Below are 57,671 nucleotides of genomic sequence, written 5' to 3' on the forward strand. Positions count from 1 at the left end.
ATCAAGATGCGGTGCAAGACGGGCGGTCAGCTCCGCGACATCCGAGGGGGCGCCTGCGGTTTCCATCCCGTCAAGCAGCCGTGTCACTTCCTCTCCGATCAGGACGGCCAGCAGCCCGTCCTTGTCCTTGAAATGGGAAAACAGGGTGCCCTTTGCAACGCCGGCCCGGGCAACCACATCTTCAACCCGCAAACCGCTATAGCCCTGTTCCTGGACAATGACGGTTGCGGTGCTGAGCAGTTTTGCGCGGGTTTCCAGCCGCCGCTTTTGTGGAGCACGTGTCATGCCTCATCCTCACGGGTTCGTTATTGACCGCGGTCACTTTTATAATTGACCACGGTCATTTTTTCTTTCACTAAAGTGACCGCGGTCAACTTAACTCATGGAGAATGACATGTCTGCCCGAAAAATACTGATCTTGAACGGCCACCCGGCTGAGAACACTTTTACCCAGGCGCTATGCGAAGCCTACGCAACTGCGGCGCAAGCTGCGGGGCACGATGTGCGCCTGCACAAGCTGTCGCAGCTGGAGTTCGACGCAGACTTTGGCCAGGCCGGTTTTTCCGGAGCAAAGAGGCTGGAGCCGCAGATCGAAGCAGTGCTAGCGGACTTTGAATGGGCAGAGCATGCGGTCGTTGCCTTTCCGCTGTGGTGGGGCGGGATGCCGGGGAAACTGAAGGGATTGTTTGACCGTATTCTGCTTCCCGGCCGCACGTTTGACCCGCGCATTGTGACCGATGGCCTGCCGAAACCGCTTTTGGCCGGAAAGTCGGGCCGGGTGCTGGTGGCATCGGACACGCCGCCTGACTTGATGGAGCAGTTTTATGGCAATGCAGCGCATGTTCAGGTGGAGCGGCAGATTTTGAATTTCGTGGGGATTGATCCGGTGGAGACCTGCCATTTCGGCGCATTGCAAGGGTCAAGTGCGGATGAGCGCGCAGCCTGGCTGAGCACCGCGTCTGAGCTTGGCGCCTTGGCTGCATAATCGTCTGATACAGCCCTAAAAAAGGGGGCTTGCGCGTGACAATCCCGGCCAGACTCCGTATAAAATCCTGAAGCAAAGACAGGAAGATGTGAATGTCCGGAAACGAGCAGGCCCCCGCAGAATATGGCGCGGATTCCATCAAGGTTCTCAAAGGGTTGGAGGCGGTTCGAAAACGCCCCGGCATGTATATCGGGGACACCGACGATGGCTCGGGCCTGCACCACATGGTGTATGAGGTCGTGGACAACGGTATCGACGAGGCGCTGGCAGGCCACGCAGACCACGTGACGGTGAAAATCCACGCCGATTCCAGCGTATCCGTCAGCGACAACGGCCGCGGCATTCCGGTGGGTATCCACGAGGAAGAAGGCGTATCCGCGGCCGAGGTCATCATGACCCAGCTGCACGCCGGCGGTAAGTTCGACAGCAACTCCTACAAGGTTTCCGGCGGCCTGCACGGTGTGGGTGTTTCGGTGGTGAACGCGCTGTCTGACTGGCTGGAATTGCGCGTCTGGCGCGACGGCAAGGAACACATTGCCCGGTTTGAGCGCGGTGATACCGCCAGGCATCTGGAAGTGGTCGGCGATTGCGGCGACCGGACCGGCACCGAAGTGCGCTTCATGGCCTCGACGGATACGTTTTCCAACCTCGAATATGTCTTTGAAACGCTGGAAAAGCGCTTGCGGGAACTGGCTTTTCTGAACTCCGGCGTGCGCATCATCCTGATCGACGAACGCCCGGCGGAACGGCTGGAAGTGGAGTTGTACTATGACGGCGGCGTCAAGGAATTCGTCAAATACCTGGACCGCCACAAGACGCCGGTGATGGAAACTCCGGTTTATATCATCGGTGAAAAGGACGAAATCGTTGTCGAAATCGCCATGTGGTGGAATGACAGCTATCACGAAACTGTGCTGCCCTTCACCAACAACATCCCGCAGCGCGATGGCGGCACCCATGTTGCAGGCTTCCGCGGCGCGCTGACCCGGACGATCAACAACTACGCGCAGATTTCGGGCATCGCGAAGAAGGAAAAGATCTCCTTTACTGGTGATGACGCCCGCGAAGGGCTGACCTGCGTTTTGTCGGTGAAAGTGCCGGATCCGAAATTTTCCAGCCAGACCAAGGACAAGCTGGTGTCATCCGAGGTGCGCCCGGTGGTCGAAAGCCTGGTCGGGGAAAAACTGGCAGAATGGTTTGAGGAAAATCCCGGCCAGGCCAAGCAAATCGTTGGCAAAATTGTCGAGGCCGCTTTGGCCCGCGAGGCCGCCCGCAAAGCACGCGAACTGACCCGCCGCAAAACTGCAATGGACGTGAATTACCTCGCCGGCAAGCTGAAGGATTGCTCTGAAAAAGACCCGTCCAAAACCGAAGTCTTCCTGGTCGAGGGGGACTCGGCCGGCGGTTCCGCCCAGACGGGCCGGGACCGGAGGACACAGGCAATCCTGCCCCTGCGCGGCAAGATCCTGAACGTTGAACGCGCACGCTTTGACCGGATGCTGGGAAGCCAGGAGATCGGCAACCTGGTGATGGCATTGGGCACCGGTATTGGCCGGGACGAATTTAAGATTGAAAAGCTGCGCTACCACAAGATTGTCATCATGACCGATGCGGACGTGGACGGCGCCCATATCCGGACGTTGCTCCTGACCTTCTTCTACCGGCAGATGCCGGAGCTGATCGAGGGCGGCTATCTCTACATTGCGCAGCCGCCATTGTATAAGGTCGCGCGCGGCAAATCCGAGGTTTACCTCAAGGATCAGGCAGCGCTGGATGATTATCTGATCAACCAAGGTGTCGACGGCGCGTTGCTGAAACTCGGTAACGGCTCCGAGATTGCCGGTGCCGACCTTACCCGCGTGGTCGACGAGGCGCGCCAGCTCAAACGTGTGCTGGATGCCTTCCCGACCCATTACCCGCGCCACATCCTGGAGCAAGCTGCCGTGGCCGGTGCCTTTGTGCCCGGTGCGGTGGATTCCAACCTGCAGGGCGTGGCCGACAAGGTTGCGGCGCGGCTGGACGCCATTGCCCTGGAATATGAGCGCGGCTGGCAGGGCCGGATCACCCAGGATCACGGCATCCGTCTGGCCCGCATCCTGCGCGGCGTCGAGGAAGTGCGTACCCTGGACGGTCCGATGCTGCGCTCCGGCGAGGCGCGCAAAACCGGCAGCTTCACCCAAAGCCTGCAGGAAGTCTACGGCACCTCCTCCCAGCTGATCCGCCGCGATCGCAGCCAGATTATTCACGGACCGCTGGATCTTTTGAAGGCGATCCTTGATGAAGGCGAAAAGGGTCTCTCGCTGCAGCGCTACAAAGGCCTGGGCGAGATGAACCCGGACCAGCTGTGGGAGACGACACTGGACCCGGACGCCCGGACACTGCTGCAAGTGCGGGTCGACGATATGATCGAGGCGGATGATCTGTTCACCAAGCTGATGGGCGATGTTGTCGAACCCCGTCGCGAGTTTATCCAAAAGAACGCGCTTAGCGTCGAAAACCTGGATTTCTGATCGGGTTGTAGGATCGCGCATATTCGTGCGCGATCCCCATAAGTTTGCGCGATTGGCCCATAGGTTTGCGCGTAAGCGTTGCTGCGAGGACTTCACCCGCCACGTCGCGGCAGACGTATTGCTGGCCCCGGTACCTGCGGCCAATTGGCATCGCAAGGGTGATGATCAAATTCAGTGCGCTTTCACTGACCAAGCGGCACGAGGCTAGCTGGCGGTACTTCCCAACCAGTTCCCGAGATATGAGCGTGTTCTAAATAGGTTGGCGATATTCGCGGTTGGAAGCGCTATGGACGCATTGATATCGTTAATTTCGATTGTTTGAATGTTTGGTTTTGCCAAATCTACCGCCCGGGAAATGATTCAGATCAAAGTGCAGTACGGCCGTCCTGCGCATTCTCCTGCCAGCGACGCGGCACTGTTCAGAAATCCGGAATCAGATGCGGCCTTTTCCGGCCGGCTTGCTGCGCTACATTTGTACGAGCCAAGGAGGACAAAAAATGTCCGAACAGCCAAGCAAAGCCGAAGAGCGGAACACCTTCCTGTTCCTCGCCGTGGTTCTGGCGCCGGTACTGGCGGTGGGACTGGTCGGCGGATACGGCCTGATCATCTGGATCTCCCAGATCTTCCTGGGACCGCCCGCCGGGTAAGAGGCCAGGCCAATGCCAGCACATGCCAGCACAGCCCCCTCGCGGCGCGCCTTCCTGACCGGGAAAGTGGCCCGCCCGGAGCCGGAATTCCGTCCGCCCTGGACGGATGAGGCCCGGGTGCAGGCGCAGTGCACCGGCTGCAATGCCTGTGTTGAGGCTTGCCCGCAAGGGATCATCGAATTCGACAGCCGCAGCCGCCCGCGGATCAGTTTCCACGGTGGCGAATGCACATTTTGCGGCGCCTGTGCCGAAGCCTGCCCGCAGGCGGTGTTCGATCTGGCACAGCCAGCGCCCTGGCCGGTGACGGTGGAGATCACCAGCAGCTGCCTGAATGCCGCCGGAATCGCCTGCCAGCTGTGCACCGATATCTGCGACCCGCGCGCCTTGCGGATGGACCTGTCGGTCCGCCCGGTCGGCGCCATTCAGGTGGATCCCGGCGCCTGCACCGGCTGCGGTGCCTGCCTGTCCACCTGTCCCAACAATGCCATCGCACTCTGCGACCCCCGCCAGCAAAGGACGCCCGCGTGACAGAAGAGATCCATATTTCCAGCCTGCTGGTGCGCAGCAATCCGGCGCAGATGGAGGATGTTCTGGCCAACATCAAATCCATGGCAGGCGCCGAGATTTCGCAAGCCGATCCCTCGGGCAAGATCGTCGTCCTGTTTGAGGCGGACAGCGACCGGGCCATTGGCGATGCCTTGGCCAGAATTCAGCTTCTCGACGGCGTCGCCAGCGCGGCGCTTGTCTTCCATCAAACCTGCGATGCGCAGGACCTCGCCATTGAAGAAGGAGTCCCCCAATGACCGGCCCCAAGACTGGCCTGACCCGCCGCGACGCCATCAAGGCGCAGGCCGCCGCAGCTGCGGCACTTGCTGCCGGGCTGCCGATCCCCGCCGCCGCGCAGAACCTTGTCACCGACGCCAATGTAACCGAGCTGAAGTGGTCCAAGGCCGCCTGCCGCTTCTGCGGCACCGGCTGCTCGATCATGGTTGCCACCAAGGCCGGCCGCGTGGTTGCCACCCATGGCGACACCCAGGCCGAGGTCAACCGCGGCCTGAACTGCGTCAAGGGCTACTTCCTTTCCAAGATCATGTACGGCGCCGACCGTCTGACCCAGCCGCTGCTGCGCAAGACCAACGGCGAATATGCTAAAGAGGGCGAATTCACCCCGGTCAGCTGGGATGAGGCCTTTGATATCATGGCCGAGAAATGGAAGAAGACCCTGGCCGAAAAAGGCCCCGAGGGCATCGGCATGTTCGGCTCCGGCCAGTGGACAGTCTGGGAAGGCTATGCCGCGTCCAAGCTGATGAAGGCGGGCTTTCGGTCCAACAACATCGACCCCAACGCGCGCCACTGCATGGCCTCTGCTGTGGGCGGCTTCATGCGCACCTTCGGCATCGACGAGCCGATGGGCTGCTATGACGACTTCGAGAACGCCGACGCCTTTGTGCTGTGGGGCTCGAACATGGCGGAGATGCACCCGATCCTGTGGACCCGCATCACCGACCGCCGGTTCAGCCACCCGCATGTGAAGGTGGCGGTTCTGTCGACTTTTACCCACCGCAGCTTTGATCTGGCCGATATCCCGGCAGTGTTCACCCCGCAAACCGACATGGTGATCCTGAACTACATCGCCAACTACATCATCCAGAATGATGCGGTGCATAAGGACTTCGTCGGCAAACACGTCAACTTCCGCCGCGGCAATCAGGACATCGGCTATGGCCTGCGTCCTGAACACCCGCTGGAGCAGGCCGCCGAGAACAACGACAAGGCAGGCGGCTCCGAGCCGATGTCGTTTGAGGAGTTCGCCGAATTCGTTTCCGAATACACGCTTGAAAAAGCCGAGGAAATGTCCGGCGTTCCGGCCGAGACCCTGGAGAAGATCGCTAAGCTTTATGCCGATCCCGACACCAAGGTCATGTCGCTGTGGACCATGGGCGTCAACCAGCACACCCGCGGTGTCTGGACCAACAACCTGCTTTACAACATCCACCTGCTGACCGGTAAAATCTCCACCCCTGGCAACTCGCCGTTCTCGCTGACCGGCCAGCCCTCGGCCTGCGGCACGGCGCGCGAGGTGGGGACCTTCTCGCACCGTCTGCCTGCGGATCTGGTGGTGAAGAACCCCGAGCACCGCGCCTTTGCTGAGAAAATCTGGAAACTGCCCGAAGGCACCGTGCCCGGCTGGATCGGCTCCCACGCGGTCAAACAGAACCGCGACCTGAAGGACGGCAAGATCAACTGCTACTGGGTGCAGGTGAACAACAACATGCAGGCCGCGCCGAACATGATGGAGGAAGGGCTGCCGGGTTACCGCAACCCCGACAACTTTATCGTCGTGTCGGACGCCTATCCGACGGTGACCGCAGAAGCTGCCGATCTGATCCTGCCCGCCGCGATGTGGGTGGAAAAAGAAGGCGCATACGGCAACGCCGAGCGCCGCACCCAGTTCTGGTACCAGCTGGTCAATGCTCCGGGTGAATCCAAGTCCGACCTGTGGCAGCTGGCGGAATTCTCCAAGCGCTTCACCACCGACGAGGTCTGGCCGGCCGAGCTGCTGGACGCCAACCCGGAGTATAAAGGCAAGACCCTGTTCGACGTGCTGTTTGCCAACGGCAAGGTTGACCAGTTTGAACTGACCGAGAAAGCCAAAGAGTACGGCAACCACGAATCCGAAGACTTTGGTTTCTATCTCCAAAAGGGCCTGTTCGAGGAATATGCAGAGTTTGGCCGCGGCCACGGCCACGATCTGGCGCCTTTTGACCGCTACCACGAGGAACGCGGGCTGCGCTGGCCAGTGGTCGACGGCAAGGAAACCCGCTGGCGCTTCAAGGAAGGCTCGGACCCCTATGTGACCCCGGGCTCGGACTACGAGTTCTATGGCAAGCCCGACGGCAAAGCGGTGATCTTTGCACTGCCCTACGAGCCGCCGGCAGAAAGCCCGGATGAAGAATACCCGATATGGCTGGCCACTGGCCGCGTGCTGGAACATTGGCACTCCGGCTCAATGACCCAGCGGGTGCCAGAGCTGTATCAGGCAGTCCCCGACGCGCTGTGCTACATGCACCCGGACGATGCCTCGGCCCAAGGGTTCCGGCGCGGCACCGAGGTGCGGATCATCTCGCGGCGCGGTGAAATCCGCACCCGGGTCGAGACCCGCGGCCGCAACAAGCCGCCCAAGGGGTTGGTGTTTGTGCCCTGGTTCGATGCGCGCCGGCTGATCAACAAGGTCACGCTGGATGCCACCGATCCGATCTCGAAACAGACGGACTACAAGAAATGCGCAGTCCGTATCGAAGCAGTGTGAGGCCCGTCATGAAACATCTCCGTCTCGCCATCCTGGCCGCTCCGATCCTGCTGGCCCCGGTCTTTATGGCTTCACCAGCTTTTGCCCAGAACCAGGTCGCCACACTGCGCAACAATGCGCCGCTGGCGGAAGAGGGCGAAGCCACCCAGATCCCCGGCATCGTCAACACCGACATCCGCCAGGTGCGCAACTACCCGGACCAGCCGCCGCTGATCCCGCATAAGACCGACAACTACCAGGTCGATCTGAACTCCAACAAATGCCTGACCTGCCATAGCCGCACCGCAGTGGAGGTCAGCCAGGCACCGATGATTTCGGTCACCCACTTCATGAACCGCGAGGGCCAGACCCTCGCTGCGGTCAGCCCGCGGCGGTATTTCTGCACCCAGTGCCACGTGGTGCAGACCAATGCCCGGCCGCTGGTTGAAAATGAGTTTGTCGATGTCGACCAGGTGCTGGACTACGTGCACTCGAAACAGGGCGGGTCTGACTGATGTGGGGTTTCTTAAAACGTCTGTGGTGGATCATCACCCGCCCCAGCGCCTTCTTCTCGCTTGGCTTCCTGACCATGGGCGGCTTTGTGATGGGGATAATCTTCTGGGGCGGCTTCAACACCGCGCTTGAGGTCACCAACACCGAGGCTTTTTGCACCAGCTGCCACGAAATGCGCGACAACGTGTTTGAGGAGCTGAAGCCGACGATCCACTACTCCAACCGCTCCGGCGTGCGGGCGTCCTGCCCGGACTGCCACGTGCCGCATCAATGGTCCAACAAGATCGCCCGCAAGATGCAGGCCTCCAAGGAGGTCTGGGGCAAGATCTTCGGCACCATCAACACGCGCGAGAAATTCCTGGAGCACCGGCTGGAACTGGCCCAGCATGAATGGGCGCGGCTTGAGGCCAACGACAGTCTGGAGTGCCGCAACTGCCATTCGGACGAGTCGATGGACATCACACGCCAGTCCAAACGGGCGGCGGATGCCCATGAACGCTTCCTGTTCACCGGCGAAAAGACCTGCATCAGCTGTCACAAGGGCATCGCCCACCAGCTGCCGGACATGAGTGCTGCCGAAGGCGAAGATCATGCCGGTCTGCTGGCCCCGGCCCATGGCGCAGGCCTGCTGGCCAGCACCCGCAGCTATCTGGGCCTGAGCAGCGACTGACGCTGCCAGCCCCCGCAAACAACAATAAAGGCCGCTGCCTCGATGGGCAGCGGCCTTTTTGGTGTCAGTTGGCTGGCGGTTTACAGGGGGATGCTGCCCAGATGATCCGCGCCGCGTTTGCGGGCCAGCATCATCTGCTTCTGCCGCTCACGGAACCGCGCCTTGTCTTCTTCCGAGGTCTGATCGATGCACTGATGGCAGGTGACGCCCTGCTCAAACCCGGGGCGCGCCTTGTCCTCGGGCAGGATCGGGCGGCGGCAGCCGTGGCACAGCTCATGCGGGCCTTCCACCAGCCCGTGGCCAACCGACACCCGGTTGTCAAAGACAAAGCATTCGCCTTCCCAGGTGCTGTTATCCGCAGGCATTTCCTCCAGATAGCGCAGAATGCCGCCCTTCAGGTGATAGACATCCTCCACCCCTTGACCCAGCAGGTAGTTGGTCGACTTCTCGCAACGGATGCCGCCGGTGCAGAACATCGCAACCCGCTTGTTGTGAAAGCGCTCCTTGTTCTTTTCCCACCAGGCCGGAAAGTCGCGGAACGACTCGGTCATGGGATCAATAGCGCCTTCAAATGTGCCGATCGCCACTTCGTAATCGTTGCGGGTGTCGATCAGGACCACATCGTCCTGCCGGATCAGATCGTTCCATTCCTCCGGCTCAACGTAATGGCCAACAGATGCCAGCGGATCCACGTCCGGCTGGCCCATCGTCACGATCTCTTTCTTCAGCCGCACCTTCATCCTGCCAAAGGGCGGCTCAGCGGCGGTGGCTTCTTTCCAGTCCAGATCCGCGCAGCCGGGCAAGCCCTTGATATGGGCCAGCACTGCATCGATACCTGCGCGCGGTCCGGCGATGGTGCCATTGATCCCCTCCTGCGCCAGCAGCAGCGAGCCTTTGACGCCTTGCGCCTGGCAAATCTCCAGCAGCGCCGGACGGATCGCGGCGGGATCGGGGAAACGGGTGAAGTGATAGAGGGCAGCAATTGTGTACATACCCCGCCCTTAGAACCATGGCGCGGGTAATTCAAGAGAAAGAGCCACCCCCGCTGAGCCAGTAAAATAAGGGCTTTGGATGCATGTTAATTGCTGCACCGGTATGCGACTGGCCAGCGGGAGTTTCCAAGATCCGCTGCCGCCGCTACATATTGTGTGCCCAGCAAAGGAATTGCCGATGACCCAGGCTCTGATTGTCGTGGATGTACAGAATGATTTCTGCCCTGGGGGCGCCCTGGCCGTGCCCGGCGGGGATGAGGTGGTGGCCCCGATAAACGCCATGATGGACCGGTTCGATGCCGTGATCCTGACCCAGGACTGGCACCCGGCGGGGCATACCTCCTTTGCGTCTTCGCATCCGGGAAAGGATTCGTTTGACACGGCCGAAATGCCTTATGGCACCCAGGTTTTGTGGCCGGATCACTGCGTGCAGGGCAGCGATGGGGCCGCATTTCACAAGGGTTTGCGCACCGATGGCGACCTGATCATCCGCAAGGGTTTCCGGCCAGGGATTGACAGCTATTCGGGGTTCTTTGAGAACGATCACTCCACCCCCACCGGGCTGGAGGGCTATTTGCGCAGCCGCGGCATCACTGCGCTGACCCTGGCTGGACTGGCCACTGATTTCTGTGTTGCCTTCACTGCCCTGGATGCGGCGCGGCTTGGCTTTTCCGTAACGGTTGAGCTGGCAGCCTGCCGCGCCATTGATCTGGACGGATCGCTGCAGGCGGCGCTGGAGAGAATGGAGAGCAAAAATATAAACCTGCAATCTTAAGGAGAATGGCGCGAAATATTAACAAAGGCGTTGCTATGCTGTGCGGGCACCCCGACAGATGCCAAGGCTGATTGATGGACACTTCGGACTGGACCGGCAACGGACCGCTGGCCAACTTTAGTAAACGATACGGCTCGCTTGAGCTGCTGCTGCGTTATTGCCGCGGCCGTGTCCGCGCGTTCCGGGCCCGCCTGTTGTTCATGCTTTTTGCTTTTGCCGTTCTTGGGCTGGTCGTGCCGCCGCTCTATTCGCTGCTGGCTTTTGCGCTTGCGCTTGCCGGGGATGTTGCGGACTGCCTTCTGCTGCGCCAGGCGGATCATCTGGTCCGCCGCGGGATGAGCGAAGGGTGGCTGCGGCTGCTGACGGCGCTGACCGCCTTTTTGCACGCCTTGGCGCTCGGCGCGGCCGCGTCAGCCCCGTTCTGGGTCGAAATGCCGGGATTGGTGCCGCACGCCCATAATGAGCCGCTTTTTACAATCGGTCTGCTTACCGGGATGGCGATCAATGCCGGGCTGGTGCTGCCGTATCATCCGCTTGCAGTCATAACCAGACTTGTCACCTATGCGGCATTGCCGGTTGCCTTTCTGGCCGTGGAGATCGTTGAAACCCCGGTTCTGGCACCAGCGTATTTCCTTCATCTGGCAGGGCTGGCAGTTCTTTTTGCCTCCTTTTTCTGGTTTCTAAGCTATGTCAGGCGCAATTTCAGCCGGACCCGCGGCGCTTTGCTGGCACAGGCGCTCCAGCAGGAGGAACTGGAAGCCGCCTATGTCCGGCTTTCCGACCAGAAGATGGAGGCCAAGCGCCTGGCGCTGGTTGCTGAAAGCGCCAACGACAGCGTGATGCTGATGGACCGCGACGGGCGCATCACCTGGGTGAACGACAGTTTCACCCGCATCACCGGTTACAGCTTTGACGAGGCGCTGGGGCAGTTGCCCGGCGATCTGCTGAACAGCGGCGAGACGGACGCCGAGACTATCCGCCAGCTGCAAGACAGTGTTCTCCATGCGCGCCCTCTGCGGGTGGAAATCCGCAATCGCTGCAAGGACGGCCGGCGGGTCTGGATCGAGACCAGCCAGGTGCCGATGCTGAACGCGGCCGGCGAACTGGAGACCCTGATCGCGGTGGAGCGGGACATCACCGCCTCCAAGGAACATGCCCAGCAACTGGAACAGGCCCGTATCGCCGCCGAGGAAGGCGCCCGGGCCAAGGCTGATTTTCTGGCCACGATGAGCCACGAAATCCGGACACCGATGAATGGTGTGATCGGCATGGCCCAGTTGCTGCGCGAAAGCAGCATGGATGAAGAGCAAACCCTTTACACAGACACCATCCTCAGTTCGGCGGATACCCTGCTGGCGCTGATCAATGATGTGCTCGATTTTTCGCAAATGGATGCCGAGGAGCTTAACCTCAGCCAGGTCAATTTCGATCCGCACGCCTGTTTCGAGGAAACCATCCGCCTGCTGCAGGCCCAGGCAGACGCCAAAGAGTTGGAGCTGGTACTGAAAATCACCGGTCGTGTGCCCAGCCTGCTGCGGGGGGATGACCGGCGGATCCGGCAGGTTCTGATGAATCTCACCGGTAATGCGATCAAGTTCACGGATCAGGGCCGGGTGCTGGTGACACTGGATGCCGAACCGGCGGCGTCAGGGACAGGCCGCGACCTGGTGTTCTCGGTTGCAGATACCGGAATTGGCATCGCCGCGGAAAAGCTTGGCAAGGTGTTTGAGCGTTTTTCCCAAGCGGATGCTGCAATCAGCCGCCGTTTTGGCGGCACCGGGCTTGGGCTGGCCATATCCCGCCGCATTGCGGAAGCGATGGACGGCAGTATCACGGTCACGTCGGAACCGGGCTTGGGGTCCTGTTTTACGGTGCGGCTGCGGTTGCAAACGCCTCAGCCGGAACCTGCAAAGGCACCCGCGGCACCGGCCTATCCGGACAGCTCCCCGGCACTGGACGGCCTGCGGGTTCTGGTGGCCGAGGACAACGCGGTGAACCGGGTGCTGATTGAAAAGTTCCTGCAATCCGCCCCGGTGGAGCTGGCCTTTGCCAAGGATGGCCGCGAGGCAGTGGCGCGTTTTGAGGATTTTGCGCCCGATGTCATTCTGATGGATATGTCGATGCCGGAAATGGATGGGCTGGAGGCCACCCGGATGATCCGGGCCAGGGCCCGCCCGCAGCCGGCCATTGTGGCCCTGACCGCCAATGCCTTTGAGTCTGACCGCAAGGCCTGCCTGGATGCCGGCATGGATAACTTTATGAGCAAGCCGATCAACCGGGGTGTGCTTTTGGAGGTGCTGGGCCAATTGGCACCGCAAGCACAAGCCCGCCGCGCGGGTTGATTTCCTTGCTCCCGCAGGCGCGCTATTCTATCAATCAGTGACCCTTATGCACGAGGCTGCCGGTGGATATTGCAACCCGCGTCTACAATCACAAATGGAAAATCGATCCGATTGTCCGGTCGCTGATTGATACGGATTTTTACAAGCTTCTGATGTGCCAGTCGGTGTTCCGCAACAAGCCGGACACGACGGTGACCTTCTCTCTGATCAACCGTTCCGCGCGGGTGCCGCTGGCCCGGCTGATCGACGAGGGCGAGCTGCGCGAACAGCTCGACCATATCCGCTCGCTGTCGCTCAGCCGCGGTGAAAGCACTTGGCTGCGCGGCAATACCTTTTACGGCAAGCGGCAGATGTTCCGCCCTGACTTCATGGAATGGTTCGAGGGCCTGCGCCTGCCGCCCTATCATCTGGAACGCAGGGGCGATCAGTATGAGCTGACCTTCGAGGGCAAATGGCACGAAGTGATGCTGTGGGAAATCCCAGCGCTGGCGGTGCTGATGGAGCTGCGCAGCCGTGCGGTAATCAACAGCATGGGCCGGTTTGAATTGCAGGTGCTTTATGCCCGCGCCATGACCAAGGTTTGGGAAAAGATCGATCGCCTGCGGGACGTGGACGGGCTGACCATCGCCGATTTCGGCACCCGGCGGCGGCACTCGTTCCTGTGGCAGGACTGGTGCGTGCAGGCGATGCACGAGGGGCTGGGCGGCAAATTCACCGGCACCTCCAACTGTCTCATCGCGATGCGCCGCGAAGTGGAGGCGATCGGCACCAATGCCCATGAGCTGCCGATGGTCTATTCCGCGCTGGCTGAAGATGACGCGAAGCTGGCCCAAGCGCCCTATGACGTTCTGTCCGACTGGCATGATGAGCACGAGGGAAACCTGCGCATCATCCTGCCCGACACCTACGGCACCCAAGGTTTCCTGGACCGTGCGCCCGATTGGCTGGCCGGCTGGACCGGCATCCGTATCGACAGCGGCGATCCGGCCAAGGGCGCGGAGGTTGCGATCAATTGGTGGCAGGACCGCGGCGAGGACCCGGCGGAGAAGCGGGTGATCTTTTCCGATGGGCTCGACGTGCAGCAGATCCAGGACCTGCACGCGCAGTTTTCGGACCGCACCAAAGTGTCCTTTGGCTGGGGCACGCTGCTGACCAACGACTTCCGCGGGCTGGTGAAGGATAACGCGCTGGCGCCGTTTTCGCTGGTCTGCAAGGCGGTTGCCGCCAATGGCCGGCCGACCGTGAAATTGTCGGACAATCCGGAAAAGGCAATGGGGCCTTCAAAGGAGATTGCGCGCTACAAGCAAGTGTTCGGAGTCGGTTCTCAGGAACGGCTGGACGTTATTGTTTAACCCTCTTCCTGCGCTGCAAAGAACGGGCTGGCTCCCGCGCGTTGCCCCTGCTGAGCGCCCCTTGGGCCCGGCACGCCGCGCTAGAGGCGCGGCCTGCCGGGCATTGTGCAACGCACGGCGCAAAACCTCTTGCGGCAGCGGGACCTAACCGTGATGGGCGGCCACGGTCTTGAGCTGTGAGAACCCATAGAGCGCTTCAAACCCCTTTTCCCGCCCATGGCCGGATTTCCAGACACCGCCGAAGGGCAGCTCAACCCCGCCGCCGGCGCCGTAATTGTTAAGGAACACTTGCCCGGCCCGAAGACGCTTTGCCAGCCGCATCTGCCGTGCGCCGTCTCGGGTCCAGACGCTGGCCACCAGACCGTAATCGGTGCTGTTGGCAATCCGCACGGCGTCTTCTTCGGTCTCAAACGGGATCAGCACCTGCACCGGGCCAAACACCTCCTCGCGCGCCAGCACATGATCCGGCGGCACGTCGGCAAACAGAGTGGGCCGGACATAGGCACCTGTTTCTGGCGCCTGCGGGGAAATGGCGCCATGGGCAGCAACCGGCAGGTTCGCGCCCTGCTCCAGATAGCTCTCGACAATCTGTTTTTGCCGGGCAGAGATCAGCGGTCCCAGCTGCAGGTCGTCCTTTGCCGGCCCCGCCTTCAGGTCACGGTAGGCATCTGCCATCCGCGCCTTCACCTCGCCGTAGACCCCGCGCTGCACCAGAATACGCGAGGAGGCCGAACAGGTCTGGCCTGCATTCTGGATGCCTGCATTCACAAGAAACGGCAATGCGGCGTCCAGATCCGCATCGTCGAACACAAGCTGCGGAGACTTGCCGCCCAGCTCCAGCGTCACCGGAACCACATTGGCGCCTGCGGCCTGCTGCACCAGAGCGCCCGTGCGCACCGAGCCGGTAAAGGAAATATGCTGCACATTCGGATGCCCTGCCAGTGCCGCGCCGGCTTCCCCTCCCAGACCCGTCACCACATTCAGCGCCCCGGCGGGCAGCCCGGCCTCGACCGCGATACGGGCAAAAGCCAGTGCCGTCAGGCAGGCTTCTTCGGCCGGTTTCAGCACGCAGGCATTGCCCATTGCCAGCGCCGCACCCACCGAACGCCCGATGATCTGCATCGGGTAATTCCAGGGCACGATATGCCCCGTCACCCCATGCGGTTCGCGCAGCGTATAGACGGTGAAACCGTCCAGATAAGGGATGGTCTCTCCCATCACCTTGTCCGCTGCGCCGCCGTAGAATTCGCAGTAGCGCGCCAGCGCCAGCGCATCGGCCCGCGCCTGGGTCAGCGGCTTGCCCACGTCCATCGCTTCCAGTGCGGCCAGTTGCTCCACCCGCTCCTGCACCAGCTGTCCGATCCCGGTCAGGATGCGGCCGCGCTCCAGCGCTGTCATCGCGCCCCATTCCCCCTCCAAGGCAGCATCTGCGGCCTGCACCGCAGCCTCTATATCCGCTGCGCCGCCGCGGGGGATCCGGCAGATTTCGCTGCCGTCCGAGGGGTTCACCAACGGCAGGGTTCCGCCGCTGGCGGCAGGAAGCCAAGCGCCGCCAATGAGGCACAGCGCGGGATCGAACCAGAGAGGGGAGGCGTCAGTCATCATGGGCTCCTGCAACGTCGAATGTGTAGCTTTTGATTTGATGTCCGGTGAAGGGCGCGCCCTCGCGCAAATCCCGGATGCCGGGCAGGAGGCTGAGGCATGTGCCCCAGAACGCCACAGCCTGGCGCGAGGATTTCGACAATCCCATGCGCCAGCGCCCCGGGAACTCCTGCAGGATAAGGCAAGCGGCTTCCTGGCCCCAGCCCTGGCGGCGGTGCTGCGGCAGAATGCAGAACTCAGACAATTCGCGCCGGTCATCGGGCAGGTTCAGCACGATGGCAAAGCCGATGCGGGCGCTGTCCTTGCGCAGCCAGAAGGCGGTCACATCCTTGCGGTGCAGCATCTGGCCCGCACGCTCGGTAGGATCGATCGCAGCGTGCGGCGCTGTCTCCTTGAAATAGGGCGCCATCGCTGCGGCCAGCAAGGCCTGTTCCCGCGGCATGATCAGCGCTAGAGACAGGGTCATGCAGCCCCCGAATTCAGATCGGGAAGAACCGGCGCAGCGGCAATCAGCTGCCGGGTATAGGGATGCTGCGGATTGCTGAACATGGCCTCGGTTGCGCCTTGCTCGACGATCTCGCCTTTTTGCATCACCAGGCAGCGGTCGGTGATCGTCCGCACCACGCTCAGGTCATGGCTGATGAACAGATAGGTGAGGGCATAGGCCTCGCACAGCTCCGCCAGCAGGTCGAGGATCCGGGCCCGGACCGAGACGTCGAGAGCGGAGACCGCCTCGTCAAATATGATCAGCTCTGGACGGGTGATCAATGCGCGGGCAATCGCAATACGCTGGCGCTGGCCGCCGGAGAACTGGTGGATGTATTTGCCGGCATCTTCAGGGTTTAGCCCGACAGCAGAAAGGGTTTCGGAAATAAGCCCGGCGCGCGCCGCCCCGCTTGGCGGATCTGGCAACAAATGGAATGGTTCGGTGATCAGCCGCTCCACCCGGTGACGCGGGTTGAAGCTGCCATAGGGGTCCTGGAACACAACCTGGACTTTGCGTCGAATCGTCGGGTTGAGGTGAGTCGCAACACGCTTTCCATCGAGGCGGATCTCCCCGCCCTGCAACGGTTCCAGCCCCAGAATAGCCCGTGTCAGGGTCGATTTTCCGCACCCCGACTCACCCACCAGGCCCAGCCGTTCACCGCGGTTCAGGGTAAAGGAGACATTGTTCACGGCGCGGAATGTGCCGGGTTTGGAAAACAGCGATTCGCGCGGGGTTCTGTAGTCGCGGACCGCATTCCTGACCTCCAGCAGCGGCGCGGGGGCGGGCGGGTCCGGCAGCGCCACCTGATGGCTGGAGGCTTCAAACAGCATCCGCGTGTAGGGATGCCGCATGTTGCGCAACAGCCAGGTGGTATGGCCGGTTTCCACCACTCCGCCGTTCCGCATGACGACGATCCGGTCGGCCAGGTCCGCGACGACGGCCAGGTCATGGCTGATGATCATCAACCCCATGCCATAGTCCTGAACCAGGTCCTTCAGCAGCTCCAGAATCTGCGCCTGGGTAGTGACATCCAGCGCGGTTGTCGGCTCATCCGCGATCAGCAGCTTGGGGCGCAAAGCGATGGCCATTGCGATCACCACCCGCTGGCGCTGGCCGCCCGACAGCTCATGCGGATAGCGCGACAGGGGGAAACGGTCCGCCGGCAGGCCAACCCGCTCCAGCACCTTGCGGGTGCGGGCTTCGGCCTGCAGGCGGGGCATCGCCTTGTGGATAAGAATCGTCTCCATCACCTGCGCACCGATGGTCTTGACCGGGTTCAGCGCGGTCATCGGCTCCTGGAACACCATGCCGATGGACTGGCCGCGCAGGGCGCACATTTGCGACTCGGGCTGCTCCAGCAACTGGGTGCCGCTCAGCGTGATGTACCCCTTGGCCTCCGCAAGGTCCGGCAGCAGCTGCAGGATGGCGAGTGCGGTCATAGACTTGCCCGACCCGCTTTCACCGGTGACCGCCACGATCTCGCCGGGCTCGATGTGGAAACAGACATCCTTCAGCACCTGAAAAGCGCCGATCCTGACCGACAGGCTGGTGACATCCAGTAGCGTCATGCGCGTGCCACCCTTAGTTTCGGGTCCAGGAAATCGCGCAACCCGTCGCCCAGCAGGTTCAGCCCCAGCACGGTCAGGATGATGGCCATGCCCGGCACCAGCGCCAGATGCGGGGCAAAGCTGACCATTGTCTGAGCGTCGGCCAGCATCCGGCCCCAGCTAGGGGTGGGCGGCTGGGCACCGAGGCCGACATAGCTGAGACCCGCTTCTGCCAGGATACCCAGCGAGAACTGGATGGTGCCCTGCACGATCAGCAGGTTCATCACATTGGGCAGGATATGCTCAGCAGAGATCCGTGCCGCGCCCTTGCCTGCCACCCGGGCGGCCAGAATGAACTCGCGCTCCCACAGGGACAAAGCCGCGCCGCGGGTGATGCGGGCAAAGACCGGGATGTTGAAGATACCGATGGCGATAATTGCGTTGACGGCTCCGGCCCCCAGGACGGCGGTGATCAGAATGGCGATCACCAGCGACGGGAAGGCAAAGACCAGATCATTGCCCCGCATGATCCCCTCATCCAGCCACGACCCGTTGCGCGCGGCGGCGGCCAGCCCCAGCGGCACGCCCGCGCCCATGCCAATACCCACGGCTACCAGCGCCACGGCGATGGAGGTGCGGGCGCCGACCATGATCATCGACATCAGGTCGCGTCCGAAATGATCGGTGCCCAGCCAGTGCTGCGCATTCGGCGTTTGCAGTTTGGCAGGGATGTTCATTGCCGCGTGGTCGAATGGCGTCCACAGAAACGACACCAGCGCCGTCAGCAGCACCAGCGAGGAGAGCACGCCGCCAAGGATCAGGTTGCGGGTCATGTCCGGCTCCTGAGGCGCGGGTCGACCAGCGCATAGGCGAGATCGACCAGAAAATTCACCGTAATGACGGCAAAGACCAGTAGCATCACCACCGACTCCACCACGATCAGATCGCGCGAGGAAATCGCCTGGAACACCAGCCGCCCGAGGCCGGGCAGGTAGAACACCTGCTCAATGATGATGGCGCCCGCCAGCAGGAATGAAAACTGCAAGCCGATGATGGTCAGCACCGGGATCAGGGCATTCCTGACCCCATGCCGCCACAGGGCCTGGCGGCGCGAGAGCCCCTTGGCGCGGGCAGTGCGCATGAAATCCTCGCCCAGGATGTCGAGCAGCGCCGAGCGCATCACCCGCGTCAGGATCGCAGCCTGCGGCAGCGCCAGTGCAATCGCAGGCAGGGTAAGCGCATGGACACCTGCCCAAAGCCCGGCATCCCAGCCCGGAAAGCCGCCGGCTCCGAACCAGCGCAGGTTGATGGCAAAGATCAGCACGAGCATCATCGCAAACCAGAAGTTCGGCACGGCGACCCCCAGCTGGGTAGCCCCGATCACGGCCATGTCCCCGGGCTTGCCGCGGCGGGCGGCGGCGTAGATGCCGGCCGGAAAGGCGATGAGCGTGGAGAGCGTCAGCGCATAAAGCGCCAGCGGCAGCGACACCCACAGCCGGTCGGCAATCATCCCGGCAACTGGCGTGCGGTAAGTGTAGGAGGTGCCGAAATCGCCGCCCAGCATGCCGGCGGCCCAGCTAAGGTAACGGGCCAGCTTGCCCTGATCCAGCCCCAGCTCCGCCTGCAGTGCGGCGACGGTGTCGGCCTGCGCATTGACCCCCAGCATGAAGGAGGCCGGATCACCCGGCGCCACCTCCACCACAAGAAAAATCACCAGCGAGGCCACGGCCAGGCTGGCAATCAGCGACAACAGGCGTTTCAGGGCGTAACGCAACATGCCCGCCACGTTAGGAGCGCCGGGCGGTTCGGTCCAGTGGGCAGCGAAGAGAAACGAGCGGCAGAGCATAAAAACGCGCAACGTCAAGAAGTTGTACAGGGTCTGACCGGAACAAGCGCGCCGCGCCGGGCAAGCGGCTGCCCGCCCCGGTGCGATGTGCTTTGGCAGCGGGCGGAAACCGGCTATCACTGCCTTATGCTGACGCGCCCCCTGTTCATTGGATCGGAAATCTATCGCGGATCGTCTTATGGCGGCACGCATCCGCTGCGGGTGCCAAGGGTCTCAACTGTGATGGATCTGTCTCGGGTGCTGGGCTGGCTGCCGGATCAGGCCTATGTGAATTCGCCCCGGGCGAAACCGGCAGCGCTGACCGCTTGGCACACGCCCGAATACGTCGCGGCGCTGCAAGCGGCAGAGGCGGCGCAGTCTGTAAGCGAAGACGTTCGGGTGCGGCACCATTTGGGCAGCATTTCCAACCCGGTGTTTCCGGAGATGTTCCGCCGCCCGGCCACTGCCGCGGGCGGGTCGATCCTGGCGGGGGAGCTGCTGGCAGGGGGCGGCATCGTCTACAACCCGGCGGGCGGCACCCACCACGGGATGCCGGACCGCGCCAACGGCTTTTGCTATCTGAACGATCCAGTGCTGGCGATGCTGTCACTGCGCCATCACGGCGCCCGGCGGATCGCCTATGTGGACATCGACGCGCATCATTCCGACGGGGTAGAGCATGGCTTTACCGGCGACAGGGACGCGCTGATGATCTCGGTGCATGAGGAGAACCTCTGGCCCAAGACCGGCGCGCTGACGGAGGATGCGGGCGGCTCGGCCCTGAACCTGCCAGTGCCGCGCGGCTTCAACGATGATGAGATGGCCCATATCCGAGACGCGCTGATTCTGCCCGCTGTGGAGGGTTTCGCGCCGGATGCCATCGTGCTGCAATGCGGGGCGGATGCGGTGACAGAGGATCCGCTGCCGCATCTGGATCTGTCGAACAACGCCCATTGGGCGGTGGTGCGGGCGTTGGTGGGGATGGCGCCGCGATTGCTGGTGCTGGGCGGCGGCGGCTATAATCCATGGTCGGTCGGGCGTCTTTGGACCGGGGTCTGGGCTACGCTGAACGGGTATGAGGTGCCGGAGAGGCTGCCCGCGGCGGGCGAGGCTGTGCTGCGCGGGCTGGAGTTCAACGGCAACCGTCTGGGCCGAAACCCGCCGGAGCATTGGTTCACCACGCTGCGCGACCAGCCGCGGGGCGGAGAGGTTCGGCGGGAAATCCAGGAGAGGGTGGCTTACTTGCGGGCTAGACGGGGGCTGTAATGCGGTAAGGGCATCGCCCGCCCCGTGGGGGCGGTTCGGGCGCTGCCCGGCCTGCCGGCCGGGCGATCGGTTGCAAGCCTGGACTAGTCAGCCCAGCTGAGCGCGCTGAGGTCGATGGCGGCGGTGGGCGCGTTCTCCCACAGCCCCTGCAATCCGGCCTTGGCCACCCCCAGCTTGGCCAGCTGGAACAGGTAACCGTTGACGTAATCCGCCGCGATAATCTCCTGCGCGTCTTGCAGCAGCGCGGTTCGGGCGTCCGGATCGGTGGTGGCGTTCAGCGTCGCCATAAGCTCCTGGAATGGCTTGCTGTCATACTGGAAGTAGTACTCGGGCCGGGCGTAGATGCCGATGTCCATCGGCTCGGTATGACTGATGATCGTCAGGCCAAAGCTTTTGCCGCGAAAGACAGATTCCAGCCACTGCGCCCATTCCACATTGATGATCTCCGCCTTGATCCCCACCTGGGCCAGCTGCGCCGCAACAATTTCACCGCCGCGGCGGGCATAAGAGGGCGGCGGCAGGTGCAATGTGGTCTCAAACCCGTCAGGCAGACCGGCCTCTGCCAGCAGCGCCTTGGCCCTCTCAGGATCAAAGGATGACGCGCCGGTCAGATCCTTGTAGGCCGGGTTATGCGGTGCAAAATGGGTGCCGATGGGGGTGCCAAAGCCGAACATCGCGCCGTCAATGATGGACTGCCGGTCGATGGCATGGGCCACAGCCTGGCGTACGCGCGCGTCGTCGAACGGCGGCTGTTTGTTATTGGTGGACAGGATTGTCTCGCCCTCGGTCGATCCCACCAGCACCTGGAACCGCGGATCAGCCTCGAATTGCGGCAGGTTCTCCGGCGCCGGGAAATTGTCAAAGGCGTCGATATCCTCGGCCATCACCGCGGCAAAGGCGGCCGTGGGATCGGAGATGAACTTGAATGTGGCCGAGGCCAGCGCGGGCTGTTCGCCCCAATACTCTGGATTGCGCGCCAGGCTGATCCGGTCGCCCTGCACCCATTCCTGAAAGGTATAGGCGCCGGTGCCGACCGGGCTGGTCTTGATGTCCTCGATGCTCTCCGGTGCCACAATCACTGCATCGCCCCAGGCCAGGTTGAACAGGAAACTGCCGTTCGGCGCGTCCAGAGTGACTTTGACGGTTTGCGGGTTCACCGTATCCACCGACACGATCCCCTCAAACAGCGCTTTCTGCGCGTTGGTGCTGTCTTCGGCACGGGCGCGGTCGAGCGAGAATTTCACGTCCTCCGCATCCATCGTGCTGCCGTCGTGAAAGATGACGCCTTCGCGCAGCTTGAAGGTGTAAACGGTGCCGTCCCCGGAAATTTCCCAGCTTTCCGCCAACCCCGGCACCACAGATCCATCGCCCATGAACCGGGTCAGCCCTTCGAAAATGTTGCTGTAAACCACCGAATCGATGGCCTGTGCGGCGGCGCTTGTCGGGTCCAGATGCGGTGGTTCCAGCTGCAGACCGATGGTGACGCTGTCCTTGGCCCAGGCGGCGCCCGCCATCAAGGCCAGCGCGGAACTGGCGGCGAAAACGTAGGATCTGAAGGCCATCGGAAAACTCCCTGTGTGCAAAATTCGGGCCTGTTTGGGCGCCTATTGGAAACGAGTTTCCCTGTTTCCCAAGCGTAATCAAGACCGGGCGGCATTTCGCGCACTGGAAGCACGCGGCGTTAATTGGTAATCCGGGCGCTATTCGAACTGCGGACAGGAAGCCATGAGCGCAACAGCCAAGAAACAGGCGCCCAACGCCGAAGACATCCGGGCCCGCAAAGGCGGCACCCCTTTGGTGAGCCTGACGGCCTATACCACACCGATGGCGCGGTTGATGGACGCCCATTGCGACTTTGTGCTGGTCGGCGACAGCGTCGGCATGGTGCTGCACGGGCTGACCTCCACCCTGGGCGTGACGATGGAGATGATGATCCTGCACGGCCAGGCGGTGGCGCGTGGTTTGGAACAGGCGATGCTGGTGATCGATATGCCCTTCGGGTCTTACGAGGAAGGCTCGCAGCAGGCATTCCGCAACGCGGCCCGGCTGATGGCCGAGACCGGCTGCGCCGCGGTCAAGCTGGAGGGCGGCGTCGGGATGGCCGAAACCATCCGCTTTCTGGTCAAGCGCGGCATCCCGGTGATGGCGCACATCGGTCTTACGCCGCAGTCGATCAATACTCTGGGCGGCTACAAGGTACAGGGCCGCGATACGCAAGCCGACGCCGTGCTGGCCGATGCCCGCGCAGTGGCCGAGGCCGGCGCGTTTTCGGTGGTGCTGGAAAAGGTACCGCAGAAACTGGCCGACACAATCACCGCCGAGGTGGCGATTCCCACCATCGGTATCGGTGCCAGTGCCGGCTGCGACGGGCAGATCCTGGTGGTTGATGACATGCTGGGCTTTTTCACCGCCTTCAAACCGAAATTCGTGAAACGCTACGCCGATCTTGGGCCGCTGGCCGAGGCTGGTATTGCCGAATACGCCGCCGAGGTCCGTGCCCGCTCCTTCCCGGCGGCTGAGCATGTGTTTGCCGATCAGGCGCCCTCCAAAGGATGACTGCCGACATGACTGCACCGATCCTGCGCCGCTTGTCTGATCTGCGCGCCAAGACAGCCGCATGGCGCCGTGCTGGCGAAACCATCGGCCTGGTGCCGACCATGGGCGCGCTGCACGCGGGCCACCTGTCACTGGCCGCAGCGGCCAAACAGTCCTGCGACCGGGTGATCGTGACCATCTTCGTGAACCCCAAGCAGTTCAACAAGCCGGAAGACCTGGAGAACTACCCCCGGACTGAAACTGACGACGCGCAAAAGCTCGCACATCTGGGGGTGGATCTGATCTATGTCCCGGATCCGGACCAGATCTACCCGCAGGGCTACGCCACCAATGTCTCGGTCGGCGGCAGCATTACGGAGGTGATGGAAGGCCCCTTCCGCCCCGGTCATTTCGACGGGGTGGCAACGGTTGTGGCCAAGCTGTTTCTGCAAACCAGCGCGGATAAGGCGTTTTTCGGCCAGAAGGATTACCAGCAGCTAATGGTTGTCACCCGGATGGCCCGCGATCTGGATATCCCGATCGAGGTCATCGGCTGCGAAACCGTGCGCGAGGCGTCGGGCCTTGCCATGTCCTCACGTAATCTGCTGCTGCCAAAGGACAGGCTTGCCAAGGCGGCAGCGCTGAATGCCGCGATGCGGGAGGCGGCTGCCAAAGCTTCTGCGGGCGAACCTTGGGCGCCGCTGGAGACTGCTGCGCGCCAGACACTGGCAGAGGCGGGATTCGGCGATGTGGAATACTTCGACCTGCGATGTGCCGAAACGCTGGAGGCGCTGGATAGCCCCTCCCGTCCTGCCCGTCTGCTGGCCGCCGCCTGGATGGATGGCGTCCGGCTGATCGATAATATCGAAGTTCCTCAACTAAATCCTTAGTAGGGGCTGGCAGCGGTAACACTTTTGCGTTTATGCTCCCCGGTCAGAGGAGACTGGAGGGCAGCCGATGACCTATATTCTGGCAATTGATCAGGGCACCACGTCGACCCGGGCAATCCTGTTTGATGCGGGAATGCAGGTCGCGGGCACCGCACAGCAGGAGTTCACCCAGCATTACCCGCAGGCGGGCTGGGTGGAGCATGACCCGGAAGAGATCTGGGAGACCACTATCGCCGTCTGCCGCAAGGTGATGGCGGAGCTGGATGTGTCTGCCGCGGATATCGCGGGCATTGGCATCACCAACCAACGCGAAACCACTGTGGTTTGGGACAAGGCCAGCGGCAAAGCCATTCACAACGCCATTGTCTGGCAGGACCGCCGCACCGCATCTATTTGCGAGCAGCTGCGCCAGGATGGCCAGGCTGAGATGGTCTCTGACCGCACCGGGCTGCTGCTCGATCCCTATTTCTCCGGCACCAAGGTGAAGTGGATTCTCGACATGGTGCCCGGCGCGCGCGAGCGGGCGGCGGCGGGCGATCTGCTGTTCGGCACGGTGGATACCTTCCTGATCTGGCGGCTGACCGGCGGTGCCTCCCACGTCACCGACGCCACCAACGCCGCACGGACGCTGATGTACGACATCCGCAAGGGCCGCTGGAGCCGCACCATCAGCGATCTGCTGGATGTGCCGCAGCAGATGCTGCCGGAGGTGAAGGACAGCGCGGCAGATTTCGGCACCACCGATCCGGAAATCCTGGGCGGCCCGGTCCCGATCCTGGGCGTGGCTGGCGACCAACAGGCAGCCACCATCGGCCAGGCCTGCTTCCAGCCGGGAATGATGAAATCCACCTATGGCACCGGCTGCTTTGCCCTGCTGAACACCGGGGATGAGCCGGTGGTGTCGAAAAACCGGATGCTGACCACCATTGCCTACCAGCTGGACGGCAAGCCAACCTATGCACTGGAAGGCTCGATCTTCATCGCCGGCGCCGCGGTGCAATGGCTGCGCGACGGGCTGGGGATCATCGAGGAAGCGTCGCAGTCGGGCGAGCTGGCGCTGCGGGCCGATCCGGGACAGGACGTGATCCTGGTGCCCGCCTTCACCGGCCTTGGCGCGCCTTATTGGGAGCCGGAGTGCCGCGGCGGCATGTTCGGCCTCAGCCGCAACTCCGGCCCGGCGGAATTTGCCCGCGCCGCGCTGCAAAGCGTCGCCTACCAGACCCGCGATCTTTATGAGGCGATGCGCGCCGACTGGGAGGACGACAGCCACCACACCGTGACCCTGCGCGTTGATGGCGGCATGAGCGCCAGCGACTGGACGATGCAGAGCCTGTCGGACATCCTAGGCGCCGCCGTCGACCGCCCGGTGATGCAGGAAACCACCGCGTTGGGTGCTGCCTGGCTGGCGGGGATGCGGGCGGGGATCTACCCGGATCAGACGGGGTTCGCCGACACTTGGAAGCTCGACCGGCAGTTTTCGCCGCTAATGCAGCCCGCGGCGCGGCAGGCGGCTTATGCGCGCTGGCAGTGCGCGGTTCAGGCGGTGATCGGGGTTTGACGTCAGGCGGGCAGGGCAGGGCGCTCCCGCCTGTTCCGCCACATTCTGCGAATGTGCCTCACAGTTGGGCGTAGCGCCGCGCTTTGCGCGGCGCCATCCCTTTGCTGAGAAGCGGTTTAAGGTCAGAATTGCCCTTAAACGCGCCCATTCAAGGGTGATAGCGGCCATCCGCGCCTCAAGGGTGAGCAAGCTGCCCGGAAACGCTCCGGGGGAGCGTTTCGCTTGCGAACGGGCGGAGCCCTGGCAAAACCGTGCCTGCGGCACGGCGGCTGTGCCGCCCTTGACCCGCGGCTGGCCGCGGCGTGCCTCAGCTGATGCGGGCACCTGCCGGGATAGTTGACGGGCGGGCGTTCAGCTCCTCGATGGAGAAGCCCGCAATCATCTTGTATTTGGCGGCATGGGCGGCCAGTTCCGCCTGCGGGATCACTTTGCCAATGTCTGCGAAGTCGCCGCCGCAGAGGTCCTCGACCCGCTGCAGCACCCCGTCCGGCCCACCGCCTGCCCGGTTGGCGAGACACACTGCCGTCGTTACTGGGCGCACTTCTGCCTCGTAGGCCTCAAGCGCGGCGGATGTGACCCCGTGCTCCAGCAGTTGCGCGCCGATCACCCGCGCGTCCACAATGGCCTGGCTGGCGCCGTTCGATCCCACCGGATAGGTCGGATGGGCAGCGTCACCCATCAGAGCCACGTTGCCGATCGTCCAGCGCTCCAGCGGGTTGCGGTCCACCATCGGGTATTCATAGACCGTCCCGGCACCGCGGATCAGGGCGGGCACGTCAATCCAATCAAACCGCCAGCCTGCGAAATCCGGCAGGAACTCAGTGATATCCGCGGGCCGGTTCCAGTCTTCCCGGCGCCAGGGGGTGGAGGGATCAAAGCTCTTCTCGGCGATCCAGTTCATTGTGACGCGGCCATCACCATCCGGTGCCGAGATCGGGTAGGCCACCAACCGCAGATGATCATTGCCGATCATCGCCATCGCCGCGCCGCCCTTGAAGGCAGGCGCGCGGGCGGTGGCCCGCCACAGGATACGGCCGTTCCAGATTGGCGCGCCCTCATCCGGCGCCATCTGTGCGCGCAGGGCGGAATGGATGCCGTCTGCTGCGACAACCAGCGATCCCTCGACCCGCCGCCCGTCCGCTAGCAGCAGCGCAGCACCCTCCGCCGCATTGTCAAACCCTGCCGCCCGTGTGCCGGTCTTAAAGCAGCCCGTCCCTGCGCGCTCCACCAGCGTGCGGTGGAGCATCATCTGCAGCTCGCCACGGTGCACTGAATACTGCGGCCAGGCATAGCCGGCGCGGGTACCACGCGGCTCCTCCCAGATCGTTTTGCCAAGCTTGCTGTAAAATCCCAGCTGACGGGTCCGGACACCAATTGCGTCCAGTTCCGCCTCCAGCCCCAAATCGAACAGTTCCCGCACCGCGTTGGGCTGCAGGTTGATGCCAACACCCAGCGGTTTCAGGCCGCGGACTGCCTCATAAATCTGAAAGGGGACCTCGATTTGATGCAGCGTCAGCCCCAGCGCCAGCCCTGCAATGCCGCCGCCCGCGATGAGGATGGACATAATAAGCATACTCCCTAATTGCGCGGGCAGATAACCACGGCGCGCGACGGGGAGCAAGCTGGCAGAAAGGGGAAAAGGTCAGCGCCGGCGACCGATGATCAGGTCGGGGCCAAAGATCACATCGGCGTAATTGTGCAGATAGATTTTCAGCCAGGGCGTGAACCGTTCCGGGTGGCGGCTGACTTCGGCCAGAAGGTCATGGTAATCGACCCAGCGGGTCTCCATCACTTCGTCCGGGTTTGGGGTGATGTTTAATGGGCGGTGGGCATGGGCCAGGAACACATCCACGGCTTCATGCTCGACCAGGCCATTGCCGACATCGGCGCGGTATTCCAGGTGATGGCGGAACTCAGGGTAGAGGCCGGTCAGGCCCAGCTCTTCCTGCATACGCCGCACGGCACAGGCCGAGGGCTGCTCGTCCCACATCGGATGGGTGCAGCAAGTGTTCGCCCAGAGGCCGGGGGTGTGGTATTTCCCCATCGCCCGGCGCTGCATCAGGATTTCCACGCCTTTCACCACAAAAACGGAGACCGCCTTGTGTTTCAGCCCGCGCTCATGCGCGGCGAGCTTGTCAACAGGTGTCAAATCGCCGTTCACCCAGGCGGGGATCATGTGGCTCATGCTGTGTCCGTGACGGTTTTTTCTGGCGCGGCCTGCCGCAACTGCGATGGCCTGGCTCCTACCGCTAACGCCTGCGGGTTACGAAAGCAATTACGCGAAAAGCCGCGGCGAAAATGCCGCGGCTTTGTGGCCGTGCTGCCGGAAAATCCGGCCTTACTCGGAAGCGGCTGCTGCGTTTTCTTCCGCGGCGGGTTCTTCAGCCGGCGCCGGGCCGTGGCTGGCCAGGAAAGCAAAGATATCCTCGCCGCCCTTTTTCAGGCGGAAGGACATTTTCGACTTGGCTTTGGGATTGCCGGTTTCGGCCTGCAGGAATTTCTTGGGATCGGTGGTGTAGCCGACGAATTTCGCTTCGTCCCAGACCAGTCCGGCTTCGCCCGCCGCAATCAAGTCCTTGCTGTATTTGAAGCCCTCAGTGGTGCCGGCAGTGCGGCCTGCCAGGCCCCACAGGTTGGGACCGGTCTTGCCGCCCTTCACGATCACATCGCCGTCGTCCGAGACAACCATGTGGCAGGATTTGCATTTGTTAAACCCCTTCTCACCTTTGGCCGGGTCGCCTTCGGCAAAGGCTGGGGCGGCGAGGAGGCCGAAAATGGCGGCTGTTACGAGAGGTTTCATATTGCTTGCTCCGGTTTTGAGTTGGCAGGTGTGACTCATGATCCAATAGCCGGCGGTGTCAACCGGCAGTTTGACGCGCATCAAAGTCATGGCAGGAAGTTGCGGACCTTTATGGCGCCGCCCAGCAGGGCAGCAGATCGCCGGGTTCTGGCCGGGCGTGTGAGACAGCACGGGCAATGGCACGGCTAAGGCACAGCGCTGCGGCATGGCAGACCGGCCCAAGGTCCGCATCCGGGTTTTCCAGGGCGCCGGTGCTTGCGGCAAAGACCAGATCGCCGTCGCCGGGCGCATGGGCGGGGACAATTGCGCGGCCGATGCCGTCATGGGCGGCAGTAGCCAGGCGCTGGCACTGCGCCTTGCTGAGTGCGGCATCCGTGGCGACGATGGCGATGGTGGTATTGGCGCGCTCTTGCGGCATCGGGGTGCCGCCCAGCTTTTGCATGGCGGCCAGTTTGCGGCTCTCCGGACTGCGGCCTAGGCCGGCGGATGGATCCGGGCCCAAACCGCCGAACTCATCCCCGATTTCAAACGGCGCCGCCCAGAAATGCCGCTCACCCGGTGTGGTGACGGCGCCCAGCGGGTTGGCGGCCACCAAGGCGCCCACGGTCACGCCGCTGTCCAGCACCAGCGAGGCCGACCCCAGCCCGCCCTTGACCATCGCGGTCAGCGCGCCGGTGCCCGCACCAAAGGTACCAAGATCAAAGGTATCTGCCGCGGCTTCAAACGCCGCCCGGCCCAGGGCGCGGTAGGGATTTTCATCCCATGCCTTGCCGCCGCCGTTCATTAGATCAAACAGGATCGCGCCCGGCACCAACGGCACCCGCGCCGGGCCAACCGGAAAACCGCGGCCCTGACTGTGCAGCGCATCCATCACGCCGGAACAGGCATCAAGACCAAAGGCAGAGCCGCCGGACAGCACCAGCGCGTCGATCTTTGCCACCGATTTGTCCGGCGCCAGCAGGTCGGTTTCACGTGTTCCCGGTGCGCCGCCCATCACATGCACCGATGCGGTGAAGGGCTTGTCAGCCGTTAGAACTGTGGTACCGGATTTCAGCGCCGCATCCTGCGCATTGCCAACCAGGATGCCGGGGACATCGGTGATCAGATTTCGAGGGCCGGGGAGCATGGTGAGAAGTCCTTCTTGCATGAAGCGCGCTGGGGCGCGCTGCCTCCGGCGGGGGTGAGGCCTGTCATGGAAACCCTCCGGGGAAGGGTTTCAAGGCCGAACGGGCGGAGCCCAGGGAAAGATGAAAGCGCGGCGTCAGATCCGCGGCTTGGGCGCTGCCGTCGCCGGATCGCCTGAATTCGGTTCGCCCTTTGGTTCGATCAGCAGCACCTTGCATTCCCGTTCGGCACGGGGGCGGTGACTGATGCCTTTGGGCACCACGAACAGCTCACCTGCGCGGACGGTCTGCGGCTGCTGGCCTTCGATATCCATCACCATTTCACCTTCCAGAACCAGGAAGAAATCATCGGTATCCGGATGATGGTGGAACGGAAATTCACCCTGAAACTTCACCACCATCACGTCGTTGCCATTGTAATCCGCCACCACATGCGGGTCCCAATGGGTGGAGAATTGGCTGAGTTTTCCGGCCAAGTTCACAGTCTTCATATGCAGCGCCCCCCGTCCACTTCCATCGCCACTCCGGTCACCATGCCAGCCTCGTCCGAACACAAGTAACAGGCCGCGTTGCCCATGTCCTCGGGGGTGGAAAACCGGCCGATCGGGATGGTGGACAGAAACTTGGCGCGCATTTCCGGTGTGTCTTCGCCCATGAAGGTTTTCAGCAGCGGCGTTTCTCCGGCCACCGGGTTGATCGCATTGACGCGCACGCCATGCGGCGCCAGTTCGACCGCCATGGTCTTGGTTGCAGTGATCATCCAGCCCTTGGAGGCATTGTACCAGTTGAGGCTGGGGCGCGGCGAGACACCGGCGGTGGAGGCGACATTCAGGATCGCGCCGGCCTGGCGCGCCTTCATATGCGGCACCAGGGCGCGGGCTGTCAGGTAGACGGATTTGACGTTGACGCCTAGCACCCGGTCGAAGTCGTCCTCGGTGACATCCTCCAGCGGCGCAGGCAGATGGGTGACGCCGGCATTGTTGACCAGGATGTCCAACTGTCCAAAGGCCTCCAGGGCGGCCTCTGCCATGGCATTGACCGAGGCGCCGTCGGAGACATCCACCATCCGCGCGGTGGCGTTGCTGCCCAGCTCTGCGGCCATTTCCGCTGCCGCGGCACCATTGATGTCAGCAATCATCACCCGGGCGCCCTCAGCCAGGAACTTGCGCGCAATCCCGGCGCCAAAGCCCGAGGCGCCGCCGGTCACGATGGCGGTTTTCCCGTCCAGCCGCATATTCTGATCCTCCCTGCTGTTTTGCCAGCAGCATGGGCGGAGCGGGCGGCGGGTGCAATCCGCCGGATCAATCCGGGTCGATTTTACCGCGCGTCGCTTTCAGGCCGCCGCGCTGTTTCTTGGCTTCAAGCCGCCGCTTGACCGAGCCGCGGGTGGGTTTGGTGGCAATGCGCCGCTTGGGCGCCACCAGCGCCTTGCGCACCAGCTCGGCCAGCCGCTCGCGCACGATTTCGCGGTTGCGCTGCTGCGACCGGGTCTCGTCGCATTGCAGGATGATCGCGCCTTCCTTGGTCCAGCGGCGCCCGGCCAGCCGTCTCAGCCGGTTTTTGACCGCGGGCGTCAGCGCAGGCGAGCGTTCGGCCTCGAACCGCAGTTCCACCGCGGTGGCCACCTTGTTCACATTCTGCCCGCCGGGGCCCGAGGCGCGGACAAAGCTTTCGGTGAGTTCCCAATCCTGCAGGGTGATTTGCGCGTCAACGTGGATCATGGCTCAGTCAGTAATCGAAAAGGGCTGTTCCCACACGCGGGAACAGCCCTTCGAGATGATAGGAGGTGCACCGGTTAGGTCAGCACCAATTCAGGGGTCTATACGCGCCAAGGGCTGCCTCGGCCGCACACCTTCTGAACTGTTCCGGCACTGCTCTCCATAGCTTCTCTAGACAATGGGCACCTCCTTTCTGAATGTTTCGTGTGATTCCAGCCTGCCATAGATTCGGTTAATGTCAAAACAAAATCATGTGGTCTTTGCGGTCAGTTTACGCACGATGATGCGGAAGGGCACAAGGACGGCCAAAGCAAGCGACAGTTTCACCAGCCAATCGGCCGCGGCAAGCGAGACCCACAGGGGGGCCATAGGGCCGATGCCCAGCAGCGGCAGCACCTCTGCGGCCCAGGCGACATCGTTGCCCGGCTCGAGCCAGGCAAGCGCGCCTGAGAAGGCGATGGTGAAGAAGATTGCTGTGTCCACCGAAGAGCCGGCCAGCGTGGACGCCAGCGGTGCGCGCCACCATTTGCCTGTCCGCAGGGCGGAAAAGACAGCAACGTCCAACAGCTGGGCGGTGAGGAAGGCAAGGCCGGAGCCAAGTGCAATCCGCAGCGTCACGGCCGGATAGGTGAAGCCGTCGCCCTGCAGCATGATTTGAGTGCCGATCAGCGAGCAGATGACCCCGGCAAGGAAACCGGCCAGCACCACCTTGCGGGCAGCTGCGGTGCCATAGATCCGGTTCATCACATCAGTGACCAGGAAAGCGATGGGATAGGTGAAAGCGCCCCAGGTCAGCCATTGGCCGAACAGGAATTGCACCAGGATGTTGGACGCCACAACGACGGCGGCCATGGCAGCGATGCCGGGAATATGTGAGCGGGTCATGGGCCGGATCCATTTTTCAAGGCCGCGGGCATCATGACTGCCACGGCAGAAGACTGGCCCTTTAAACCGGACGTCCTGCTGCTGCAAGCATCCTGCAGGGCAGCGGCTCCCGCCCGTTCGGGCGCATTTCAGGAAATGCGCCGCCCGGTTGGGCCCGGCGCCGCTGGCGCGGCGCGGGGACTGGTGGTCAGCGGGGCAGCGCGTATTCTACTATTTCGGTGCGTTGAAAGGGCAGGAAATTGTCGTCCGACACCATCGTGGCGCGCAGGCGCCCGGTTCCATCCGCCCAAACCGACAGCCCTTCCAGATTGTCATGGGTGCGGGCGCGGGTCTGCAGCAGGATCGCCTCGTTTGCGGGCCCTGCGGCGGTGATGTCCCAGCGGCGCAACCGGCTGCGGAAGCCAAACAGGGTAAAGTCGCGCTCCAGAAGATAGAACCGCCCATCAGGGCCGAAATCGGCATCCACCGGCAGAAAACCACCCTCGGGCGGCAGGCTGAAGGGGCGCGACCAGCGGCGGCCGTTCCAGCGCCAGACCGGGATCTGCCCGTGTTTGTCCAAGGCGCGTTCGGGCAAGGTATACAGCCGCCCGCGGGCATCGATGGCCAGGGTTTCCAGCGATTTGTTAGGCGGCAGGCCGCGAAAGGCCTTGGGGCGCGGCAGCACCGTGGCGCGGCCTTCGGGGCTATGGTACCGCGCCACCCGTGCGGCACCTTCAAAGGAGATATAGCGGCTGCCGTCCGCCGCCACCGCCAGCCCTTCGCTGTCGCCGGCAAAGCCCCGGAGCGTTTTGCCGGTAGAGGCCCGCAGTTCATGCGCGCGCCGGGCCGTGATGCCGGAAATCAGACCCTGGCTGCGCTGGATCCGGGTTGTCACCAATGTCGCGCGGTCGCTGAGCACGGTCATGGACTTGCCGCCGTCACTGAGCTTGAGCGCCGAGAACCCGCCGAACCAGCGTTGGTTCAGTTTCCAAGTATAGCTGCTGAGGTGCTGCGCCTTGCCTGCTGCCGCAGCAGCGGGGCGGTTTGCCGCATAGGCCGCTGCTGCCAGGCCGGCAGCAGCAGTGAAGGCCAGGATCAGTTTGACTGCAGAACGGCGGCGCATTGCTTGGGCAGGTCCGAAAGGGTGTAATCGCGTCTCGGTTTAGGCTTTGGCGCGTTGGGGTCAACCGGTTTCGGCGGCGGCGGGTTCAGGATGTCATTGACCCAGCGCTGGGCATCGGCGCAGCCGTCGCCCTTGGGCGGGGCCGCCTGATCAACGCAGCCGCGCGCGCCGCGCGGACAGGCGAGCCGCACGTGGAAGTGATAGTGATGCCCCCACCAGGGCCGGATCTTGCGCAGCCAGCGGCGGTCGCCCTTTGCGTCCTTGCACATCTGCACCTTGGCGCCGGGAAAGACAAAGATCCGCGCCACCCGTTTATCCTGCGCCGCGGCTTTCAGGATTTCATGATGGGCACGGGTCCAGCTGGAGTTCACATAGGCGCCCTTGGCCCGGCGCATCGAGATTGAGGAGATGTTTTCCCGCGCACCGCGGCTGAGGTTCAGCCGGTCCGGCGGCCGCATCCAGATGTCGATATCGAGACCGATCTGATGGCTGCGGTGGCCCGACAGCATCGGCCCGCCGCGCGGCTGGCTGATGTCGCCGATATACAGCCCCTTCCAGCCGCGCTGTTTGGCGGCCACGCGGCTCAGGTCCTGAACAAAATCAATTGCCGCCGGGTGCCCCCAGTTGCGGTTGCGGCTAAGGCGCATCGCCTGCCAGGTCGGGCCGGTTTCGGGCAGTTGGGCGGCGCCGGCAACGCAGCCCTTGGCGTAGGAGCCGAACGGCGCGGGCCGCTGCTGCGAGGCGCTTGGCTTGGCTCCGAACAGGGCCTTGGCCGGGGTTTGCGCACTTGCCGGACTGCATAAGCCCGCAACCGCTAAACATATGGCAAGAAACAGTTTCAATCCTGATCTCCTTCTCCTTGAACCCAGAACAACAGTACCAATCCGATCAGAAACAGCCCGATCACGGGGGTGATCCCCAGCCGGGCGCTGCCGGTCACCGTGGTGGCAAGGCCGATCAGCGCCGGCGCCAAAAATGCGGTGGCGCGTCCCGACAGGCCATAAAGGCCAAAGCTTTCGGTCGCGTCCGCAGGGCTGGTGTGGCGTACCATCAGGCTGCGGCTGGCGGCTTGCAGGATACCGCCAAAGCCGCCGATCAGCATGCCGCAGCCGAAAAACACCGTGTCAGGCAGGGTAGAGCCTTCTGCCAGCGTTATGCCGAAAATCTGGCTTCGCGACATATTGACGATGATCAGGCAGACAAAGGCCAGCACCAGGATCGAGGTGATGATCACCGGCTTCGGGCCCAGCCGCCGGTCCGCCTTGCCGCCCAGCCAGCTAAAGACAGTGGCGGCAAAGGCGGCGACAATGCCGAAGATGCCGATCTGGGTGATCTCCCAGCCCAGCACCAGCTTGGCGTAGACACCGCCAAAACCGTATAGCCCGTTCAGCGCGTCGCGGTAAAACATCGACGAGCCAAGATAGGTTGCCAGGCTTAGCCGGTGGCGCAGGCTGGCAACCAGCTTGACCACCATTTGCCAGGCTTTGCCCAGGCTGGCCTTGCGCCCGGTGGCGCCGCGGTCCTGCACCCACAGGAAATAGGGGATCATGAAAACAGCAAACCAGACGGCGGTAAAAGGGCCGACGGCGCGGGTGCCTTCCTTGGTCTCGGCATCCAATCCCAGCGCCGGGTTAAGGCCGATCAGCGTCTTGCCCGAGCTTTGTTCGACAAACAGCAAAAGCATGATGAACAGCGCAATCACCCCGCCAAGATAGCCGAAGGCAAAGCCGGAGCCAGAGACCGCCCCAACGTCCTCGCGGCTGGCAAGCGTCGGCAGCTGCGCATTAACAAAGATCAGCGCAAATTCGGCGCCGATGAAGCCAAAACCAAAGCTGACCAGCATCCACCACAGATTGCTTCCCGCAGGGTCCATGTACCACAGCCCCCAGGCACCGATCAGATACATCAGTGAAAACAACATGATCCAGGGCAGGCGGCGCCCGGTGATATCGGCCAGCGCACCCAGAAACGGCGCGCCAAAGGCGATGATCAGACCGGTCACGGTCAGGCACAGCGACCAGACAGTCTGCGCCTGCGCCTTGGCAGCCTCGCCCGCCAACCCCTGGGTCATAAAGTAATCCGCGGCCACAGCGGCAAAGAACGGGCTGAAAATAAACGTCACCAGCAGCGTCTGATACGGCTGGCTGGCCCAGTCAAAGAACCACCATCCCCAGATCCGCTTGCGCGTGGATACCTGCTGCATGCCCGGCCTCTTTTTATCGTTGCCCTCAGGTATGGCAGGCGGGCAGGGGCCTAGGCAAGCCCGTCCTGCATCGGCGGCCAGGGCCGGCCGCCATCCGCTTGGCACCAATCCTTGATCCAGCCGGGCAATTCGGGTGAGTTTTCAGCGTCCTGCCCTAATGCCGCCAGCACCTTGGCGGGCGGTACGATGCCCTTGCGGTCCGTGACTGCGGTGCGCAGCATCACATGGCTGGCGCAGTCGCCGTTTTTCTTCCACATCGACTGTTCGACATAGATGAACTTGTCATCCCAGCCCGCCGCGCGGCTGCGCATCTCGAACTTCTCAAAGCCGCGGATGCGGCGGCGGTAGCGCACCGAAGACCCTGCCACCGTCAGCCCCCAGCGGTTTTTCTTCAGCGCGCCGATCAGCCCCGCCCGCTGCGCCAGCATGGTGCGGCCCAGGTCATACAGTGTCATGGTGCGGCCGTTGTTCAGCTCCATCCACATGTCCAGGTCCCACGGCCAGCAGATGTGGTGCGAGACATGCAGCCCGGTGATCGCCAGCCGCGGCATCCGGCTGGCCAGAACGGTATCCTTGATCAGGCGGAATATCGGGTACATATGCAAGGCCTCCTGTTTCGCTTGTGCCCGTGATGCCACCCGTTTACAGCGCGTCAACCGCAACCTCGCGGAAGCCTTGCGCATTTCACCGCGCCTGCTTACCTGTGTGGCTGTTCGAAAAAGGGAATTACAGATGGTCTCGCTGTTCCAAATTCTGATGCTGATCCTGGACATTGTTTGGTTCTTCATCATTGCCCATGTGATCATGAGCTGGCTGATCAACTTCCAGGTGCTGAACCTGCACCAGCAGCTGGTGGCCCAGATCTGGTACATGCTGAACCGGATTCTTGAGCCGCTCTATGCTCCGGTGCGCCGGATTATGCCGAACATGGGCGGCATCGACCTGGCGCCGCTGGCTGTACTGATTGGCGTCTATGCACTGCGCATCATCCTGGTGAACAACGTCTCGGCCTTTTACTGATCTGAACATCTGCGGCCCGGCGGCTTTCGCCGGGCTTTTGCGCGGCAGCCCTTGCCGGCTGATACCTCCTGTGGGATTGTGCCTGCCAACAAGAGCAGACCACCACATTGAGGCCCATCGCCCCCATGACAGCCCCGGCATCCCCGGCAGAGTTAGCCGCGCCAGCCCTGACAGGCGCGTCCCCGATCCTGCGCGAGATCTTCGGCTTTGACGCCTTCCGTCCCGGCCAGGAGGAAATCGTCGACGCCGTGACCGCGGGCGAAAACGTGCTGGCAATCATGCCCACCGGCGGCGGCAAATCCCTGTGCTTCCAACTGCCTGCGCTGCTGCGCGACGGAGTCACTGTGGTGATCTCGCCGCTGATTGCGCTGATGCGCGATCAGGTCCGTGCGCTGCAAGAGGCGGGTGTGACCGCCGGCGCGCTCACCTCCGGCAACACCGAGGAAGAAACCGAAGCGGTGTGGCAGGCGATCGAGGCCGGCCGCCTGAAACTCCTCTATATGGCGCCGGAACGGCTCGCCTCAGGGGCCGCGATGGGGATGCTGCGCCGGATCGGCGTCAGCATGATTGCGGTGGATGAGGCGCATTGCGTCAGCCAATGGGGCCATGACTTCCGCCCCGACTACCTGCGCATCGGCGAATTGCGCCGCGCCCTGGACGTGCCGCTGGCTGCCTTCACCGCCACCGCGGATCAGGAAACCCAGGAAGAGATTGTCCAGAAACTGTTTGACGGCGAGGCTCCCCGCAGCTTCCTGCGCGGTTTTGACCGGCCCAATATTCACCTGGCCTTTGGTGCCAAGGACAGCCCGCGCCGCCAGATTCTGGAATTTGCCGCCGCCCGCAAGGGCCAGTCCGGCATCGTCTATTGCGGCACCCGCGCCAAGACCGAAGCACTGTCTGCAGCCCTGCGCGAAGGTGGCCACTCCGCCTGTTTCTACCACGGCGGCATGGACGCCGAGGACCGCCGCATTGTTGAGACCCGCTTTGCCCGCGAGGACGGCTTGATCGTGGTTGCTACCGTGGCCTTCGGAATGGGGATCGACAAACCGGACATCCGCTGGGTTGCCCACGCTGACCTGCCCAAAAGCATCGAGGCCTATTACCAGGAAATCGGCCGCGCGGGCCGTGATGGGGCACCTGCGGAAACCCTGACTCTGTTCGGCCCCGACGACATCCGCCTGCGCCGGACCCAGGTGGACGAAGGATTGGCCCCGCCGGAACGCCGCGCCGCGGACCATGCCCGGTTGAATGCGTTGCTTGGTCTGGCCGAGGCGCTGCGCTGCCGCCGCCAGAAGCTGCTGGCCTATTTCGGCGAGGAGTCAAACCCCTGCGGCAATTGCGATCTCTGCGACACGCCCGCGGATGTGTTCGACGGCACCACTGTGGTCAGGAAGGCGCTGTCAGCGGTGCTCAGGACCGAGGAATGGTTCGGTTCGGGCCATCTGATCGACATCCTATTGGGCGCTGACAACGAGCGGATCCGGGCCAAGCGCCATGATCAGCTGTCGGTCTATGGCTGCGGTAAGGAATTCGGCAAGCGACAGTGGCAGGCGGTGTTCCGGCAGATGATGGGCCACGACCTGCTGCGCCCCGATCCGGAACGCCACGGCGCGCTCCGCTTCACGGAATCCGCCCTGCCGATCCTGCGCGGCGAGCAGTCGATCGAGCTGCGCCGCGACACCATCAAGGCGGCTGAACGCCGCCCCGCAGTGAAGGCACTGGTTTCGGAAGAAGACGCGCCGCTGCTGTCGGCGCTGAAGGCCAAACGCCGCGCCCTGGCCGAGGCACAGAAAGTGCCGGCCTATGTGATCTTTCCCGACCGCACCCTGATCGAGATGGCCGAGACCCGCCCGGAAACGCTGGACCAGATGGCGCGTGTGAACGGCGTCGGCGCCAAGAAGCTGGAGCGCTATGGCGATGATTTCCTGAGCGTGATCACCGGCGCCGCCGAGCAGCTGCATCCCGCAAGGCGCAGGCTGGCCGGGAGCGGGTCCGGTTCGGTTTACGACTCGCTGCTGGAAGTGCAGGCACAGCTTGCCCGCGGGGATTGCGGCACCATGAAACCGCTCAGCTGTTCCGCGTCGTTGCTTGCGAAAGTGGCGCAGTTGCGCGCCGGTGATGAGGCGGGGATCACAAGACTGTTAGGGGAGCGCCGCGCTGAACGTTTCGCGGCGGCGTTTCTGGACGTCCTGCGCGGCGCGGGCTAGGTTCGCGCCAAGGAAGCCGGGCCTGGCAGCCGGGCCAAGAATTCAAAGGGGCAGATATGCTGGTAGTGACCTCTCCGGCCAAGAAGCTGGACTGGGCGGAGCGGGATCAGGACATGACCTGGCCCGCGCTGCATGACGACGCGGTAGAGCTGGCAGAGGTGGCCCGCGGACAATCCGTGGCGGATCTGATGAAGCTGATGCATATCAGCGAAGATCTGGCCAAGCTGAATCACGCACGGTTTCAAGAGTTTACTGCGGATCCGGCAACTGCGGCCACCCGCCCGGCGGCGCTGGCCTTTGCCGGCGATACCTACCAGGGGCTGGAGGCGTCCTCGCTTGATGCTGATGAAATGGCCTGGGCGCAGGAGCATTTCCGCATCCTGTCAGGTCTTTATGGTGTGCTGCGTCCCTTGGACGCGATGCAGCCCTATCGGCTGGAAATGGGATCGCGTCTGAAAAATGCGCACGGCAAAAACCTCTATGAATTCTGGGGCAGCCGGATTTCCGCGGCACTGAATGCGCAGGCGGATGCGGTAAATGCCAGCGTGCTGGTCAACTGTGCCAGCCAGGAGTATTTCGGAGCAGTGGATTTAGCAGCGCTGAAACCGCGTATCGTCACTCCGGTGTTCATGGAAGACAAGAACGGCACCCCCAAGGTGGTGAGTTTCTACGCCAAGCGCGCCCGCGGAGCGATGGCGCGGTTCATTATCCAGAACCGGCTGACAGATGCGGAGAGCCTCAAAGAATTTGATGCTGGCGGCTACGTGTTTCAGCCGGGAATGTCGGACCCTGGCAAACCTGTTTTTTTGCGCAGCATCTGAGGCAGAAGGAAGGCTCCCGCCCGCTCCGGCACATTCAAAGAATGCACCTTCACGGTTGGGCGTGGCAGCGCGCTCTGCGCGCTGCCACGCCCAAGGCTGCACAAGGGCGGTGCCGGCGCAGCCGGTGCGCCTGCGGGCGCGGGAGAGTTTCGCCGTTGTTAAATACCGGCAGGGTGATGGAAAAGGCGTACGCTGCAAACGGATGGGAGAAGACCCGGAAAAGCCGGATCCTGGCGGCACCCGGCAACAGGGACACTGCTCAGCACTGGGCCAAGAGCAGAAGCCCTGGCGCACCCTGAGAACAGTTTGGTTCAAAGATTGACCGCCATGGCGTGGCGGCGGCGGGGGAGACCTGTCAGCTCAGAGTGCTTGGGCGGCAGCCGGGGCAGGCGGGCCGTCCTGATCCAAGGCCTGTGTCCCGTCAGGCGCACAGGCGCGGATCTTTTCGTGGATCAGCGCCTTGCGCAACGGCTTGGTCAGGTAGTGGTCCAGGCCGGCCGCAAGGATACCATCTGAATCGCCTGCCATCGCATGTGCGGTCAAGGCCACAATCGGGATATGGCCGCCGGTGTCCGCCTCGATACTGCGGATCCTGGCTGTGGCTTCCTTGCCGTCCATCATTGGCATCGATATATCCATGAAAATCAGATCCGGGCGGAACGCCTGGAAGGCTTCGACCGCCTCCAGCCCGTTGCCGGCAAACTTGAGCTCTATGTTCAGCTCTTTCACCATTTTGCTGAACACCAGTTGATTGGTCTTGTTGTCCTCTGCTGCCAGCACCCGCATCCGGCGGATTTCCGGGTCCGGCAGCGGGCCGGCGGATGGTCCGGTCTGCTGTGCCTCAAGACCTGCTTGCGGTGCCATCGCCCTGTCTGCCGTCAGCGGGTCCTGCAGCGGAGCCTCGCGGCCGGGGCCGGCAGCACCGGCGCCCAGCTTGGCCAGCTGGTTGAAAAGATCGTCCCGCGGCGCCGGGGTTTGCAGCACCCCGTCTGCCAGCTGGCGGATTTCCGGATCATTGGCACCATGCGGGCCGGAATTCAGCATCAGCACCGGCACCCCGCGCCAGGATCCGGATTTCAGATCCCTTGCCAGCTGCACGCCATCCAGCCCGGGCAGGTTGTGGCCGCTGATGACCAGATCAATATTGCCGTGCATCGCAGCAAGCGCGCCAGGCGCGGTTTCGGCCGTGGTAACCTGAATGCCCAGCATCAGCAGATGCTTTTGCAGGATCTCGCGGTTAAGCGGCGCATCATCCGCCAGCAGCACATGGCGCAGCGCGCTGGGCAGCTTCGGCAAGGCCCGCTCAGCGGATCCTTCTAGGGGCAGCGGCAAGCGGAAGCCGAAACAGGAGCCTTTGCCTTCTTCGCTGTCGACCCAGATCTCGCCGCCCATCAATTCGATCAGCCGCTTGGAGATCGCCAGCCCCAGCCCGGTGCCTTCAAACTTGCGGTTGCGCTCATCTTCGACCTGGTTGAATTCGCCGAAAATATGCTCGATCTTCTCTTCCGGGATGCCGATGCCGGTGTCCTCGATCGAAATATGCACCGCGCATTGCTTGTCATCAGGCGACGAAACACCGGTCACCCGCAGGGTCACATGGCCCTCCTTGGTGAACTTCACCGCATTGCCGGCCAGATTGGTCAGCACCTGCCGGATCCGGCCTGGATCGCCGGTAAAGCGGGTCGGCAGGAACAGGTCGTAATCCACCAGCAGCGTCAGCCCCTTGTCCCGCGCGGTGGGCTGCAGCAGCATCACCACCTCGTGCAGGCTGCGTTCCAGGTCAAAGGGTTCTGGATGCAGCTCCAGCTTGTCGGCTTCGATCTTGGAATAGTCGAGCACGTCATTGATGATGACCAGCAGCGCTTCGCCCGAGTTTTTGATGGTGTTGGCATAAAGCCGCTGTTCCTCGTCCAGTTCGGTATCGCTCAGCAGCTCTGCCATGCCCACCACCCCGTTCATCGGGGTGCGGATCTCATGGCTCATATTGGCAAGGAAGGCGGATTTTGCCCGGTTTGCCGCTTCGGCGCGGGCGCGGGCGCCGCGCAGGTCCTTTTCATACTGCACGGTCGAAGTGATATCGAGCGCAAGCGTCACCACATCGCCGCCGTGGCCGCGCTGATCGATCAGCCGCAAGTACCGCTCATCCCACAGCTGGATCACCACCGGATCGGGCGAAGGCGAAAGCCAGCGCTCACTCATCATTTCGCGCCAGGCATCGGTGCCCAGATCGCCGGTATTGATCAGCCCTTCGTCGGTCAGAAGCTGCAGGATCCGCACATAGGAGATACCGGGCGAGACCTCTTCCAGCCCGTCGAAGATATTGAGGTAGGCGGTGTTCGCCCCGATCAGACTGCCATCAGAATCAAAAAAGGCGAAGCCGTCCTGAAACGCCTGGATCGAATGCCACAGCCGCCGCTCTGCAGTCTCAACCTTTTCATGCGCTGTATCGAGGTCGGATTTCACCTTGGCGTTTTCATCGCGCACGGTGGCCACTTCGGCCTGGGTCTGGCCGATCTGCTTGGTCAATGCCAGCGCATGGCGGCCCAGCTTGCGGTTGGCAGCAGACAGCTCAGCCTGCTTCAGCTCAAGCAGCCGCTCGGCGGCCAGCCGGGCCCGTCTTTCTTCCGCTAATTTGTCGGCAAGGGGCATCCCTGCGAACTCCGGCAATACATTAACACGAACAGCGCGCGGCAATTCCGCACGCCAGAGACAGCAGGGCTGCCCTTACGTGTTACGCGGGTGAATCTTGCTATGACGTTAAGCCCGTGCCAGCCTGCGCCAAGTATTGGAGGGTGCCATGCCGCGTCTGTTTGCTTCGGTTCTACTGTATATTATTGCTTTTATTGCGTTTCTGCCCGCTGCCTGGGCCGGGCCGGAGGTTCCCGGTTTCCGGTACAAGGCTTTTGCCAACACCGATTTCTTCGGCTCGGACCTGCAGCCGCTGTTCGACACGGATGTCGAGTCCTGCGCGCGGGCGTGTTCTGCCCAGACGGATTGCGCCGGTTTTGTGTTCAACCAAAAGGCAAATGCCTGTTTTCCAAAATCCGCGCTGACTCAGCCCAGTACCTATGAGGGCGCCTTTTCGGCTCTGAAACAGCCGGCAACCGGCGGGCTTCAGGCAGAGGCCGCCATGCGGGCAGGCCGGCTGGACGCAATCCCGGACCTGGAGTTGCCGCGCGCGGCCGGGTTTTCCCAGTCGCTGGGCCTGGCCTATCCGCTGACCACAGAAGACGCCGCCAAGGCGGTTTCGGCGGCCCGTTCGCTGTTTCGTGCCGCAGAGCCGCTTGCGGCGTTGCGCTGGATGGGGCAGGCCGTGGTGCTGACTGACTCTGCTCAGGATTGGACCCGTTTCTCGGCCTATTTGCTGCGGGCTGCCAAAGACTCCGGCAACCGCTCCCAGCAGCGCCGTTTCCGGCAGGAGGCCTACTTGGCGGCCCTCAATGGCTACTTACGGGCTGCGGCACCGGCAGATCAGGCGCAGGCCCTGCGTCAGGCCGCCGAAGCGGTAGAGGCACTTGGCCGCGGCCGCGAGATGCTGCCGCTGCTGCGCCTGGCTGACAACATCATCCCGCTTAAGGCGAATGCCGAGATGATCCACTATGCGATCCGGAAATACGGTTTTCGCGTGACTGGCTCCACGGTCGAAAGCGACAGTGCAGCCCCCCGTATCTGCGCTGAATTCTCCGAAGATCTGGAACAGGCCGGAACCGATTACGAAAACTATGTTCGCTTGGCCGGCAGCAGCCTGGCAGTCACCGCATCCGGCCGGCAGCTGTGTTTTGACGGGGTGGAGCACGGCAAACGCTACCAGCTGACCCTGCGCCGCGGGTTGCCGGCGGCCAGCGGCGAGCAGCTCTATAAAGATGTGGAGCTAACCCATTACGTGCGCGACCGCGCGCCCAAGGTCCGCTTCCCGGGCCGCGCCTATGTGCTGCCCGCGGGCGCTGCTGCGGCGCTGCCGGTGGAAACCGTGAACTTGACGGAACTGGACCTGCGCCTGCGCCGGGTCAGCAGCCGCAACGTGCTGCGCACCCTGCAGGAGGGGTATTTTGCCAAGCCGCTTTCCCAGTGGGAGGACAAGCATTTCGCCTCCGATATCGCCGAGGAGATCTGGCAGGGCAGCGCCGAGGTGGACACTGCGCTCAATCAGGCGATGACCAGCCGCCTGCCGCTGGAAGATGCCCTGACGGGGCAAAAGACACCGGGTCTGTACGCCCTCACCGCACGGGTGCCGGGCGCCGACCCTTATGACGACGCCGGTGCCACGCAATGGTTTGTGCTGACCACCCTGGGTCTCAGCACCATGTCCGGCAGCGATGGCCTGCATGTGCAGGTGCAGGGCCTGGCGGACGCCAAACCGCAGGCCGGTGCCGAGGTCAGTTTGATCTCCAGCGCTAATGAGGTTCTGGCAACTGAAACAAGCGACGCCAGCGGCTATGTCCGTTTTAGGCCCGGCCTGACGCGCGGTACCGGCGGCGCGTCACCGGCGCTGATCACTGCCCGTGCGGGGGAGGGCGATTTCACCTTTCTGCCCCTGAACGATGCCGCTTTTGATCTGTCAGACCGCGGCGTGGCCGGCCGGCCCGCGCCGGGGCCGGTGGATGTCTTCCTCGCCACCACCCGCGGCGCCTACCGTGCGGGCGAAACCGTGCATGTGACCGCATTGGCGCGTGACGACAGGGCGCAGGCGATCGCGGGCCTGCCGCTCACCGCAATCCTGCTGCGCCCTGACGGGGTGGAATACACCCGCCAGACCTCATCCGCAGGCCATCAGGGCGGCCATGTCTTTGCCCTGCCCACCGGCCCCGCCGCCCCGCGCGGCACCTGGCGGATCGAAATCAAAAGCGACCTCAAGTCCCCCGCGCTCGCCAGCCGCCAGATCCTGGTCGAGGATTTCCTGCCTGAACGCATCGACTTTGCGCAAGAGGTCATCAATGCAGACACCCTCCAGCCCGGCAGTGCAGCGCAGATTGCACTGCAAGCAGACTACCTGTTCGGCGCGCCGGGTGCCGGGCTGAAGGTGGAAGGAGACATCCGCCTCACTGCCGCAAATACCCTGGATCAATGGCCAGGTTTCCGCTTTGGCCGCTATGATACGGCCTCCTCTGCCCAGACCGGATTTTTCGGCGGCCAGGAAACCGGCGCGGATGGCAGCGCAGCCTTTGCTGTAAACCTGCCCGCCGCCGCCCCGGCAGAAGGCAAGCCGCTCATGGCCACTCTCACCACCCGCGTCGCCGATGGCGCCGCCCGCCCGGTCGAACGCTCAGTGGACATCCCTGTCCGTCCCGCCGGTCCGGTCCTCGGCATAAAGCCGCAGTTTGACGAGGTTGCGGCAGAAGGCTCCGAGGCAGGCTTTGAACTCATCGCCCTGTCGCCGGACCTGACGCCGATGCCGATGCGTGTCAAATGGACCCTGAACCGGGTCGAGACCCGCTATCAGTGGTATCAGCTTTACGGCAATTGGAATTGGGAACCCATAACGCGCCGCACCCGCATCGCGACGGGCGAGGCGCAGCTGGGCAGCGATCCCCTGCCGCTGTCTCATCCAGTCGGCTGGGGGCGTTATGAAATGGTAGTGGAACGTTTGGACGGCGCCTATGCTTCTGCCGCTTATGACTTCTACGCCGGCTGGTATGCCCCCGAAGGCAGCACCGGGACGCCCGCCAGGCTGGAGCTGTCGCTGGACCGCAAAAGCTATGCACCCGGCGACACCGCCCGCCTGCGCATCGTGCCGCAAGCGGCAGGCACCGCGCTGGTCTCGGTGGTATCGAACCACCTGATCCACCGCATGGCTGTCGAAGTCCCCGCCGGCGAAACCGTGATCCCGCTAGAGGTGACTCAGGACTGGGGCAGCGGCGCCTATGTGACCGCCACCATAATCCAGCCTGTTGCAGTCGACCGGGGCCGCACCCCGCTGCGCGCCCTGGGGCTGGCCCACGCAGGCGTCACCCAGCCCGGTCAGCAGCTGGAGGTGACGATTGACGTCCCCGGCGTGGCCCGCCCGCGCGGCACGCAAGTGGCGAAACTTCGCGTGGAGGGCGCGGCAGGGGGCGATGAAGTCTGGCTCACTGTCGCCGCCGTGGACCTTGGCATCCTCAACCTCACCGGCTTCACCAGTCCCGATCCCAGCGCGCATTATTATGGCCAGCGCCGCCTGGGGATGGAGCTGCGCGACATCTATGGCCGCCTCATCGACCCCGGCAACGGCGCCATGGGCCGCATCCGCTCCGGCGGTGATGCTGACAGCGGCCTCAAGATGCAATCGCCGCCGCCCACCCAGGACCTGGTGGCCCTGTTCTCCGGCCCGCTGAAAGTGGACGCCAATGGCGCAGCGGAGTTTCCGCTGACCCTGCCCGCCTTCAACGGCACCGTGCGGCTGATGGCTGTCGCCTGGTCCGGCCGCGCTGTCGGTCAGGCCGAGGCCGACATGCTGGTGCGCGACCCTGTAGTGGTCACCGCCTCGCTGCCGCGCTTCCTGGCCCCCGGCGATGAAAGCCGCGCAAGGATCGAGATCGTCCATGCCGACGGCCCCGCCGGAGACATGGCGCTGACCGCCAGCACCGCAGGCGGTCTGACGCTGGGCAGCCTGCCCGCCTCCGTCACCTTGGCGGAACAGGGCAAGACAGTGCTGGAATTGCCGGTGACGGCAGAAACCGTTGGTGACCACGAACTCACCCTTACCCTCACCACCCCGGACGGGCAGGAGCTGCGTCAAAACCTGCGTCTGCCGGTTCGCGCCAATGATCCGGTGGTCTCTGAAACCCGCCGCTTCACGCTCGCAGGCGGTGACACTTTTCTGTTCAGCAAGGACGTCTTCGCGGGCCTCCGTCCCGGCACCGCCCGCGCCGCCATCTCCTCTGGCCCGTTGGCCAAATTCGACGTGCCGGGTCTGCTGGCAGAGTTGGACCAGTACCCCTATGGCTGCACCGAACAGGTGACCTCCAAGGCACTGCCGCTCCTCTACCTCAGCAGCGTGGCGCAGGCGGCAGGGCTGGGTGATGGCCCGGCGGTGGACGCGCGCATCAACGCCGCCATCCGCCAGGTGCTGACCCGCCAGGCCTCCAGCGGCGCCTTTGGCCTCTGGCGCGCCGACAGCGGTGAGTTCTGGCTGGACGCCTATGCCAGCGACTTCCTCAGCCGCGCGCGTTCGCAAGGCTATGCCGTGCCGCAAGAGGCCTTCGCTCAGGCGATGGACAACCTGCGCAACCGCATCAACTACGCCCCCGACTTCGACACCGGCGGCGAGGAGATTGCCTATGCCCTCCATATTCTGGCGCGCGAGGGTGCGGCCCGGATGGGCGACCTGCGCTATTACGCCGATGTGAAGGGTGAGGCCTTTGCCACCCCGCTTGCTGCCGCTCAATTGGGCGCGGCCCTTGCAGCCTATGGCGACCAGCGCCGTGCGGACCGGATGTTCACCCGCGCCGCGCAGATGATCGGGTCTGAAGGGCAAAAGGACAGCCGCCTTTGGCGCGCCGACTTTGGCACCGCCTTACGCGATACTGCCGGCGTTCTGGCCCTTGCCGCCGAGGCCGGGTCCGAGGCTGTGAACCGCGTCAGCCTGTCGTCGCGGCTTGCCAACGCCAGCGGCCATCGCTCCACGCAAGAGTCTGCCTGGACCCTGATGGCCGCCCACGCGCTGACCCGGACCCCCGAGGATTCCGGCTTGCTGGTCAACGGTCAGCCCGTTCAGGGGCCATTTGTGCAGGCTGCAGACGGGCAAAACACGCCGGAGCTGGCGCTGACTGCCGCCAGCGGGCGGACTGCGGAGATTACCCTCACCACGCTTGGCGTGCCACAGGTCCCGCCGGCCGCGGGCGGCTTCGGCTACACCATCGAACGCAGCTACTACACGCTGGAGGGTCAGCCGCTGGACGTGCAGTCTGTCACTACAGGCGCGCGTTTTCTCACCGTCCTGCGGGTGAAACCGCATGAGAAGACCGGTGCGAGGCTGATGATCAACGATCCATTGCCTGCCGGGTTCGAGATCGACAATCCGAACCTCTTGCGCTCTGGCGACCTGCGCGATCTGGACTGGCTGAACCCGGCCGGGGCCGAACACACCGAATTCCGCAGCGACCGCTTTCTGGCGGCTGTGAATATGCGCGATGCGGCGCCGGTGACACTGGCCTATATCGCCCGCGCGGTGACGCCTGGCGTGTTCCATCACCCGGCAGCCTCGGTCGAGGACATGTACCGCCCCGCTTATCGCGCCCGCACGGCGGCAGGCCGTGTGGAAGTCAGGTGAAGCGCTGGTGGAAGAGAACTGAGGGCAGCGCCCGTCCCGCCCCCCACGGGGCGGGACGGGCGCTGCCCGGCCTTCGGCCAGGCAAAAGATGGAAATTGTACACCGCTACTTTAGCGGTCCTGCTTGTGGCTGCTTTCACGGCGTGGCGCAGCTTCGACGCTTGGATCGACAACACAGATCTTCCCCTCACCCTCGCCGAAACCTCCACCGAGGTGCTCGACCGAAACGGCAAGCTTTTGCGCGCCTACCCAGTCGGCACAGGCCTCTGGCGTCTCGCTGTCCAGCCCGCGGACGTCGACCCGCGCTTCCTCGGCATGCTGCTGCGCTACGAGGACAAGCGCTTCCGCTCCCACGCCGGTGTCGACCCCATTGCCCTGCTGCGCGCCGCAGGTCAGGCGCTTTGGAATGGCCGCGCGGTCTCCGGCGGCTCTACCCTGACCATGCAGGTGGCGCGCCTGCTGGAGGACGGCACCACCGGCCGCTGGGCCGGCAAACTGCGCCAGATGCGGGTGGCACTGGCGCTGGAACGCCGCCTCAGCAAGGACGGGATCCTCACCCTCTACCTGACCCACGCTCCCTATGGCGGCGCGGCAGAGGGTATCCGCGCGGCAGCCTACAGCTGGTTCGGTAAAGAACCCAAGCGCCTCACCCCGGCAGAAGCGGCGCTGCTGGTTGCCCTGCCGCAATCCCCCGAACGCCGCCGCCCCGACCGTTTCCCAGAGGCCACCAGCGAGGCCCGCGACCGGGTGCTGGCCCGGATGCAGCGCCAGGGCCTCCTGAGCGAAGAACTGGCCGAGGCCGCCCGCCGCACCCCGCTGCCGCACCAAATGGCGGCCTTCCCGCGGCTGGCACCGCATTTGGCGGACCGGGTGAAGGCACAGCACCCTGGCAAGCGGCAGATCAGGCTGACCATCGACAGCGCGGTGCAATCCCGGATGCAACAGTTGCTGGCAGAGGCCGCCCGCAGCACCACCCCGAGTCTCTCCGCTGCGCTGATCGCCGCGGACCACCAGACCGGCGAAGTGCTGGCGCTGGTTGGTTCTCCCGGCTATTCCGATGCGCAAAGGCGCGGCTTTGTCGACATGACACAGGCGATCCGCTCCCCCGGTTCGACCCTGAAACCGCTGATCTACGGTCTCGCCTTCGATCAGGGGCTGGCGCATCCGGAAACCCTGATCCACGACGGTCCCGTCAACTTCGCAGGCTACGCGCCGCAGAATTTCGATGGTGAGTTCCGCGGCGACATAAGGCTGCGTAAAGCGCTGCAGCTATCGCTCAACATCCCAGTGGTGAAGCTGACGCAGGAGCTGGGACCGGCGCGCGTGCTGGCATCCTTGCGCGCTGGCGGCGCCAAGCCGGAGCTGCCCGGCGGCGCACCCGGCCTGGCGCTGTCGCTGGGCGGGCTGGGCATCAGCCTGCAAGACATGGTGCAGCTTTACGCCGGGCTGGCAGCGGGCGGGCAGGGACCGGCCTTGCACATGCTGCAGGGCGAAGCACCCGCGACTGCAGGCCGCCTGACCTCGCCCGAGGCCGCCTGGCAAGTCGCAGACATCCTGCGCGGCCTGCCGGTGCCTGCAGGTGCGCGCCGCGGCACCATCGCCTATAAGACCGGCACCTCCTATGGCCACCGCGATGCCTGGGCGATCGGTTGGGACGGGCACCATGTGATCGGCGTCTGGATGGGCCGTGCCGACGGCACGCCTGTCCCCGGTATCTTTGGCGGTGACCTTGCAGCGCCGGTGCTGTTTGAAGCATTTGGCCGCCTGAAACCCGCCCTCGACCCGCTGCCGCCGCCGCCCCCCGCCACGCTGATCGTCAGCTCGGCCGAATTGCCGCTGCCCCTGCAGCGCTTCCGCCCCCGCGATGCCGCCTTCTCGGAACCCAAAGATGCGCCGGAACTGATCTTCCCGCCCGAAGGCGCCCGGCTGATGCTGGAAGGCGCGGACCTGACACTGAAACTCCGCGGCGGCACGGCGCCGTTTCTGGTGATGGCAAACGGCCTGCCGGTGCTGACGGGACAGCGCCGGCGCGAGTTCTCCCTGCCCAGCCCCGGCCCTGGTTTTTCTTCGCTGGTGATTGTCGATGGTGCAGGCCGGTCTGACCGGGTTGACCTGCGGATTGACTAATGCGGGTGGCGTCAATCGACGCGGGGCACTGCCGGGCAGAGGTGTTTCGCTTCGGGCTGCGCCCGAAGCGACCCGCGCCGCGCCTTTGGCGCGGCGCTTGGCCCAACTTTCGCGGGGGTCCGGCAGGAAACCTGCGATGGGCGGGAGTGCATGTGCTGCGCAGATTCAGCGCCGCCCTTCCCGCAGCCAGCCCGCGACGATAAAGAAAGACGCCATAACCAGCGCCAGCCAGCCGGGCAGCAGCGGTCCTTGGCTGACCGAGAGAGTCTCATATGCCGCGCGCGGCGTAAGTCCGATCCAGCCGCGCCCCGCCGCCGGGCGCCCGGCCCGCACGTTGCGCAAGGACGGCAACCCGTCCTCCAGCCGCAGCACACCGCCGCGCAAAGGTTCCAGAACCGGCGCCAGCACTTCGCCGGTGGCAATGGTTTCCTCGAATTCTTTCGGTGCCGCGGGCCCTAGCCCGGCAACTGCCGTCTCGCCGCCTTCTTCCAGCCGGTACAGCCCGGCTTCCGGGCCTTCATAACGGGTCTCCCACTGTCCCGGTGCAGTCTGGCGCAGCGCCAGTTCCACGGTGGAGCCATCCGGGTTGGTCACCGTCACCGGCCCTGCCTGACCGGCAAGCGTGCGGCGCAGGATACGCATCCGCTGGCCCGAGGCCTCAGCCCACAGTGCTTCTTCTTCCAGTTCCGGTTCCTTCATCATCCAATGGGCGAGACGGCGCAGCAGTTCCAGCTGCGGCCCGCCGCCCTCATAGCCGCGGCTCCACAGCCAGGCATGATCCGAAGCCAAGAGCGCCACCCGCCCCTCGCCCACCCGGTTCAGCACCAGAAGGGGGCGTTCGCCCGCGCCGTTCATCAACACATGGCCCTCGGGGCGGCGCAGCTCAACCTGGCGCAGCCAGCGGCCCCAGTCCGCAGCCCCCTCCAGTCCCGAGGTCACCGGATGCTGCTTGCCCAGATCCGTCACTTCCGGGCGGTAAGCCTCTTCCAGCACCCGCGCCGAGGGTTCGGCGGGAAGGATCAGCGACAGCGGCGAGCGGTAGATGCTGTCGGCGCTGGCAAAATCCGGCCCGGCGGCCACCAGCACCGCGCCGCCGCCCATCGCGTAATTGGCCACATTGTCCAGATAGATCGCAGGCAGGATGCCGCGCCGCTTGTAGCGGTCAAAGATGATAAGGTCGAAATCGTCGATTTTCTCCAGAAACAGCTCGCGCGTCGGGAAGGCGATCAGCGACAGCTCCTCCACCGGCACGCCATCCTGTTTTTCCGGCGGGCGCAGGATGGTGAAATGCACCAGATCCACGGCGCTGTCGGATTTCAACAGGTTGCGCCAGGTGCGCCCGCCCGCGTGCGGCTCGCCCGAGACCAGCAGCACCCGCAGCCGGTCGCGCACCCCGTTGATCTGCACCAAGGCCTGGTTGTTGCGCGCCGTCAGCTCGCCCGGCTCTTCCGGCACGCTGAACCGGATTACATTGCGCCCGCCGTGCTGCAGCACAATCGGCAGCTCGAAATCGACGCCGATTGGCAGGGTGAAACGCTGCGGCGCGTCGCCGCCGACTGAAATGTTCAGATCCGCAAAGCCGCCCTGAACCGGCACCGCACCCTGATCCTCGATCCGCAGCGTCAGCTTCACCGGCTCGCCGATGATGGCAAAGCCGGGGGCGTTTTTCACGATCAGGCGGCGGTCCCAATCGTCTTTTCGGCCCGTCAGCAGCAAATGCATCGGCGCTGGCAGGTTCAGCACCTGATCCGCGTCATGCACCTGCCCGTCGGACAGGGCAATGATCCCCGCTATCCGCGCCCGCGGCTCATCCGCCAGTGCCCCGGCCACTGCCGCCATCAGCCGTGTGCCCGCGTCGCCTTCACTGTCCGGAACGGTGACCCAGCGCACCTCGGTGCCTGCCCGGGCCGCCAATGCTGCCTTCAGCTGGGTCCGTGCCCGCGCCATCTGTTCCGGGCGGCCGCGCAGCTGCTGGCTGGCAGTCTGGTCCTCGGCCACAATCACGATGTCGCTTAAGGGGGCGCGATCCTCGCTCTGATGCACCGGGCCTGCCAGCGCGGCCAGCAGTACAAGCGCCGCCAGCGCCCGCAGCGCCCAGCCTGACAGCCCTTTCCACAGGCCCAGCACCAGCGCCGCCAGGGTTATGGCACCCGCAGCCCAGATCACCGGCCATGGCACCAGCGGGTCAAACAGGATCGTCTGTGTCATCGGGTTCCCCTATTGCCCCAGCCGGTCCAGCAGTGCGGGCACGTGCACCTGGTCGGATTTGTAATTGCCGGTCAGCACATGCATCACCAGGTTGACGCCGAACCGGAACGCCAGTTCGCGCTGCCGCTCGCCGGCATAGCCGCGCCCGACCGGCAGCAAGGGCCGCCCGTTGCCGTCCACCGCCCAGGCCGCCGCCCAGTCGTTGCCGCCGATCACTACCGGCGTCACCCCGTCGTTGAGGTTGCGGAACGGGATGCCCTCGGCCTGTTCGGCATCCGGCGGTGCGGCCTCGACCCAGACCGGGCCGCGGCTGTGGCGGCCGGGAAAGGCCTGCAGCAGGTAAAAGGCGCGGGTCAGCACATGGTCCTCCGGCAGCACCTCAAGCGGCGGCACGTCCAGCGGCAGCGCAATCTGCTGGAGCCGCCGCGCCGCCGGGCTGGTGGCGCCAGAGACCGCCAGATCTGCATCCCGGGTGTCGAACAGGATCATGCCGCCCGCCCGCAAATATGCGTTCAGCTTGCCGTAAGCCTGGGACGAGGGCAGCGGCTGATCCCGCGTGACCGGCCAGTACAGAAGCGGATAAAACGCCAGCTCATCGCGCTCCAGATCGACACCCGCCGGGGCGGCAGGCTCGACCGAGGTGCGAAAGAACAGCGTCTCGGACAATCCGCGCAGGCCGGCCGCTGCGATGCGGTCCACCTCCCGGTCGCCGGTCAGCACATGCGCCAGCACCAGTTCCGAGGCCAGCTCCGCCGCTCTGAAATCTTCAGGCGCCGCTACGTTCTGCGCCTGCAGCTCCTGCGGCGCGGCCCATGCCGCCAGCCCCAGCGCAGCCGCCAGAGCCGCAGTCCGGGCACCGCCCAGCAGGCCGGAGAGTGCCAGCGTACCCAGCACATCCAGTGCCAAGAGCCCCAGCGCCAGCGTCAGCAGCGCGCCGCCCAGCGGCAGCTCCTGCGGCGCGTCATAGCTGCTGACCGCAACCGAGGCAGGCCAGCGTGCCGCCAGCAGCTCATCCCCTGGGCGCAGCACATTGCGGGCCAGCATCCGGCGCCCGCCATCATAGACGCCGGGGCGCAGCTCCGGCCCGGCGGGTGCTGCCACCAGATCCGGTCCTTTGACGCCGGGCAGGGTTTCCGCCGCCGCCAGCCGGCCAAAGCCGTCCAGCACTTCAACCGGGGTCCAGGTGGTGCCCTCCAGGTCCGCAGCCGTAGGTGCGGCGGCAGAGGAAGACACCGCCAGCCGCTCCAGCATCGACACAAACAGGCCGGACAGCGGCAGGCTGCTCCACTCTGCATTGGCGGTCACGTGAAACAGCACCACCTGGCCCTGGCCCAGCGTCTTGCGGGTGACCAGCGGCGTGCCGTCGCCCAGCTCGGCAATCACCCGGTCCGCCAGCTGCGGATCGGGCTGTGCCACCACCTGCGAGCTGACCGCGACTTCGCCCGGCACCTCCAGCCCGTAGAAGGGCGAGGTCTCGGCAAAGGGTGCCAGTGTCTTCGGCTCGCCCCAGCTCATCGCGCCGCCAATGCTGCGGCCGCCAATGCGCAACCGCACCGGCATCAGGGGTTCTTCGCCGCTGCGCGCGGTGTCGCTGGCAGCCAGCCTTGGCCCGGCAAAGCGCAACAGGAGGCCGCCGTTTTCCACCCATGTGATCACCGCCTCTTCCTGTGCGGGCGCCAGCCGCGCCACATCCGCCAGCACGATCACATCCGGGTTGGCAGGCAGCAGATCCGTCAGCGCGCCTTCCAGCAGTTCGGCAGAGGGCGCCAGCGCCTGGCGCAGGTAATGCAGCGGCGACAGCAGCGCCAACGCCTCATCGGCGCTTTCAGAGGAGACCAGCGCCACCTCGCGCCGCCGCAAGCTGTCATCGGTCAGCGCAACTGCGCCTGCGGATTTCACATCGCGGATTTCGAACCGCGACAGCCGCGCGCGCAGCTCGGCCGGCAGCGACAGCTCAGCCGTGGCGCTGCGGGCGCCATCCGCAAACCGCAGCGGCAGCACCGCCAGGCTGCGCGCGGTGCCGCCGGGGTCTTTGCCCTGCGCGACCACCGAAACCTCCTGTGCAGGCCCGGCGCGGCTGCGCTGCACAGTCAGTTCGATCGCCCCGCCGGAATAGCTGGCGGGCTGCAGCCCCAGCACCGGCAGCGGCTGCTCAAAAACTTCGATATCACCACGGCGGCCCAGGGCTTCGATCACTCTGCCGCGGTCCGGATACGCCAGCCCGTCGCTGAACCAGACGGTGTCAAATCCGCCCTCTGCCGCGGCAATCGCGGCCACGGTCTGCTGCAGCTGATCCGGCCCCGGCTGCCAGGGCAGCGGCGCCAGCCCGGCCAATTGCCGCTGCCAGTCGCTGGCAGCGCGGAACTGCAATGGTTCCGGCGCGCTCAGCCGCAGGACGGCCACGGGGCGCCCGGCGCGGCCCGACTCCTCCAGCTGCGCCGCGGCCTGGGCGCTGGTCTGTTTCCAGCCCGCAGCTCCGCCCCAGCTGGCATCCATCACGATCAGCAGCGGCCCGCGGCCGCCTGCCTCTTCGGTTGCGGGATTGAGCACCGGTCCCGCCAGCCCGATGATCGCCGCCGCCACCGCCAGTATCCGCAGCAGCAACAGCCACCAAGGGGTGCGGTCCGACAGGCTCTCGTCGTCCTTGAGGCCCAGCAGCAGCGTCACCGCCGGAAACGGCTGGCGCTTGGGGGCGGGCGGTATCGCACGCAACAGCAGCCACAGCACCGGCAAAGCCAAGAGCCCCAGCAAAAGCCAGGGCGCGGTAAAACCGATGCCTGCAATCATTGTCATGGCGCGGTCCGCTCCAATGCGTGGTAAAGCCACATCAGCGCATTTTGCGCCGTATCGCCGGTGTGATGCTTGCCGAACCGCCAGCCGGCCTCGCGGCACAGGCGCTCCAGCACGCTGCGGCGCTCGGCCAGCCGGTCCAGATAGCGCTCCTGCAGCGCCGAGGCCTTCAATGTTTCATGTGTGACACCGCCTTTGATGCTTTCAAACACCGTGCGCCCGGAGAACGGAAAGGCCTCCTCCACCGGGTCCAGCACCTGCAACAGCACCCCGCGCACGCCGCGTGCCGCAGCCTTGGACAGCGCCTGCTCCATCGGTTCGGACGGCCCCAGGAAATCCGAAATGAACAATGCGCGGGCATGCGGGATCAGGGCGCGGTCGTTCGGCGGCGCGTAATCCTGTTCCGCGTCGTCCGAGAGCGCCTCGGCCAGCCGCAGGATCTGCACATTGCCGCGCCGGGGCGGCAGGGTGCCGCCGGTCAGGCCAACCCGCTCGCCGCCCTGCACCATCAGCACCGAGGCTGCCAGCGCCAGCAACCGGGCGCGGTCTGCCTTTTGCGGCAGCTTCGGCGTGGAGGCAAAGCGCATCGACGCACCGGTATCCACCCACAGATGCACCGTCTGGGAAATCTGCCACTCCCGCTCGCGCACAAACTGGATGTCGCCGCGGGCCGAACGCCGGTGGTCGATCATCCGGCGGCTGTCGCCCGCTTGCGCAGGCCGGTACTGCCAGAAATCATCCCCCGTTCCCGCGCGGCGGCGGCCATGCTCCCCCATCAGGACAGACCCGGCCAAATGCCGCGCCTGCACCAGCAAAGGCGGCAGGGCGCTGGCCGCGGCCTCGGCCCGGTGCCGCAGCCCTGCTGCTGCCCCAGAGGCCGGTACGGAGGCGGTTTCTCTGGTCACGCGGCGGCACCGGTCCGGGCCAGATCAGCGGCGGTTTCCGCAATCAGGGCCGCCAGGCTGTCACCGCGCGCCCGCGCCGCAAAGTTCAACTGCATCCGGTGGCTCAGCACTGGCTGCGCCATGTCCAGCACGTCCTCGGTATTGGGCGCCAGCCGCCCCTGCAGCAGCGCCCGTGCCCGGACCGCCAGCATCAGCGCCTGCGCCGCCCGCGGACCCGGCCCCCAGGCCACGGTCTGCGCCACATGGTCGGACACGCCGGGTTCTTCGGGGCGGAAGGCGCGCACCAGATCCAGGATCATCTCGACCACCGATTCCCCCACCGGCATCCGCCGCAACAGGGTCTGCGCCGCAATCAACTCCGCCGCGCTAAATACCTGATAAGCCTCGGCCTCATCGGCGCCGGTGGTGGCCAGCAGAATATCCCGTTCGGTCGCACGGTCCGGGTAATTCACGTCGATCTGCAACAGGAACCGGTCCAGCTGCGCCTCGGGCAGCGGATAGGTGCCCTCCTGCTCAATCGGGTTCTGGGTCGCCAGCACATGGAACGGCGCGCCCAAGGGCCGGTCCTCGCCCGCCACCGTCACCATCCGCTCCTGCATCGCTTGCAGCAGCGCCGACTGGGTGCGCGGGCTGGCGCGGTTGATCTCATCCGCCATCAAGAGCTGGCAGAACACCGGCCCCGGCACAAACCGGAACGAGCGGTGGCCGTCCTCCGCTGTGTCCAGCACCTCGGAGCCAAGAATATCCGCCGGCATCAGGTCCGGGGTGAACTGGATCCGGCTGCCATCCAGCCCCATCACAGTGCTGAGCGTCTCCACCAGCCGGGTTTTTCCAAGGCCGGGCAGGCCGATCAGAAGCCCGTGGCCACCGCACAAGAGTACCGACAGCGTCAGGTCCACCACCCGTTCCTGTCCGATAAAGCGCTTGGTGATTGACGCGCGCGCCTGTTGCAGCTTGGCTTCCAGCGCCTCGGTGCCGGCCAGCAGATCGTCCGTTTCAGGCATGACATTCCTCGTTTCCCGGATATATGCTGTTACTCTATCGTGCTGACTGGAAATGGCAAAAGCAATGAGCGGACAAAAAGCTGTGACACCCGATGCCGAAGGCCTCGCCGCGGCGGCCAAAGCGGCCGGCAAGGAAGCCAGGAAGCGCGGGGGGCCGCCGCCGGTCCACCTGTGGAACCCGCCGTTCAGCGGCGATCTGGACATCCGCATTGCCCGTGACGGCAGCTGGCATTACCTCGGCACGCCGTTCACCCGGTTCGAACTGGTCAAGCTGTTCGCCTCTATCCTCAAACTGGAGGATGGCAAATACTACCTTGTGACCCCGGTGGAAAAGGTTGGAATCACCGTCGAGGACGCACCATTCGTGGCGGTGGATTTCGATGTTGAAGGCGCGGGGCGTGATCAGCTGATCACCTTCACCACCAATATCGGCGACACTGCCGCGGCGGGGGCGGAGAATCCGGTCCGGGCCGAACGCGATGGCGAAACCGGCGAGCCGTCTCCGTACGTTATGATGCGGGCCGGGCTGGAGGCGCTGATCGACCGCAAAAGCTTCTACCGGCTGGCGGAGCTGGGCGAGCACCACGACGGCTGGTTCGGGGTCTGGTCCGGCGGGGAGTTTTTTCCGCTGATCCCTTCGGAGGAGCTGGAAGCGGACTAAACCTGCAACCAAGGTGCGTATCCGATTAATACGGTGAGCGTTCGTCCGGGCGGAGGCGGCATGC

The 57,671-nt window shown here is 64.2% G+C and carries 46 protein-coding genes (1 of these 46 running past the window's edge); 21 read left to right on the top strand and 25 right to left on the bottom strand.

Features of this window, described 5'->3' with window-relative positions:
• Nucleotides 1-285 carry the start of a TetR/AcrR family transcriptional regulator gene (locus K3557_RS19955; RefSeq protein ID WP_259996296.1) on the bottom strand. 309 nt of this gene lie to the left of the window's left edge, so only the first 285 of its 594 coding nucleotides appear in the window; its start codon is at nucleotides 283-285; its stop codon lies off the left edge, out of view.
• Nucleotides 286-394: 109 nt separating this feature from the next.
• Here K3557_RS19955 and K3557_RS19960 point away from each other — a divergent pair, with 109 nt between their 5' ends.
• The 8 genes from K3557_RS19960 (at nucleotide 395) to K3557_RS19995 (ending at nucleotide 8,614) form a co-directional block, all read left to right on the top strand.
• On the top strand, nucleotides 395-985 hold the full coding sequence (locus K3557_RS19960; protein ID WP_259996298.1) for an NAD(P)H-dependent oxidoreductase: 591 nt from the start codon (nucleotides 395-397) through the stop codon (nucleotides 983-985).
• A gap of 92 nt (nucleotides 986-1,077) precedes the next feature.
• Nucleotides 1,078-3,495 (top strand): DNA topoisomerase (ATP-hydrolyzing) subunit B, encoded by a 2,418-nt coding sequence (gene gyrB, locus K3557_RS19965; RefSeq protein WP_259996300.1) that lies wholly within the window; start codon nucleotides 1,078-1,080, stop codon nucleotides 3,493-3,495.
• Nucleotides 3,496-3,992: 497 nt separating this feature from the next.
• Entirely contained in the window at nucleotides 3,993-4,142 is a 150-nt protein-coding gene (gene napE / locus K3557_RS19970) for a periplasmic nitrate reductase, NapE protein (RefSeq protein ID WP_129372422.1), read from the top strand.
• Nucleotides 4,143-4,154: 12 nt separating this feature from the next.
• Nucleotides 4,155-4,670, top strand: coding sequence for a ferredoxin-type protein NapF (locus tag K3557_RS19975; protein ID WP_259996302.1), 516 nt, complete (start codon nucleotides 4,155-4,157; stop codon nucleotides 4,668-4,670).
• Nucleotides 4,667-4,945: a chaperone NapD gene (locus K3557_RS19980; RefSeq protein WP_259996304.1), complete on the top strand. Its 279-nt coding sequence runs from the start codon at nucleotides 4,667-4,669 to the stop codon at nucleotides 4,943-4,945. The genes K3557_RS19975 and K3557_RS19980 overlap by 4 nt, the downstream gene beginning before the upstream one ends.
• Nucleotides 4,942-7,452, top strand: a complete 2,511-nt coding sequence (gene napA / locus K3557_RS19985; RefSeq protein ID WP_259996321.1) for a nitrate reductase catalytic subunit NapA — start codon at nucleotides 4,942-4,944, stop codon at nucleotides 7,450-7,452. The genes K3557_RS19980 and napA overlap by 4 nt, the downstream gene beginning before the upstream one ends.
• A gap of 8 nt (nucleotides 7,453-7,460) precedes the next feature.
• A complete protein-coding gene (locus K3557_RS19990; RefSeq protein ID WP_259988314.1) occupies nucleotides 7,461-7,946 on the top strand; it encodes a nitrate reductase cytochrome c-type subunit in 486 nt (161 codons plus the stop codon).
• Nucleotides 7,946-8,614, top strand: coding sequence for a NapC/NirT family cytochrome c (locus K3557_RS19995; protein WP_259988312.1), 669 nt, complete (start codon nucleotides 7,946-7,948; stop codon nucleotides 8,612-8,614). The genes K3557_RS19990 and K3557_RS19995 overlap by 1 nt, the downstream gene beginning before the upstream one ends.
• Nucleotides 8,615-8,694: 80 nt before the next feature.
• Here K3557_RS19995 and K3557_RS20000 read toward each other — a convergent pair whose 3' ends face one another.
• Complete coding sequence (locus tag K3557_RS20000) at nucleotides 8,695-9,606, bottom strand: rhodanese-related sulfurtransferase (RefSeq protein ID WP_259996322.1); 912 nt, start codon at nucleotides 9,604-9,606, stop codon at nucleotides 8,695-8,697.
• A 178-nt stretch (nucleotides 9,607-9,784) separates the two neighbouring features.
• On the opposite strand from K3557_RS20000, the gene pncA reads away from it, so the two are divergent.
• From pncA to pncB, 3 genes are all read left to right on the top strand, one after another.
• A complete protein-coding gene (pncA, locus tag K3557_RS20005) occupies nucleotides 9,785-10,381 on the top strand; it encodes a bifunctional nicotinamidase/pyrazinamidase (protein ID WP_259996326.1) in 597 nt (198 codons plus the stop codon).
• Between the two features lie 74 nt (nucleotides 10,382-10,455).
• Entirely contained in the window at nucleotides 10,456-12,723 is a 2,268-nt protein-coding gene (locus tag K3557_RS20010; RefSeq protein ID WP_259996336.1) for a PAS domain-containing hybrid sensor histidine kinase/response regulator, read from the top strand.
• Nucleotides 12,724-12,785: 62 nt separating this feature from the next.
• Nucleotides 12,786-14,075: a nicotinate phosphoribosyltransferase gene (pncB, locus tag K3557_RS20015; RefSeq protein WP_259996339.1), complete on the top strand. Its 1,290-nt coding sequence runs from the start codon at nucleotides 12,786-12,788 to the stop codon at nucleotides 14,073-14,075.
• Nucleotides 14,076-14,219: 144 nt separating this feature from the next.
• On the opposite strand, the gene K3557_RS20020 is transcribed toward pncB, so the two are convergent.
• From K3557_RS20020 to K3557_RS20040, 5 genes are read right to left on the bottom strand one after another with little or no spacing between them, the layout of a single operon-like run.
• On the bottom strand, nucleotides 14,220-15,677 hold the full coding sequence (locus K3557_RS20020) for an aldehyde dehydrogenase family protein (protein WP_259996341.1): 1,458 nt from the start codon (nucleotides 15,675-15,677) through the stop codon (nucleotides 14,220-14,222).
• A complete protein-coding gene (locus K3557_RS20025) occupies nucleotides 15,670-16,143 on the bottom strand; it encodes a GNAT family N-acetyltransferase (RefSeq protein WP_259996343.1) in 474 nt (157 codons plus the stop codon). The genes K3557_RS20020 and K3557_RS20025 overlap by 8 nt, the downstream gene beginning before the upstream one ends.
• Nucleotides 16,140-17,732 (bottom strand): ABC transporter ATP-binding protein, encoded by a 1,593-nt coding sequence (locus tag K3557_RS20030; RefSeq protein WP_259996345.1) that lies wholly within the window; start codon nucleotides 17,730-17,732, stop codon nucleotides 16,140-16,142. Before K3557_RS20030 ends, K3557_RS20025 begins: the two co-directional genes overlap by 4 nt.
• Nucleotides 17,729-18,544 carry an ABC transporter permease gene (locus K3557_RS20035; RefSeq protein ID WP_259996347.1) on the bottom strand — a complete coding sequence of 272 codons (816 nt, stop codon included), beginning with the start codon at nucleotides 18,542-18,544 and terminating at the stop codon, nucleotides 17,729-17,731. Before K3557_RS20035 ends, K3557_RS20030 begins: the two co-directional genes overlap by 4 nt.
• Nucleotides 18,541-19,488: an ABC transporter permease gene (locus tag K3557_RS20040; RefSeq protein WP_259988295.1), complete on the bottom strand. Its 948-nt coding sequence runs from the start codon at nucleotides 19,486-19,488 to the stop codon at nucleotides 18,541-18,543. Before K3557_RS20040 ends, K3557_RS20035 begins: the two co-directional genes overlap by 4 nt.
• Nucleotides 19,489-19,683: 195 nt before the next feature.
• Here K3557_RS20040 and K3557_RS20045 point away from each other — a divergent pair, with 195 nt between their 5' ends.
• Nucleotides 19,684-20,802 (top strand): acetoin utilization protein AcuC, encoded by a 1,119-nt coding sequence (locus tag K3557_RS20045; protein ID WP_259996349.1) that lies wholly within the window; start codon nucleotides 19,684-19,686, stop codon nucleotides 20,800-20,802.
• A gap of 83 nt (nucleotides 20,803-20,885) precedes the next feature.
• Here K3557_RS20045 and K3557_RS20050 read toward each other — a convergent pair whose 3' ends face one another.
• A complete protein-coding gene (locus K3557_RS20050; RefSeq protein ID WP_259996351.1) occupies nucleotides 20,886-22,364 on the bottom strand; it encodes an ABC transporter substrate-binding protein in 1,479 nt (492 codons plus the stop codon).
• 163 nt (nucleotides 22,365-22,527) lie between these two features.
• Here K3557_RS20050 and panB point away from each other — a divergent pair, with 163 nt between their 5' ends.
• The 3 genes from panB (at nucleotide 22,528) to glpK (ending at nucleotide 25,785) form a co-directional block, all read left to right on the top strand.
• Nucleotides 22,528-23,358 carry a 3-methyl-2-oxobutanoate hydroxymethyltransferase gene (gene panB, locus K3557_RS20055; protein ID WP_259996363.1) on the top strand — a complete coding sequence of 277 codons (831 nt, stop codon included), beginning with the start codon at nucleotides 22,528-22,530 and terminating at the stop codon, nucleotides 23,356-23,358.
• 8 nt (nucleotides 23,359-23,366) lie between these two features.
• Entirely contained in the window at nucleotides 23,367-24,227 is an 861-nt protein-coding gene (panC, locus tag K3557_RS20060) for a pantoate--beta-alanine ligase (protein ID WP_259996369.1), read from the top strand.
• Nucleotides 24,228-24,294: 67 nt separating this feature from the next.
• On the top strand, nucleotides 24,295-25,785 hold the full coding sequence (gene glpK, locus K3557_RS20065) for a glycerol kinase GlpK (protein ID WP_259996379.1): 1,491 nt from the start codon (nucleotides 24,295-24,297) through the stop codon (nucleotides 25,783-25,785).
• Nucleotides 25,786-26,092: 307 nt separating this feature from the next.
• On the opposite strand, the gene K3557_RS20070 is transcribed toward glpK, so the two are convergent.
• The 12 genes from K3557_RS20070 to K3557_RS20125 all read right to left on the bottom strand — a co-directional run bounded on the left by K3557_RS20070 (nucleotide 26,093) and on the right by K3557_RS20125 (nucleotide 36,216).
• On the bottom strand, nucleotides 26,093-27,349 hold the full coding sequence (locus K3557_RS20070; protein ID WP_259996382.1) for a flavin-dependent oxidoreductase: 1,257 nt from the start codon (nucleotides 27,347-27,349) through the stop codon (nucleotides 26,093-26,095).
• 78 nt (nucleotides 27,350-27,427) lie between these two features.
• Nucleotides 27,428-27,970, bottom strand: coding sequence for an isopentenyl-diphosphate Delta-isomerase (gene idi / locus K3557_RS20075; protein ID WP_259988282.1), 543 nt, complete (start codon nucleotides 27,968-27,970; stop codon nucleotides 27,428-27,430).
• Nucleotides 27,971-28,123: 153 nt separating this feature from the next.
• On the bottom strand, nucleotides 28,124-28,585 hold the full coding sequence (locus K3557_RS20080) for a cytochrome c family protein (RefSeq protein WP_259996384.1): 462 nt from the start codon (nucleotides 28,583-28,585) through the stop codon (nucleotides 28,124-28,126).
• A gap of 109 nt (nucleotides 28,586-28,694) precedes the next feature.
• Complete coding sequence (locus K3557_RS20085) at nucleotides 28,695-29,711, bottom strand: P1 family peptidase (RefSeq protein WP_259996385.1); 1,017 nt, start codon at nucleotides 29,709-29,711, stop codon at nucleotides 28,695-28,697.
• Nucleotides 29,712-29,846: 135 nt separating this feature from the next.
• A complete protein-coding gene (locus K3557_RS20090; RefSeq protein WP_259988278.1) occupies nucleotides 29,847-30,200 on the bottom strand; it encodes a cupin domain-containing protein in 354 nt (117 codons plus the stop codon).
• On the bottom strand, nucleotides 30,197-30,943 hold the full coding sequence (locus K3557_RS20095; RefSeq protein WP_259996386.1) for an SDR family oxidoreductase: 747 nt from the start codon (nucleotides 30,941-30,943) through the stop codon (nucleotides 30,197-30,199). The genes K3557_RS20090 and K3557_RS20095 overlap by 4 nt, the downstream gene beginning before the upstream one ends.
• A gap of 67 nt (nucleotides 30,944-31,010) precedes the next feature.
• On the bottom strand, nucleotides 31,011-31,430 hold the full coding sequence (gene arfB, locus K3557_RS20100; RefSeq protein WP_259996396.1) for an alternative ribosome rescue aminoacyl-tRNA hydrolase ArfB: 420 nt from the start codon (nucleotides 31,428-31,430) through the stop codon (nucleotides 31,011-31,013).
• Nucleotides 31,431-31,676: 246 nt separating this feature from the next.
• Nucleotides 31,677-32,312 carry a queuosine precursor transporter gene (locus K3557_RS20105; RefSeq protein WP_259996405.1) on the bottom strand — a complete coding sequence of 212 codons (636 nt, stop codon included), beginning with the start codon at nucleotides 32,310-32,312 and terminating at the stop codon, nucleotides 31,677-31,679.
• Nucleotides 32,313-32,499: 187 nt separating this feature from the next.
• Nucleotides 32,500-33,414: an esterase-like activity of phytase family protein gene (locus K3557_RS20110; protein ID WP_259996407.1), complete on the bottom strand. Its 915-nt coding sequence runs from the start codon at nucleotides 33,412-33,414 to the stop codon at nucleotides 32,500-32,502.
• Nucleotides 33,387-34,256: a penicillin-insensitive murein endopeptidase gene (mepA, locus tag K3557_RS20115; RefSeq protein ID WP_259988268.1), complete on the bottom strand. Its 870-nt coding sequence runs from the start codon at nucleotides 34,254-34,256 to the stop codon at nucleotides 33,387-33,389. The genes K3557_RS20110 and mepA overlap by 28 nt, the downstream gene beginning before the upstream one ends.
• Nucleotides 34,253-35,617, bottom strand: a complete 1,365-nt coding sequence (locus K3557_RS20120) for an MFS transporter (RefSeq protein WP_259996408.1) — start codon at nucleotides 35,615-35,617, stop codon at nucleotides 34,253-34,255. Before K3557_RS20120 ends, mepA begins: the two co-directional genes overlap by 4 nt.
• Before the next feature lie 50 nt (nucleotides 35,618-35,667).
• A complete protein-coding gene (locus K3557_RS20125; protein ID WP_259988264.1) occupies nucleotides 35,668-36,216 on the bottom strand; it encodes an acyl-CoA thioesterase in 549 nt (182 codons plus the stop codon).
• A gap of 133 nt (nucleotides 36,217-36,349) precedes the next feature.
• Between K3557_RS20125 and K3557_RS20130 the strand changes: the two genes are divergently transcribed.
• The 3 genes from K3557_RS20130 to yaaA all read left to right on the top strand — a co-directional run bounded on the left by K3557_RS20130 (nucleotide 36,350) and on the right by yaaA (nucleotide 39,665).
• Nucleotides 36,350-36,637, top strand: a complete 288-nt coding sequence (locus K3557_RS20130; RefSeq protein WP_259988262.1) for a YggT family protein — start codon at nucleotides 36,350-36,352, stop codon at nucleotides 36,635-36,637.
• A 125-nt stretch (nucleotides 36,638-36,762) separates the two neighbouring features.
• Nucleotides 36,763-38,844 (top strand): DNA helicase RecQ, encoded by a 2,082-nt coding sequence (gene recQ, locus K3557_RS20135; protein WP_259996409.1) that lies wholly within the window; start codon nucleotides 36,763-36,765, stop codon nucleotides 38,842-38,844.
• Nucleotides 38,845-38,900: 56 nt separating this feature from the next.
• Nucleotides 38,901-39,665, top strand: a complete 765-nt coding sequence (gene yaaA / locus K3557_RS20140) for a peroxide stress protein YaaA (RefSeq protein ID WP_259996410.1) — start codon at nucleotides 38,901-38,903, stop codon at nucleotides 39,663-39,665.
• Between the two features lie 360 nt (nucleotides 39,666-40,025).
• Here the strand turns inward: yaaA and K3557_RS20145 are convergent, their stop codons facing one another.
• A complete protein-coding gene (locus tag K3557_RS20145) occupies nucleotides 40,026-42,314 on the bottom strand; it encodes an ATP-binding protein (RefSeq protein ID WP_259996411.1) in 2,289 nt (762 codons plus the stop codon).
• Nucleotides 42,315-42,462: 148 nt separating this feature from the next.
• On the opposite strand from K3557_RS20145, the gene K3557_RS20150 reads away from it, so the two are divergent.
• Complete coding sequence (locus K3557_RS20150) at nucleotides 42,463-47,913, top strand: alpha-2-macroglobulin family protein (protein ID WP_259996412.1); 5,451 nt, start codon at nucleotides 42,463-42,465, stop codon at nucleotides 47,911-47,913.
• A 125-nt stretch (nucleotides 47,914-48,038) separates the two neighbouring features.
• Nucleotides 48,039-50,039 carry a penicillin-binding protein 1C gene (pbpC, locus tag K3557_RS20155; RefSeq protein WP_409201193.1) on the top strand — a complete coding sequence of 667 codons (2,001 nt, stop codon included), beginning with the start codon at nucleotides 48,039-48,041 and terminating at the stop codon, nucleotides 50,037-50,039.
• Between the two features lie 165 nt (nucleotides 50,040-50,204).
• Here pbpC and K3557_RS20160 read toward each other — a convergent pair whose 3' ends face one another.
• The 4 genes from K3557_RS20160 to K3557_RS20175 are packed head-to-tail and all read right to left on the bottom strand — an operon-like array spanning nucleotide 50,205 to nucleotide 56,946.
• On the bottom strand, nucleotides 50,205-52,247 hold the full coding sequence (locus K3557_RS20160) for a hypothetical protein (RefSeq protein ID WP_259996413.1): 2,043 nt from the start codon (nucleotides 52,245-52,247) through the stop codon (nucleotides 50,205-50,207).
• Between the two features lie 9 nt (nucleotides 52,248-52,256).
• A complete protein-coding gene (locus K3557_RS20165; protein WP_259996414.1) occupies nucleotides 52,257-55,040 on the bottom strand; it encodes a DUF4159 domain-containing protein in 2,784 nt (927 codons plus the stop codon).
• On the bottom strand, nucleotides 55,037-55,942 hold the full coding sequence (locus K3557_RS20170) for a DUF58 domain-containing protein (RefSeq protein ID WP_259996416.1): 906 nt from the start codon (nucleotides 55,940-55,942) through the stop codon (nucleotides 55,037-55,039). The genes K3557_RS20165 and K3557_RS20170 overlap by 4 nt, the downstream gene beginning before the upstream one ends.
• Nucleotides 55,939-56,946: a MoxR family ATPase gene (locus tag K3557_RS20175; RefSeq protein WP_259996426.1), complete on the bottom strand. Its 1,008-nt coding sequence runs from the start codon at nucleotides 56,944-56,946 to the stop codon at nucleotides 55,939-55,941. Before K3557_RS20175 ends, K3557_RS20170 begins: the two co-directional genes overlap by 4 nt.
• Nucleotides 56,947-57,010: 64 nt before the next feature.
• On the opposite strand from K3557_RS20175, the gene K3557_RS20180 reads away from it, so the two are divergent.
• The gene (locus K3557_RS20180) at nucleotides 57,011-57,607 is read left to right on the top strand and encodes a DUF1285 domain-containing protein (RefSeq protein ID WP_259996435.1); all 597 of its coding nucleotides are present in this window, start codon (nucleotides 57,011-57,013) and stop codon (nucleotides 57,605-57,607) included.
• The last annotated feature ends 64 nt before the right edge of the window (nucleotides 57,608-57,671 follow it).

It is taken from the genome of Leisingera sp. M523, assembly GCF_025141335.1.
Lineage (GTDB): Bacteria > Pseudomonadota > Alphaproteobacteria > Rhodobacterales > Rhodobacteraceae > Leisingera.

Excerpts from the sequence above, each read along its gene's own strand:
- K3557_RS19960 (WP_259996298.1), top strand. The coding sequence starts at position 395 with ATGTCTGCCCGAAAAATACTGATCTTGAACGGCCACCCGGCTGAGAAC.
- gyrB (WP_259996300.1), top strand. The coding sequence starts at position 1,078 with ATGTCCGGAAACGAGCAGGCCCCCGCAGAATATGGCGCGGATTCCATC.
- napE (WP_129372422.1), top strand. The coding sequence starts at position 3,993 with ATGTCCGAACAGCCAAGCAAAGCCGAAGAGCGGAACACCTTCCTGTTC.
- K3557_RS19975 (WP_259996302.1), top strand. The coding sequence starts at position 4,155 with ATGCCAGCACATGCCAGCACAGCCCCCTCGCGGCGCGCCTTCCTGACC.
- napA (WP_259996321.1), top strand. The coding sequence starts at position 4,942 with ATGACCGGCCCCAAGACTGGCCTGACCCGCCGCGACGCCATCAAGGCG.
- K3557_RS19990 (WP_259988314.1), top strand. The coding sequence starts at position 7,461 with ATGAAACATCTCCGTCTCGCCATCCTGGCCGCTCCGATCCTGCTGGCC.
- K3557_RS19995 (WP_259988312.1), top strand. The coding sequence starts at position 7,946 with ATGTGGGGTTTCTTAAAACGTCTGTGGTGGATCATCACCCGCCCCAGC.
- K3557_RS20000 (WP_259996322.1), bottom strand. The coding sequence starts at position 9,606 with ATGTACACAATTGCTGCCCTCTATCACTTCACCCGTTTCCCCGATCCC.
- pncA (WP_259996326.1), top strand. The coding sequence starts at position 9,785 with ATGACCCAGGCTCTGATTGTCGTGGATGTACAGAATGATTTCTGCCCT.
- K3557_RS20010 (WP_259996336.1), top strand. The coding sequence starts at position 10,456 with ATGGACACTTCGGACTGGACCGGCAACGGACCGCTGGCCAACTTTAGT.
- K3557_RS20020 (WP_259996341.1), bottom strand. The coding sequence starts at position 15,677 with ATGACTGACGCCTCCCCTCTCTGGTTCGATCCCGCGCTGTGCCTCATT.
- K3557_RS20025 (WP_259996343.1), bottom strand. The coding sequence starts at position 16,143 with ATGACCCTGTCTCTAGCGCTGATCATGCCGCGGGAACAGGCCTTGCTG.
- K3557_RS20030 (WP_259996345.1), bottom strand. The coding sequence starts at position 17,732 with ATGACGCTACTGGATGTCACCAGCCTGTCGGTCAGGATCGGCGCTTTT.
- K3557_RS20035 (WP_259996347.1), bottom strand. The coding sequence starts at position 18,544 with ATGACCCGCAACCTGATCCTTGGCGGCGTGCTCTCCTCGCTGGTGCTG.
- K3557_RS20040 (WP_259988295.1), bottom strand. The coding sequence starts at position 19,488 with ATGTTGCGTTACGCCCTGAAACGCCTGTTGTCGCTGATTGCCAGCCTG.
- K3557_RS20045 (WP_259996349.1), top strand. The coding sequence starts at position 19,684 with ATGCTGACGCGCCCCCTGTTCATTGGATCGGAAATCTATCGCGGATCG.
- K3557_RS20050 (WP_259996351.1), bottom strand. The coding sequence starts at position 22,364 with ATGGCCTTCAGATCCTACGTTTTCGCCGCCAGTTCCGCGCTGGCCTTG.
- panB (WP_259996363.1), top strand. The coding sequence starts at position 22,528 with ATGAGCGCAACAGCCAAGAAACAGGCGCCCAACGCCGAAGACATCCGG.
- panC (WP_259996369.1), top strand. The coding sequence starts at position 23,367 with ATGACTGCACCGATCCTGCGCCGCTTGTCTGATCTGCGCGCCAAGACA.
- glpK (WP_259996379.1), top strand. The coding sequence starts at position 24,295 with ATGACCTATATTCTGGCAATTGATCAGGGCACCACGTCGACCCGGGCA.
- K3557_RS20070 (WP_259996382.1), bottom strand. The coding sequence starts at position 27,349 with ATGTCCATCCTCATCGCGGGCGGCGGCATTGCAGGGCTGGCGCTGGGG.
- idi (WP_259988282.1), bottom strand. The coding sequence starts at position 27,970 with ATGAGCCACATGATCCCCGCCTGGGTGAACGGCGATTTGACACCTGTT.
- K3557_RS20080 (WP_259996384.1), bottom strand. The coding sequence starts at position 28,585 with ATGAAACCTCTCGTAACAGCCGCCATTTTCGGCCTCCTCGCCGCCCCA.
- K3557_RS20085 (WP_259996385.1), bottom strand. The coding sequence starts at position 29,711 with ATGCTCCCCGGCCCTCGAAATCTGATCACCGATGTCCCCGGCATCCTG.
- K3557_RS20090 (WP_259988278.1), bottom strand. The coding sequence starts at position 30,200 with ATGAAGACTGTGAACTTGGCCGGAAAACTCAGCCAATTCTCCACCCAT.
- K3557_RS20095 (WP_259996386.1), bottom strand. The coding sequence starts at position 30,943 with ATGCGGCTGGACGGGAAAACCGCCATCGTGACCGGCGGCGCCTCGGGC.
- arfB (WP_259996396.1), bottom strand. The coding sequence starts at position 31,430 with ATGATCCACGTTGACGCGCAAATCACCCTGCAGGATTGGGAACTCACC.
- K3557_RS20105 (WP_259996405.1), bottom strand. The coding sequence starts at position 32,312 with ATGACCCGCTCACATATTCCCGGCATCGCTGCCATGGCCGCCGTCGTT.
- K3557_RS20110 (WP_259996407.1), bottom strand. The coding sequence starts at position 33,414 with ATGCGCCGCCGTTCTGCAGTCAAACTGATCCTGGCCTTCACTGCTGCT.
- K3557_RS20120 (WP_259996408.1), bottom strand. The coding sequence starts at position 35,617 with ATGCAGCAGGTATCCACGCGCAAGCGGATCTGGGGATGGTGGTTCTTT.
- K3557_RS20125 (WP_259988264.1), bottom strand. The coding sequence starts at position 36,216 with ATGTACCCGATATTCCGCCTGATCAAGGATACCGTTCTGGCCAGCCGG.
- K3557_RS20130 (WP_259988262.1), top strand. The coding sequence starts at position 36,350 with ATGGTCTCGCTGTTCCAAATTCTGATGCTGATCCTGGACATTGTTTGG.
- recQ (WP_259996409.1), top strand. The coding sequence starts at position 36,763 with ATGACAGCCCCGGCATCCCCGGCAGAGTTAGCCGCGCCAGCCCTGACA.
- yaaA (WP_259996410.1), top strand. The coding sequence starts at position 38,901 with ATGCTGGTAGTGACCTCTCCGGCCAAGAAGCTGGACTGGGCGGAGCGG.
- K3557_RS20145 (WP_259996411.1), bottom strand. The coding sequence starts at position 42,314 with ATGCCCCTTGCCGACAAATTAGCGGAAGAAAGACGGGCCCGGCTGGCC.
- K3557_RS20150 (WP_259996412.1), top strand. The coding sequence starts at position 42,463 with ATGCCGCGTCTGTTTGCTTCGGTTCTACTGTATATTATTGCTTTTATT.
- K3557_RS20160 (WP_259996413.1), bottom strand. The coding sequence starts at position 52,247 with ATGACACAGACGATCCTGTTTGACCCGCTGGTGCCATGGCCGGTGATC.
- K3557_RS20165 (WP_259996414.1), bottom strand. The coding sequence starts at position 55,040 with ATGACAATGATTGCAGGCATCGGTTTTACCGCGCCCTGGCTTTTGCTG.
- K3557_RS20175 (WP_259996426.1), bottom strand. The coding sequence starts at position 56,946 with ATGCCTGAAACGGACGATCTGCTGGCCGGCACCGAGGCGCTGGAAGCC.
- K3557_RS20180 (WP_259996435.1), top strand. The coding sequence starts at position 57,011 with ATGAGCGGACAAAAAGCTGTGACACCCGATGCCGAAGGCCTCGCCGCG.